Genomic DNA, 56827 nt, shown 5'->3' with positions numbered 1-56827 from the left:
CTTTGTGGCCATTCGGCTCTTAACTGCTGCACCGCCACGCGCGCGCCACTCTCTCTGTTACACGACGGTTTGATAGCCACGTCGACGCTTCGCTGCGATCACACGCTTGATGCAATCGAAGGCGTCGTCGGCGCTTTCGCAAAGCTCCAATCGAATTCGGCCCTGACAGCCGATACGACCCCATCGGCGCACGACCGCCCAGATCCCAAATAGCGAGGGCTCCAGCGAGACTTCATAAAACCGCGCCATGTTCCGCGTCGGGTCGATCCGACGCAGGTGCGCAGCTTCCGAGAATTTGCGCGTAAAGATCTGCAAGTCTGCTGGTGCTGGAGACATGTCGCAGAGTCGCAAAGCACCGACTCCGCGTCCAATTAGAAATTTGAATCAGATCGCGTCCATTGATTCACGTGCTCGATCGGGGCTCGCCAGAGTTCTGCCCCGATTTCTGGAACGCCGTTCAATCAAACAGGCGGTCGGCCGGCAAATGCTGCGCTGCAATACATCCTTTGACAAATTGTGCAGCGCAGCATATCTTAGCTGTGTGAGGCGCGACCCTGCCGGCCTCATCGCCCTCCTTGGGCGTTTCCTCCCTCGACTTTTTGCCGTTGGCGCCACAACCGGCGGTCTTTTTTTGTTGCGCCGCCGCCTTACAGAATCCCCCACGCCCGATAGCGCCGCCGTCCGGTGAGCTCGCGCAGCCCAAGTTCGGCGATGAGATTCTGCCCCGCTCGCGCCGAAACCTTGAGCTCCTGCGCCAGCAGCTCCGCGGTGACGATCGGCCGGGCCAGAGCCAGATCGAGCGCCTGCGGCAGATGCGAATTCCCCCTCCTCCCGCTCAACTTCCCCACGCGCGAAGCCCGCGCCAGCAGCCAGCGGTCGTGATCCCTCAACCCCTGTTCGGCGGCGGCCAAAATCGCAGCCAGCCAGAACAGGATTTTGGCGACCGGATCGGCTTGTTTGAGCCGCAGCCGAGGGACGGCGCGGGCACCGGAATTCACGCACAGCAGATGGCTCTTGGTTTTGCCGCGCTGACGCAAAAGGGCGGCGGCGAGCAGGCGCCCGAGCCACGGGACGTGCTGCAGCGGCTCGATGTCGTCCCACAAAGCCGCGGTCAAAGCCGCCGCCAGCACCGGCGGCAGGCCGGAAGTGAATTCCACCGCATCCCGCCAATGCGCGAGTCGCTCGTCCTCGTCCCAGTCGAGATCGTAGACCAGCGGATCGCGCGATTCTGGATCGACTGCCGGCCGCCGCTCAAGCGCGCGCTCCGTGCGGGCGAGCGCGGCGTCGAGCGCCGCCAATTCAGCGGCGAGCGGATCGTCGGGTGCTGGTTCGCCGTCATCGCCGAAAGCCCCCTCCCCATCCGGCTCGTCGCTTGCCATGGGCTTTTCCGCCTCCCCCTCCCACGGCGCCAGAAAGGCGCCGCCGTGCAGAGCGGCAAGGCCCTCGGCGGAAAACGCCCAGCCCGGCGCGGCGGAGAGCAGCAGGCGGCGGGCGGCGAGAACGCGGGCGGCGCGGATAATTTCCGCCGTCGGCGCGCGCGCGTCCATTCGCGCGTCGTGCAGCACGAGGTCTTCGAGATGCGCCAGAGAGCCCTCGAGCCAGAGCGAAGCGCAGGCGTCTGCAAAATGCGCGCGTTCGATCCAGCCGGCGCGGATCGGACTGGCCCGCAGCCGCTCGTCGAGCCGGGCGAGCGCGTCCTCGGCTTGCGCCAGGGGAGCGTAGATGTTGGATTTAATTTAAAACTTCAACAAGCTGAAACGTCACCATTCTGTCGGGCTCGGTGGTTATTCTCGCCGCGTTTTTGCCTAAAAACTTCAATGCCGGAGCCGTTTCGTGCCACACTTCAACTCGGGTGCCCCTCGGAAAGCGGCGACCGCGCGTCCTGCGGACGATGAGCATTGGCGGGACGCCAAGCGGGTCGCTCGTGAACTGGACAAAGTGCTGGAGGCGCCAGGACCACGCAAGACGGCGATTGCCCGCGCGGCCGGGGAGTTGCGGCTGTCGACCCGGCAAATTTACACGCTGCTCTCGCGGTACCGGGATGAGCGGACGGTTTCGGCGCTGCTCGCCCGCAAAGGCGCCGCCCGCCGCAAGAGGCTCGCCGGCGACGCGGGGGCGATCATCGCGGCGACGTTGCAGGAAAAATGGATGGTTCTCGAGGCGCCGCCGCTGGCGCCGGTTGTCGTCGAGATCAGGGCGCGCTGCGAGGCGGCGGGCGTACGGCCGCCGTCTTACGCCACGGTCCGCAGCCGGGCCGCTTCTTTGTTCACGCCGCAAGAAATCGCCAAACGTCGCTCGGCCAATCCTAACCATTTGCGTCGCCTCAAACCTCGGCCCGGCTACATCAGCGCGCCGCGTCCGCTCGCCGTGACGCAGATCGATCATACGCCGACCGACATCCAGTTCGTGGAAGTGATCAACGGCGCCGCCGCCTTCGTCGGTCGCGCCTATCTGACCATTCTTGTCGACGTTTTCTCCCGCTGCGTTCTGGGTTTCTGTCTGACGCTCGAAGCCCCGAGCACGCTTTCCGTGGCGCTGTGCCTCGCCCACGCCATCTGCCGCAAGGAGGCGTGGCTCGAGTCGCGCGGCATCGCGCACGCCTGGCCGACCTTCGGCCGGCCTAAGCAGATCGTGACGGATTCGGCGAAAGAGTTCCGCGGAGCCGCGTTCCGGCGGGGCTGCGCGGAATACGGCGTTGCGATCCGACGCCGCAATCGAGGTCGTGTGCACGAAGGCGGCGTGGTCGAGCGCCTGCTCGGCAAGCTCAACGCGGTTATTGGCAGGCACGACGGCGCCACGGGCCGCTCGATCAAGGATCGCGATGGCTATCCATCCGAGAAGCGCGCTTGCCTGACTTTCGCCGATCTCGAACGCTGCGTCGCGCTCGCCATCATCGACCACAACGGCCAGATGAACGAGAAGACCCTGAAAGTTCCGCTCACCGAATGGGGCGCGCATGTCGCCGACCTCCCGGAAGGCGCGGACGCTCCCGACGCGGTTCTCTTGAATTTTCTGCCCGAAAAGCGGCGCCGGCTGACCCCGCAGGGAATGGAGCTCTTCGCGCTGCACTGTTACGCGCCATGGCTCGGCGTTCTCGTCCCCGAACGGGACCGATTGGAAAAACTCGAGATCAGATACGATCCGCGGGACATCAACCAAGTCTATGTGCGCGATCCGTCCGACGACAGTTTTCGCGTGGCGACGCGCCGCGACGGCGTGACGGCCTCGCTCACCTTGTGGGAGCATCTGCGCGATCGCCGCGAGAAGCGGTCGGGGCAAGCTCGCACCGCGACCGAGAAAATCGCGATTTCGCGCGAAATCGACGCGATCGTGAATGCGGCGCGAACGACCAAGACGCGGGCGCCGCGTTCCTCGAAGGCCGAATTCCGCGACGTCGTCCGCGCTGCGCAAGCGGCTGAGGCCCCGAAGCCGCACCAGACCATTGAGCCGGCCGACGCGCCGGCCGCGTCTCATCCGGCGCGAGCCAAGCGATTCTTGCCGATCGAGGACTGGTGACGTTTTGCACGAACATCTCTTCAAGCACGTGCGGCCTATTCTGTCGGCGCCGCCGAGTGAGCGCATCGCCTTCGTCCGAGCGCCGCGTTGGATCGGCACGGACGCCGCGCTCGCGGCGCATCGCCGCCTTCAGGCGCTGTTGGAGCGGCCGCCTGCGCTGCGCACCGAAGGGCTAATGCTGGTCGGCCCTTACGCCAATGGCAAGACGATGATCGCCGAGCGGTTCGTGCTGCAGCATCTGGGGGCGGCCGCCCAACGCAAGGCCTGGATCGTGCAGACGCGCGAAGGCGCGGGCCTGGCTCATTTTTACGCGAGCGTCGTCGCCGGCTTCGGAGCGCCGGCGAGCGGGCTCCGTTCGGTCTCGCGGCTGGCCGAACAGGTCGACGCGCTCTTTCGCCAATTACGGCCCCGCATCCTGATTTTCGACGAGTTCCACAACGCGCTGCGCGGCCGTTCCCGTGACGTGGAGGCGATTTTCGCGTTCCTCCGGCGCCTCGGTCGCGAATATGACGTCTCGCCGGTGCTGATCGGAGAGGTCGCGGTTTATGATCACGTCAACGCCACGACCGAAATGGCAAGCCGATTCCAGACCCTGCCCGTGCCGCGTTGGCGCTATGGCGAGGCTTATCTGGCGCTGCTCGACACGCTGGAGGCGGCCCTGCCGCTCGTGCATCCCTCCGAACTGTCGCAGGAAGCCCTCGCCCGCCGCGTCTTCGCATTGTCCGAGGGCCTGATCGGCGAAACGGTCCGCATCGTCACCGAAGCCGCGCTGGCGGCGATAGAGGACGGCGCCGAACGGATCACGCCGCGAACGCTCGACGCGCTCGACTATATTCCCGTGTCGCAACGGCGCCGAACAGCGCTGCGCCAAGACCTGCTGTAGGCCGTCGATGCGCCGCCGTGCCGACCTCGCGATCGAAGTGCAGCCGCGCCTCGCGACCATTCTTCCTGAGCGCTGGCCCGTGGAGGTTCCGCCGGCTCATGACGAGTTGCTGTCGAGTTGGCTGCATCGCCTCGCCCTCGCCCATGGCCTGTCGCCGCGACATTTCGGGGAGCGCCTTGGCGTCGGCTCCAACGCCTCGTCGGCGCGTCTCGATCTCGCCGCGCCAGCGTTCCTACTGAACATATTGCACCATCAAACCGGCGTCGGCCGGGAAAGCATCGCGGCCATGACGATCGGCTCCGAGAAATGGCGACCGCTGCTCTTGCCAATGCGACGGAGCCGAGCCGACCGAACATTCGCGACATGGTTACAATTCTGTCCGACCTGCCTTGCCGAAGACGAGAATCCTTATTTCCGACGGGCGTGGCGACGCGCCAGCGTCATGACCTGCCGGCGCCATCGACGCCCCTTGCTCGATCGCTGCCCATCCTGCGGCCAAAGCCTTGCGCCCTTCAATCAGCGCGCGCTCGTCCCCCAATGCCAATGCGCTGTTTGCGGCTTTGATTTGCGACGCGCCGCGGCGCCCAACCTTACGCCGGCGACGCGCAAGGCGGCGGAGCTGATCGACGATTTCGTTCGACTCGAAGCGGCAAAGGGCTTTTTGCAGAAAAGCGCGCTGATCGCGCGGATTATCGCCCTGCCCTCCCTGCAAGAGCCGCCAAGCGATCGGAGTTTCATTCGACTGTCGACAGCCGAACGAATCCGTTGCGTGGCGAGCCTCGAGCGCGGTTGGGAGCGACCATTGCAAAATCATCTTTGCGCGGAGCCCGACGCTGTGATCGCCGGTTGGCGCAGGATGATCGTCGCGGCGGGCGGAACGACGCCGGCGCTCGAGCCGTTGCTGCGCCGGCTGCCCATTGAAAACGAGGGCCGCCCAAGGACTCGCCGCCGCAAGAGCGGCGCCCCCGCCGCCGATTTGCCTTTGTTGTTGTCGGCCTATGGCGCTGTTCGCGCCCAGCGAGAGTTTCGCAAGCGCGGCGGATGAAACCTAGTAAAAATTCAACGAACGCCGCCCGCTTGGCGATTTCGGGGAACGGGTGAAATCGACCCTTTGAAGACCTCCAGGCTAGAGTCTCGATCGTCTTGTCACTGGTGATGAGCAGTCGCTCGATCGTCATGACACCTTCGCAGCTGTGTCGACACCGACCCTATCGGTATTCCAGCGTGGGCCACAGTAGTCGGTATTACGTCCTCGGCATCGCTAACTGCCATTCCAGATGGGCCCGGATTGTCGGCCATTCGGATTGGATAATGCTGTAGACGCAGGTATCGCGCAAAGTGCCGTTTCGGGCGCGCTGGTGGTTGCGCAAGATCCCGTCAAGCTTGGCCCCGAGGCGCTCGATTGCGGAGCGGCTCTGGAAGTTGAGGGCGTGGGTTCGCAATTCGACCGCGACGCACCCCAGGGTTTCGAACGCATGGGTCAGAAGCACAAGCTTAGCCTCGGTGTTCAGCGCCGTGCGCTGGACGCTGCGGGCGATCCAGGTTGATCCGATCTCGACACGAAAATGTTTTCGGTCGATTGCCATGAAGCTGGTCATGCCGACCGCATGGCCCTGAGCGCCGCCGAAGATCGTAAAAGGCAGCATCGAGCCTTCCGCGAGCAGGCCGAGCCGCCTCTCGATCTCGGCCGTCATGTTCTGCGGTTCGGGCGCGGTGGTGTACCAGTGGCGCCATAATTCGCCGTCCTGGACCGCCGCAATCAGCTCTGTGTGATGCGCCGGCGCAAGCGGCTCCAGCCGCATAGCACGGCCCGCCAGCGTGACCGGCTCGACCGGCATCAAGTTTGTCACGTTTCTCGCCTCGGCCTCATCCATCCCAATCGAGCCCGAATTCGAGGGAAGCGCAAGCGAAAGCGCGCAGGAAGGCGGCGAGAAGCGACCGTCCGACCGCGAAGCGCCAAAGATCGTCGCGCTCCAGCCAAACGGTGATATTCACATGCGCCGCTGTTGTCGTCGCGGCGTCGCCGGGCTTGAAGACTGACGGGTGCAGATCAATCGGGACGAGCTTCGCCAGCGCGTCGCGCATCGCGCCGCTGGCTTCCAGCACGATGAGGCCCCCGCCCTGTTCGAAGACCGACCCTTCCGGCGCGAACGCGCCCTCGAGTTTTTGCGCCAGGCCGCGCGTCTCCGAGAGGACAAGCCAGCGGCCTGGCCCGACGCCGACGAAGTCGAAGCCCTCGGCGGCGCTGCGGCGCGGGATGTCCTGGAGGTCGATGGCGAAGGCGGCGCGCGCTTTGGCGATGACGGCGACCCGATCGCGCCCGGCAACCAGCGTGCAAGCGTCGGTTGACACGAGTCGCAGCCTTGCGGTCGTGCCGTTCTTCGCGCCGTAAAACCCAGGTGGGAGGTCTTTGCCGAGGGGGAGAGAGGCAAGAAAATCAGCCATGGAGACGCTCTCCCTTGGGGTCGAGGAAGCCCGGCGCGCAAATTTCGACCTCGGTGTCGGTTCCGCGCAAGCCGTCCCAGGCGCGCAGGACTTCGCCGATGCGCGCGGCGCCGCCCTTGACGAAGCCGAGCCCGATCGAATGCCCGAGAATCGGAGACGAAGTCGTGCTGGTCAGATAGCCGAGATCGTTTTCGGTCTTCGGCGCGGCGCCTTTCGTCAGCACATGGGCGCCCGCGCGCAGGACGGCCGTCCGGTCCACGGGCCTGAAGCCGACGAAGCCCATCCGGTCGGGCCCGGTGAGCGCCGGGCGGCGCGCCATGACCGCGCCGATATAGTCCTTCTTGGTGGAGGCCATGCGCCCGAAGCCGAGGTCGGCGGCGGTCGTCTGGCCGTTCAGTTCGGGCCCGGAGACATGGCCCTTTTCGATGCGCATCACCGCCAGCGCTTCGAGGCCGTAGAACGTCGCGTCCCATTCGGCGCCAACGTCGAGCAGCGCGCGCGCTAGCGCCTCCCCCTTGTCGGCGGGAACCGCGATCTCGAAACCCAGTTCGCCGGAAAATGACAGGCGGAAGATGCGCGCGCCCACGCCGCCCAGCGCTGTCGTCTCGATCGCGCCCATATAGGGGAGCTTTTCGTTGCTGACGGCGGAGGGATCGTCGACGATTTGGGCGACGAGGCCGCGCGCGCGGGGGCCAGCGACGGCGATTTGCGCCCATTGCTCGGTAACCGACGCCATCCGCACGTCGAGCTCCGGCCACAGCGCCTGGAGGCAGAATTCCAGGTGTTCGTAGACCTTGGCGGCGTTGGCGGTGGTGGTGGTCATGATCCAGCGGTCGTCGGCGAGCCGCGCCGTCGTGCCGTCGTCCATCACAAAGCCGTCTTCGCGCAGCATAACGCCATAGCGCGCCTTGCCGACGGGCAAGGTCGAGAACATGTTGATATAGACGCGGTCGAGCAACTTTCCGACATCTGGTCCCTGCAATTCGATCTTGCCGAAAGTTGAGACGTCGATCAGTCCGACCGACGTGCGCACCGCCCGGACCTCACGTTCGACCGTCTGCTTCCAGTCCGTCTCGCCCTTGCGCGGAAAATAGGCGGCGCGCAGCCAGGGACCGGTTTCGACGAAAACAGCGCCGAGCTCTTCCGCCAGCGAATGAGTTGGCGTAAGCCGCGCTGGGCGAAAATCGCCGCCGCGGTGATGACCGGCGAAGACGCCGAGCGCCACCGGAGACCATGGCGGCCGGAACATCGTCACGCCGGTTTCGGCAATGGATTTGCCGCGCTGTTTCGCCATCAGCGCGAGGCCCGGCAGGTTCGAGAGCTTGCCCTGGTCGGTCGCCATGCCCAAAGTGGTGTAGCGCTTGAGATGCTCGACCGAGATGAAGCCTTCCCTGTGCGCCAGTTCGACATCCTTGGAACAGACATCGTTCTGGAAATCGACGAAGGCGAGCCCCTTCGAGCCTTCGACATGCCAGAACGCCTTCAGGCTGCAGGGCGCGTCGGCGGCCTTCGGCACGGGCGGTGGGGCAGCGGAGAAACCGATTTCCGCCGCCGCCTGCGCGCCCTTCAGCGCGCCCTGCGCCAGACAGTCCGACAAGGCGTAGGCGCCCGCCGCCGCCCCGGCCACGAGGAGTCCCGGCGGGCCCTTCGCGCCGGGAACGAAAGCCGCGATGCTTTCGTTCCATTCCGGCTTGCCCCCGTGATGGCATGTAAGATGGACATTGGGCGAAAAGCCGCTCGACATGGCGAGCCCGTCGACCGCAAGGCGCTCCGTCCTGCCGTTGGCGAAAATATCGATTGCCTTGAGCGTCTTACCGTGGGTAGCGATCACTTGGCCGCCGAGAACGACGCGAAGTCCTCGTTTGCGCGCGGCGTCCGTCATGGCCGGCGTGACGGACTCGCGGGTTTCGATCAGAGCGGCGACCTCGGCGTCTGCGTCATGCGCGTCGAAGGCCGCCGTCCAGGCCGCATCGTTATTGGTGAAAAAAGCCATGCGTTTCGCCGGCGCGACAGCAAAGCGATTGACGTAGCCCTGCACGGGCCCCGCCAGCATCACGCCCGGCCGGTCGTTGCCGCCTAACACGATCGGCCGATCGAGCGCGCCGGCGGCAAGAATCGCGCGTTTGGTCGAAATCCGCCAAAGGACCTGTCGCGGCTGGAAAGGCGCCGGCGTGGATAGATGGTCGGCGACGCGCTCGACCGCGGCGTAACAATCGTCGTAGATCCCAAAGACGGCGGTGCGGATCATCAGTCGCACATTGGGCAGGCTCCGCAATTCGGCGAGGCTTTTCTCAACGAAATCGACCGGCGCGCCCTCCTCGATTGCGGTCTTCTCGCTCAGCAGCCGTCCGCCGAAGCGAAAATCCTCTTCGGCGAGAATGACGCGCGCGCCCGAGCGCCCCGCCGCCAGGGCCGCCATCAGGCCTGCCGGGCCCGAGCCAATCACAAGCACGTCGCAGAAAGCGCTGGCTTTTTCATAAAAATCCGGGTCCGGCGCCTCGGCCGCGCGGCCGAGGCCGGCGGCGCGACGGATCGCCGGCTCATAGAGTTTTTCCCAGGCGGCCTTCGGCCACATGAAGGTCTTGTAGTAGAAGGCGGCCCCGAAAAAGGGCGACAGCAGGCCGTTGAGCGACAGCACATCGAAATCGAGCGAAGGCCAACGGTTCTGGCTCGCGGCGTCGAGGCCGTCGTATAGTTCGATGGTCGTCGCGCGCGTATTGGGCTCGCGCCGGGCGCCGCTCCGCAACTCAACCAGCGCGTTGGGCTCTTCGGTCCCGCCGCCGACGATGCCGCGCGGGCGGTGATATTTGAACGAGCGGCCGACGAGCTTGACATCATTGGCAAGCAACGCCGAGGCGAGGGTGTCGCCGGAAAAGCCTTCGAGCGCCCTTCCGTCGAAGGAAAAGCGCAGCTTCTGCGCACGATCGATCAGGCCGCCTTTCGCCAACCGGCTCATGCGCGCCTCCGCTCGTCGGCGAAGCGCGTGGAGCGAATCGCGTGCGTCACCGTGTCGCGTTCGACTTCGATCCAGCGGCGGCAGCCCGCCGCGTGGTACCAGAACTCGGAATGCGCCCCCGCGGGATTGTCGCGCAGATAGACATAGTCGTGGAACCGCTCCGCCGCGTCGGACGCCGCAGGATCGGGGCGGACGGGGCTGGCGTCGCCGCGATAGGCGAATTCATGGGCATCGCGCGCGCCGCAATAAGGACAGGCGATCAGCATCAGTGCAAATTCGGCTGGGCGCCGACTCCCTTTTCGTCGATGACATGGCCGGTGCGGAAGCGGTCGAGCCGCATCGCCGCAGTCAGCGGATGCGGCGCGTCGCACGCGATGGTATGGGCGAAGCACCAGCCCGAAGCGGGCGTGGCCTTGAAGCCGCCGTAGCTCCAGCCGGCGTTGAGATAGAGGCCGGGCAGCGGCCCGATGTCGATGATCGGCGAGCCGTCCATCGACATGTCGCACAGGCCCGCCCACTGGCGCAGCAGGCGCAGCCGGCCGATCAACGGCATGACCGCCATGCCGCCTTCAAGAACGTCCTCGATCACCGGGAGATTGCCGCGCTGGGCGTAGGAATTGTAGCCGTCGAGATCGCCGCCGAAGACCAGCCCGCCCTTGTCCGATTGCGAAATGTAGAAATGCCCGGCGCCGAAGGTGACGACCCCCGGAACCAGCGGCTTGATGCCCTCGGAGACGAAGGCCTGTAGCACCAGACTCTCGATCGGCAGGCGCAGGCCGAGCCTTTGCGCCAGCCGCGACGAGGAACCGGCGACCGCCAATGCGACTTTCTTCGCCTTGATCGTTCCACGCGCCGTTTCAATTCCCTTCACCGCGCCGTCAGCGCCCCGCAGGAAACCCATGACCTCGCAGTTTTGCAGAATATCGACGCCAAAGAGGTCGGCGCCGCGCGCATAGCCCCAGACCACCGCGTCGTGGCGCGCGGTCCCGGCGCGAGCTTGCAGAAGCCCGCCCTTGATGGGGAAGCGCGCGTTGTCGAAGTCGAGAAAAGGCGCCAGCGCCCGCACCTGCGCGACGTCGAGCAGTTCGGAATCGGCGCCGGCGAGGCGCATGGCGTTGCCGCGCCGCGCATAGGCGTCGCGCTGCGCATCGGAATGGATCAGGTTCACGATGCCGCGCTGGCTCGCCATGACGTTGTAGTTCAGTTCCTGCTCCAGACCTTCCCATAATTTGACCGACCATTCGTAAAACGGCTCGTTGCCTGGCAGCAGGTAATTGGAGCGGAAAATGGTGGTGTTGCGTCCGGCGTTGCCAGAGCCGATCCAGCCCTTTTCGACCACGGCGACATTGTGAAGCCCGTGGTTCTTCGCGAGGTAGTAAGCGGTGGCGAGTCCATGGCCGCCGCCGCCGACTACGACCACGTCATATTCGGGCTTCGGTTCGGGATCGCGCCACGCCCGCTCGGCGTAACGGTTTTTTGTCAGTCCGTTGACGATGACGTTGAAGAGCGAATAGCGCATGGGTTTCCGGGCCTGTCGCGGCGCGCACGCCACTTGATGACATTGTGGCGCCTGCCGCTTTGCTTTCATGCCTCTTTACGACTATTTTTGTTTTGAAAACGACATGGAGCGCCCATGAAAGAGCCCGCGCGCCGCATCGGCTTTCTGCTGCTGCCGGATTTTCCGCTAATGTCCTACGCCTCGGCGATCGAGCCGTTGCGCGCCGCCAATGTGCTGGCGGGCGGCGCGCTTTTTCGCTGGTCGAATCTCAGCATCGACGGCCAGCCAGCGCGGGCCTCGGTGGGCCTGGAAATCGCCCCCGATCTGGGATTGAACGATGCGCAGGCGCTTGACGCGCTGTTTGTCTGCGCCGGCGGCAATCCGGCCGCCTTCAGGCACAAGCCGACCTTCGCGCGGCTGCGGGCGCTGGCGGCGGCGGGCGTCGAGATCGGCGGCATGTCGGGCGGCGCCTATATCCTGGCGCGCGCCGGCCTGCTCGAGCGGCGGCGGTGCACGATTCACTGGGAGCATATCCCGGCGCTGCTGGAGGAATTCCCCGATCTGTTGCTGGAACGCACGCTTTATGTGTTCGACGGCGATCGCGCCACCTGCGCCGGCGGTCTCGCCGCCTTCGACATGATGGTGGATCTGGTCGAGCGGCGACACGGCGCCGCGCTCGCGGTCGCGGTCGGCGAGTGGTATCTGCGCACGCAGTCGCGCTCCGGCGAGGAGGCGCAGCGCCCGTCGCTGCGCGAGCGCACTCGCGTCGCCAACGCGAAAGTGCTCAAGGCGTTGGCGCTGATGGAGGAGCGCATCGAGCATCCGCTGTCGCGCGCGGAGCTGGCGGAATCTGCCGGAGTCACTTTGCGCCAGCTGGAGCGGCTGTTCGCCGCACACCTTGGCCGGCCGCTCGCCAGCCATTATCTCGGCTTGCGCCTCGACCGGGCGCGAAAACTGCTTCGGCAGACCAGCCTGCCGATTGTTGAGGTCGCGCTGGCCAGCGGCTTCGCCGCGAGCAGCCATTTTTCGCGGGTCTACCGGACGCGCTTCGGCCTTGCTCCCAGCGCCGAGCGGCGTCATCGCTGATTGCTTCCACGCCCGTGTTTCCTATAATGAAACATTATCTAACCGGACGCGCGCAATGAAAGATCAGGATCCTCATTCCACCCGGGGCGTGAGGGAAAACCAGCTGGAAGTCGCCATCGGACGCCAGGTACGGGAATATCGGGTCAAGCTGGCGATGACGGTCGCCGATCTGGCGCGGCAGGCGGGCCTCTCGGCAGGCATGCTGTCGAAGATCGAGAACGGCGCCACCTCGCCCTCCCTCGACACCTTGCAGGCCCTCTCGAAGGCGTTGAACGTGCCGGTCACCGCCTTTTTCCGCAAGTTCGAGGAGCAGCGCGACGCCACCTACGTCAAGTCGGGCCAGGGCCTGCTGATCGAGCGGCGCGGCACCCGCGCCGGGCACCAGTATCACCTGCTTGGGCATTCCATCGGCAAATCGCTGGTCGTCGAGCCCTATCTGGTGACGCTGACCGAAACCTCCGACGTTTTTCCGATCTTCCAGCACGCCGGTCAGGAATTCATCTATATCGTCGAAGGCGAAGTGGTCTATCGCCATGGCGACAAGCTCTATCCGATGAGCGCCGGCGACAGCTTGTTCTTTGACGCCGACGCCCCCCATGGCCCGGAAGAGCTGAAGAAACTGCCGATCCGTCTGCTGTCGGTGATCGTCTATTCGCGCAGCGGCGAGAACTAGCCGCCGACCGGCGCCGCGGCCGCCGCGTCGCTCCGAAAATCGGGCGCGGGCTCCAGCACATCGAGCACGACAAGCGTCACATTGTCGGCAGCGCCGGCAGCGAGCGCGCCATCGCGCAAGGTCCGCGCCGCCTGCAGCGGCGAAGGCGCGGCGGCGAGCAGCGCGGCGATCCGGCGGGCGGACAGCGCGCCATGCAGGCCGTCCGTGCACAGCAGCAGGCGGTCGCGCGGGGCGAGGTCGAGCGCGACATGGTCGAGATGAACGCGGACGTCGAAACCGATCGCGCGGCGCAGACGCAAGGTTGGTTCGCCAAGATCGACGACATGGTCGGAGGTGATCTGGTCTAGGCGGCCGCCGGACAGCCGATAGGCGCGGCTGTCGCCGACATGGAGCACGTGGCCGCGGCCGTCGGCGACCAGCACGGCGGTGAACGTCGTCGCCATCCGGGCGAGCCGCGGGTCTCGCCGGCCGATCGCCGCGATCCAGCCATTGACGGCGTCAAGCGCGCGGCTCGCCGCAGCCAGCGGCGACAAATGCGGCGCCGCGCCGAAATAGCCGTCGAGGAAAGCCCGCACCGCCGTTTCCGCCGCCTCGCGGCCGCCCCGGTGGCCGCCGAGCCCATCGGCGACGGCGGCGGCGAAGCCACGCCTCCCGCCCAGCGGATCGCGGCAGCAGGCGGCAAAATCCTGATTGCTCGGCCGTCGCCCGCGCGCGCTCACCAAACCATAGGCGAGACGCGGCGCCGGGACGCGGGCGACGGGCGCCGTCATTCTCAGCGTCTCCACAACAGCAAAGCGAGGCAGAGCAGGGCCAATCCCGCGGCTAGCGCCCGCCAGGGCATTCGGGCGCCGGGCGGCCGCGGCGGGCGGCCGCGCCAGTCCTGATGGAACAGGCCATGTTCGAGCGCCGCGCGCAGGGCCGTGGCGTCGGCGAAACGCCGCTCCGGCTCCACCTCGATCGCCTGGCCGATGATCTTCCCCAGCCAATCCGGCAGATCGGGCCGCGCGCGCGCCAGCGGGAACGCTTCCCGTGCGCCAAAGGGAAAGGCGCCGCCGCTGAACATGCGATAGAGGGTCACGCCAAGGGAAAAGACTTCGCTGCGCAGTCCGGGCGACGCGCCCCTGAACAATTCTGGCGCCATATAGCGGGTCGTCCCGCCGAGATCCTCGCGGCCACTCTCATCGAGGCCCGGCAGCGCCGCCAGCCCGAGATCGAGCAATTTGACCTCGCCCGAACGCAGCAGGAAGATATTTTCCGGCTTGAGGTCGCGGTGGACGACGTGCCGACGCGCCAGATCCTCGACCGCCTCGCACAGGCTAATCGCTATGCCAGCCCCCTCCGCCAGCGACACTGGCGGGGCGGTTCGCAGCCGGGCGTCGAGCGTCTCGCCATGATAATAGGGCATGACCAGATAGAGACAGCTGCGCCGCTCGGCCGGCAGATCGAGATAATCGACCGTCCAGCGGCTGCGCAGCCGCGCGCCGATCCAGGCCTCGCGCAAGAAGCCGGCCTGGAACACGGGGTCCTGCGCCATGCCGAGCAGCGGGAACTTGAGGACGACGTCACGATCGCCGATCGTGTCGCGGGCGCGCTTCAGCAGGGTATATTGACCGCGATAGATGGTGCGGCCGACGACGAACCCATCCAGCGTCTCGCCGTCGTGCGGCGGCGGTCTGATCGGCAGGGCCGCGTATTCGGCGGCGAAGTCGTCACGTTGCGGCGAGGAGACCTCGATGACGTCAATGATCGCCGCCGCGCCGCGCGGCGCGGCCGCGACGAGCTTTTGCGCCGTCTCGCCGGCGCCCCCCAACTCGCGCAGCAAATCCCCGAGCCTTTCCGGCGAAACGCCGCGCGACAGGCCCGCGCCGAGCAGGATCACGCGGTCCCCCGGCAGCGCGTCGATTTCGACGACATCGGCCTGGACCTCGCGGTCGAAGCCGAGCGCCCGGGTCGGCGCATCGGGGCCCGAGGCGCGCGGCCGGAGATGATCGCGGGTGAGCGGCTGGAGGCGGCCGGAGCGCAGCAGGTAAACGCGGTTCTCGCCAAGATGCACGATCGCCAGCTTCCTTGACGCCGGCGCGGCCAGGGCGCAGAGCGACGCCGCCATGCCGCGCCGTTGCGGATCGTTGCGAGACTGGCGAAACATCCAGTCGTTGGCGGCCGACAGGGCCCGCGCGGCGGCGGCTTTCGGCGAGAGCGTGGCAAGGGCGCCGAAATAGCCTTCGGCGACGAGACGGGCGGCGACCTCGGCCGCCTCGGCCGGGACGCGGCCCTCGCCGTCGCCGCGCGCAAGAACGGCGAGCAGGCCGCGGCGCGGGGCGCCGAAATCCTCGCCGCGATAAATGGCGCGGAATTCATCCGCGGAGGCGGCCCCCGCCGCCTCGCCCAGCGCGAGGGTCCATCCGGCGACAATGACGGGGGCGCTGTCGGTCATGGGCTTTCCGGCGAGAGCTTTCATTCGGCGCCGTCGAACAGGTTCGGCGGCGCCGCGCGATGAAAGAGGCGAAGGGCTGTCCTCCGCCTCCCGATCGAACCGGCGCGTCAGGCTTCGCCGGCGACCTCCATGTCATGCTCGATGCCGAGCAGGGTCTGCGGCGCGCGGGCCTTGAGGACCAGGAACCAGACGACGCCGACGAACAGATAGGCGAGAAAGATATAGGGCAGAAGGTTCAGCGGATAAGCGGGCATGGGATAGAGGCTGCCCACGACTGCGCCGACCATCAGCACGACGCCAAGAGCGCCGAGCGCGTAATCCTTGCCCGAGACTTCGCCGATCTTCTGGAGATAGAGCGGGGCGCAGACCGAACACATGAGATAGACGAGAATGAAGCCGAAGGAGGCCAACGTGCCATACCAGCCGAAGGTGTCGGTTTCCGCGCCGGCTTTGATAAAGGCGACGCAGAGGACGAAATTGACCGCGGCGCCAAGGGCGAGGGCGATGTGCGGGGTCTTGTGTTCGGCATGGATCATGCCCATCGACTGATGCACGAACTGATAGCGGCCGAGCGAGAACAGCAACCGGCCGAAGGCGTTGAGCGAGGCCAGGGCACAGGCGAAGGAACTGATCGCAGCGCCGAAATAGACGACGGCGATCAGCAGCGGGCTCTCGCTTTTCAGCAGATCGGCGAGCGGCGACGAACTGGCGGCGAGTTTCGCGGACTGATCGCCGAAGCCGATCATGATGACATAGGTGGTGAAGACGAAGAACAGGCCGGCCGAAACCGCCGTCCAGTTGATCGCGCGCGGGATCGTCGTTTCCGGATCGCGCGTTTCCTTGGCCAGGGTTGCGGCGCTCTCGAAGCCGACGAAGCTGAAAATGCCGAAGACGATCGCCTGCGGCACCGCGCTCGGCGCCAGCCCCGCCAGGGTGATCTGCTTCATGTCGGCCTTGAAGCCCGACTTGAACAGCACCATCAGGCAGACGAGGGTGATGATCGTGACCGACACCGCCTCGAGGCTGAGGCCGACGCGCGAGGAAATGCGGATGTCGCGCGACGACAGGAACCAGGCGAGCAGCGACACCACGCCATAGAGCAGCACGGTCGGCGGCGTCCAGGTCACGCCGAGGCCGGTCAGCATGGTCTTGAAGAAGATCGAGGTCGCGACGGTGAGCGCCATGGCGGTCATCAGATAGGCGGCCAGCATGGACCAGCCGGACAACATGCCCCAGGACGGGCCCAAAGTGCGCGACACGTAAAGGAAGAACGAGCCGGCGGCCGGTATCCTCCGTGACAATTTGCCGACATTGACGCCCACCACCAGCATGGCGATCGTCGCCAGAACATAGACCAGCCAAGAACCGGCGCCGGCGGTTCCGGCGATGACCGCGATGGACAGGGCCGGCGTCAGGGTCGGCGAGACATTGGCGACCGATTGCCCCAGCGTCTCGATGAAAGAGAGACTATCTTTTCGTAATTCGGACATTCTGGTTCTCCGAGCCGTGGACCGGCCGCTCTGGGCGCCGGACTAAGTTGTGCGAGTTTCACAAGAGGCACTTTTTATTACTGGCAATTATTGTGCCACCAGCCGATCCACGTCCGTTCCTTGATTTTTAATGATTGCTTTCGCATATTTCGTTCTAGACTCTCTGATTAAGGTCAGCAAAGCGGCAATCAGGCCCGATATTGCTCGACCAGGAGGCTTTATGGGAATTTTTTGAGCGTTATAAATGTTTCATGAAATGAAAAATCCGCGGCGCTTCCGCCGCGGACGAAATCCGGGGATCGGGGCTGGGTCGGGGTCGTTCAGGCGATCTTCTTGCGTCCCGCCATGGCGATGCCGACAGCCTGCTGCGCGCGCAGCGAGGTCGTGCGCAGATCTTCCGGCTCCAGATTATGGACATTGGTCTTGCCACAGCAGCGCGCCATCATCGAACATTCCGACGCCGCCGCCTTGAGATAGCTGGCCAGACCCGCGCCCGCCCGCTCCATCGCCTCGGCCGGGAAGTCCAGTCCTGACGGCGCGATCGCGCCGCCGGCGGCGAGGCCCGCCGCGACATCGACGATCCCGGCGCCGGCGCCGAGCGCCAGCATTTTGGCGAGATCCGTGCCCGAACGCAGCCCGCCGAACCAGATCAGGGGAAAGGCCTCCTCAGCGCCGGCTTCGCGCATCAACCCGACCGCGCGCGGCAGCAGGGACAGATCGGGCGCGCCGGCGAGATCGGCCCAGGCGCCGCCGAAATGGCCTGAACCGTCGAGGACGACGAGATCGACCCGTTGCGCCAGCGCGAAGGCGACGACCCTTTCGACGCTCGCCCAGGTCGCGATCAGGCCGCGCAACTGGCCCGGTCTGTTCGCTGGCAGGGCTGGCGCCTCAGTCTCGCTGACCCGCAACAGAACCGCGGCGGCGACGGGATCGGCGCTTTCGGGCCGATCCACGATTTGCAGCCAAGGAGCGGCGCCCGGGAGCGCCGCGCGTCCGACATAGGCGCTCCCCGCCTCGTCGATCGCCTTGGCGACCGCCTTTCTGACGCCGTCCGGCGCGTCCTCAAAACCGGCGATCAGCATCGGCTGCGCAAGCCTCAACCCCGCGCCGAGAGCGGTCGCCGTCTTGCAGGCTTCGCGATAGGGATCGATCACCAGGCGCGTCAGATTGGCTGGAAGAAAGACCATTTCGTCCAAGGTCGCCGGACCGGGAACAAGAGGATCGGGCCGCCTGGCGAGGCGCGCGCGGGTCGCGGCGACGAAATCGGCCGGCCGGGCGTCAACCCGCGCCAGAGCGAAAATGGCCTCGCGGGTCTTGACCGAATAATCCGCTGACCCGGTTTCAGTATCGCAACGGTAACAGCGCGCCGCCTGATCGCGCGCCGTGCGAGCGTCATAGCCGGCCTCGGCGTCGCTGAATGGATCCGGCTTGCCGACGCCGAGGAAGGGCGGCTCCTGATGCGGCAGCTTTTCCCACATCTGGTCCTGCGCCACCGGAACGTTCCGGGTGCGGTAAGGCGTGCGATAAGGCGCCGGATGGGCGACGCCTTCGAGCGCCGCCAGAACGTAATAGGCGGCCTTGTGGCCCTGAAACATCGCTTGAACCAGTGTCGAGGAGCCGAAGGCGGCGTCGCCGGCGGCGAAGACCCTTTCGAGCTTCGTACCCATGTCGGAGGCGCGGGTCAGGATCCTGTCGCCATCCATCAGGCCGTGGCGCGCCAGTTCGAGGCTTGCCGCCTTCTGGCCGACGGCGGCGATGACAAGGCCGCAGGCGAGATCGAAATCGGAGCCCTCAACTAGCGAAAAAACGCGGCGGCCATCGACGCCGGGCGCGCCCAAAGCCGTTTTTTTGCAGCGCAGAACAGCTTGATCGTCGCCGTCCAAAACAGCGACCGGGGCGACATTGTATAGAAATTCCACGCCCTCAGCCCTGGCGGCTTCGAGTTCATAGCGCCGGGCGGGAATTTCCGCCGGGCCGCGGCGATAGGCGACGATCACTTTCTCTACGCCCCCCAGACGCAGGGCCGAGCGGCAGGCGTCCATGGCGACGTCGCCGCCGCCGATCACCACGATCGTCTTCGGCAAAACCGGCCTGTCGCCGCCATTGACGCGGTTGAGGAAGGTCACGCCGTCGATGACGTGCGCGCCGTCGTCGCCGGGAATTCCGAGCTTCTTGCCAGCCGACGCGCCGATCGCAAGCAAAACCGCATCATGGCTTCGGCGCAGGTCTTCGAGCTTCACCTTCTCGCCGAGCGGGCTGTCGAGATGCAGGCTGATGCCGGGACAGCGTTGCAGGATGCGGTCGATGTCATCCTGCACGACGCTTTGCGGCAGCCGGAAGTCGGGAATGCCCCACAGGGCCATGCCACCCGGCTTCGACTGCGCCTCATAGAGATCGACAGGATAGCCGGCAAACGCAATGTCCTGCGCGGCGGTCAGGCCGGCCGGACCGGCGCCAATGATGGCGACCCTCTTCGCCTTGTCGGGCGCAACCGCCGGCAGGCGATAGGTCGGGCCGAGCGCGTCGAGCACGTAGCGCTTGAGGGCGCGGATCGCCACCGGCCCGTCGGCGCCGGCGCGGCGGCAGGCCGGTTCGCAGGGCGCGTCGCAGACGCGTCCGCAGACCCCCGACAGGGGATTAGTCGCGGCGATCGCCTCCAGCGCCTCCGCGGTCTTGCCCTCCCAGATCATGCCGACATAGGAGGCGACATCGGTGCCGATCGGACAGGCCACCTGGCAGGGCGGGGGCTCGTAATGCGGCAGTCCGCTCTGGTCCTGGGTAAGATCGACGGAAAAAGGCTTGCAGTTGGCCATGTCAGGCGACCTCAGTCAAAAGTTCTTGCGCGTCGGGACGAAAGCCGGGCTCGTAAGGCAGCCCGGTGATGGCCGCGGCCTCGGGCGTCAGGGCGACGAGATCGGCGCGCGAAAGCTGGCGGAAATCGCTGTGGCCCAGCGCCTTGGTCAGGGTCGCGATCTGCCAGCGCACCGCTTCGAGATAGCGCGCGATCGCCTTGGCCTGGACGTCGATCTTGTATCGCATCTCATGGTCGGGATCCTGGGTGGCGATGCCGACCACGCAATTGCCGACATGGCACTGCATGCAGGAAATGCAGCCGCCGGCGATCAGCGCCGCCGTGCCCATGGCGACCGCGCTCGCGCCGAGCGCCAGAGCCTTGACCGCGTCGACGCCATCCTTGATCCCACCCATCAGAACGATCGGCATGTCGTCGCCGGCGTCGATCTCGCGCAGGCCGTCGAGCGCTTCCTGAATGGCGGCGAGCGTCGGAATGCCGACGTTTTCGAGCACCTCGGTCGAGGCCGCGCCGGTCGAGCCCTGCATGCCGTCGAGCTGGACGAAATCGAAGCCGTCCTTGTATGCGATCTTGATGTCGTCGCGGACGCGGCCGGCGCCCATCTTGATCGAGATCGGCTTGGCGTACCCGGTCGCCTCGCGGAACTCCTCGACCTTGATGACGAGATCGTCGGCGCCCATGATGTCGGGATGACGCGAGGGCGAACGCAAGTCGATCCCTTCGGGAATGCCGCGCACGGCGGCCAGCTCCCTGGTGACTTTCTTCGCCATCAGCTGGCCGCCGAGGCCGGGCTTGGCGCCCTGGGAAATATAGATTTCCAACGCATCGGCCTTGAGCATGTCGTGGATGTTCCAGCCAAGGCGCCCCGAGAGGCACTGATAGATCAACTGGCCGGCCTCGGCGCGCTGTTCCGGCAGCATGCCGCCTTCGCCGGTGTTCTCGACGATCCCGGCCAATCTCGACGCGCGCGCGAGAGCGATCTTGGTCGATTTCGACAGGGCGCCATAGCTCATCGGCGCGATCAGCACCGGCATCGACAATTCCAGCGGTCTGGCGCCATGTCGACTGCCGATCGTGGTCTTGAGATTGACCTTGGCCAAGGCGTCGGAGGCGGCGCGGATGCGCTCGGGGTCGACTTTCAAAGCGATGTCGTTGAAATGCGGTACGCTCTTCGAGGCGCCATAGCCGCGAATGCGGTAGCGGCCGATCAGCGCCTTGGCGTGGATATCCTCGGCGACCCGCGCGTTCCAGTAGGTTCCGCCTTCGGCGACCGTATACGGCAAGGGTCGTGAGATCGGCTCGTTCACGCCATAGCGCAACTTGGTCCCGGCGTTGACGATCTTTTGGAACGTCCCATCGAAGGCGACGCCGTATTTTTTCAGGAAGTCTCGAATATCGGCGTCTTCCTGCGGCGTCATTTCGGCGAGCCGCGCGTCGGCGCCGAGGCTCTGAACCTTGCCGCCGACATAAATGGCGCCGCCGCTCATGTCTTCGCCGACGCGCTCGCCGGAATCGCCAAGAATGATGATTCGTCCGCCATACATCATGTAGCCGGCGAGGAACGACGCGTTGCCGCAGCACAGAAGCGTGCCCGCCTTCATTACCTGACCGGCGCGCGAGCCGATGTTGCCTTTCACAACGATCTCGCCGCCGCGCAAGGCGACTCCGGCGATGGCGCTGGCGTTGCCGCCGACCACGACCGAGCCGTCATAAAGGCTGTCGCCGACGCCCCAGCCGACGTTCGATTCGATTTCGAAACGCGCGCCATGCGACAGGCCGGCGCAGAAATAGCCCGCCGAGCCGCGGATCGTCACCTTGACCGGCGCGACCAGGCCGACGCCGAGATGATGGCGCGCGTCGGAATTGACGAGTTCGATATCCTCGCCGCGCGCGCCGGCGGCGCGCATCGCCTCATTGGCGTCGCGCACCGAGAGCAAGCTGAGATCTAGCGTGACCATGTGCGGAACGTCCCCGGCGCAGGCTCGGTGGTGGAGAGGGGGCGGCCCGGAAAGAGCCGGTTGAGCGAGACTTCCTCGGAGGCGATGGCGACGAGCTCCTCGTTCTCGAACATCACCATCGGCTTGGCGGCGAGGCGGTCCTTGGCAAAGCCGATGCCGTCCCTGGTCGAGACCAGAAAAGAAAAAACGCCATCGAGGTCGTCGACCGATTGCTCGAGCGCCTGTTCGAGCGTTTCGCCGAGCGCGAGCTTGTCGGCGAGATAGACCGCGATCAGTTCGCTGTCGTTGTCGGTGCGAAACTCAAAGCCGCGCGCTTCGAGCCGGCGGCGCATCTTCCAGTAATTAGTGATCTGGCCGTTGTGGACGATGGCGACGTCGGAAAAGCCGGTCGCCCAGAACGGATGGGCGGCCTCCGGCTTGACCTCCGATTCGGTGGCGAGGCGGACATGGCCGACGCCATGCGATCCGGCGATCGAGCGGATGCCATAGATTTGGTCGAGATCATGGGCGGTTCCGACATCCTTGATGATGTCGAGCGACGAGCCGATCGACACCAGCTTGGCTGCATGTTCCATGGCGTAGGCGAAAGGGCGGATCTCGCCGTCGTAATCGACTTCGACGACAAAGCTCGCGCCTTCCCGCTTCTCGCTCAGGAGCTTCGCACCCTGCCGGGCCAGCGCCGATATTACGCGCCCAATGGTCGCGTCGCCGTCCTCGTCCATGATGAAGCGCAGCCGCAATCCCTTGAAATCGTTTTCATACAGCGCGAAGCCGGTGGAATCGAAGCCGCGGTGCTGGCAGCCGTCGAGCATGTCGACGAGCACGCGGCCGAGAGTCTCGTTGGTCTCGGTCTTCTTGAAGAAAATGCCGGCAATGCCGCACATGGCCGCCTCCTTGCAGGTTTGGCCAAAGCTAATCGTCCAGAGGCGGGAATGTCAACACGAAGGGAAACAAATTTTCCTGAAAGGAATTTTTTATGAGACTGATGCGCCCGCTCCATTGCGAAAGCACAGCTCACATGCACAAGGCTTTATCACGTTTGATCAGAATTGACGACAAAACGCGCGCTGCTGCGCGAATTTTGCGCATATATAATCATATGCAACTTTGTTTCTTGACAGTGTTCGTCGTCCGCGCTTTCCCTATCTGCGCCAAGTTCGTTCGCGACTTGCGCCATCGCCATGAGGAATCAGATGACCACCGATCTCTCCAAAATCGCCGCGGAGCGCGGCATCCAATATTTCCTGATTTCCTATGCCGACCTTTTCGGCGTGCTGCGCGCCAAGCTGGTTCCAGCCGCCGCCATCGGCGGCATGCAAAAGAACGGCGCCGGCTTCGCCGGTTTCGCCTCGCATCTCGACATGACGCCCGCGCATGCGGACACGCTGGCGATCCCCGATCCGGCAAGCCTGATCCAGCTGCCGTGGAAGCCGGAAGTCGGCTGGCTTGCCGCAGATCTTTACTGCGATGGCGAGCCTGTGCTGGATGCGCCCCGCAATGTGCTGCGCCAGCAGATCGCCCGCGCAAAAGCGCTCGGCTATCAGCTCAATACCGGCGTCGAATGTGAATTCTTCCTTCTGACCAGGGACGGAAAGGCGATCGCGGACGCGGCGGACGAATATCCCAAGCCGTGCTATGACCAGCAGGCGCTGATGCGGCAATACGAGTTGATCAAATCGATCTGCGACTCGATGCTGCAACTCGGCTGGAACCCTTACCAGAACGATCATGAGGACGCGAACGGCCAGTTCGAGATGAATTGGGAATACGACGACGCACTGGTCACCGCCGACCGCCACGTCTTCTTCAAATACATGGTCAAGACGCTCGCCGAACAGGCCGGCTATCGCGCCACCTTCATGCCGAAGCCGTTCAATCACCTCACGGGGAACGGCTGCCACGTCCACGCCTCGCTGTGGCGGGACGGGAAGAACCTGTTCGAGGACGAGACCGGCGAACTCGGCCTGAGCGCCTTGGCTTATCATTTCCTCGGCGGCGTGATGAATTCGGCCGCCGATCTCTGCGCCATCTTCAATCCCAGCGTGAACAGCTTCAAGCGCATCAACGCCGCGCGCACCGCGTCAGGCGCAACCTGGTCGCCAAATTCCATCACTTACACCGGCAACAACCGCACCCACATGGTGCGCATCCCCGAGCCGAACCGCTTCGAATTCCGGCTGCTCGACGGTTCGACCAATCCCTATCTCGCGCCCGCCGCCTTGCTGATGGCAGGCCTCGACGGCATTGAGAACAAGCGAGATCCTGGCAAGCGCCTCGATATCGACATGTACGCTCACGGGCATCTGGTTGAGAACGTCGCGAAACTGCCATTGAACCTACTCGACGCCTTGAGGCTGTTCGACAAGTCGGCCGTCGCGCGCAAGGGTTTCGGCGATTCCTTCGTCGATTCCTATGTGAAGCTGAAGATCGAATCGTGGAACGATTTCATGCGCCACGCCTCCGAGTGGGAACGCATCCACACACTCGATTGCTGACGCCATCCCGCGACCTTTAGAAATGCTGCATTGGAGTTCCGCATGGACCCCCAGGTGAAGTCCTATGTCCTGACGATCTCCTGTCAGGACGCCGTCGGCATCGTCGCCGCGGTGGCCGGCTTCCTGTCCGGCCGCAACCTGTTCATCACCGAATCGGCGCATTACGGCGATCCCGAGACCAACCGCTTTTTCATGCGCACCGTCTTTCGCGGTCCCGCCGACGTCGCCGCGCTCGCAGAGCTGAAAAACGCCTTCGCGGCCATCGGCGAGGATTTTGGCATGACCTGGCGAATGGACGACGCGCTGAAAAAGTCGCGCGTACTGATTCTGGTGTCGAAGTTCGACCACTGCCTCAACGACTTGCTTTATCGCTATCGCATTGGCGCCTTGCCGATCGAAATCCCGGCGGTCGTCTCGAATCATCCCGACCTGCAACGGGTCGTGGAATGGCATGGCATCCCCTATTATCACCTACCGGTGACCAAGGAGACCAAAGCCGCGCAGGAAGCGAAGATCCTCGAAATGATCGACCGGCTGAACATCGACCTTGTCGTGCTCGCCCGATACATGCAGGTGCTATCGCCGGAAATGTGCAAGGCGCTGGCGTGGCGGACCATCAACATTCACCATTCCTTCCTGCCAAGCTTCAAAGGCGCCAAACCTTATCACCAGGCCCACGCGCGCGGCGTGAAGATTATCGGCGCCACGGCGCATTACGTCACCAGCGATCTCGACGAAGGCCCAATCATCGAACAGGCGGTCGAACGGGTCGACCACACCCAGACGGCCGAGGACTTCGTCGCCATCGGCCGCGACATCGAGAATGTCGTGCTGTCGCGCGCGGTGAAATTCCACGTCGAGCGGCGCATCATCGCCAATGGTTCGAAGACCGTGGTGTTTCGGCAATGAGCGCGCGCATCATCGATGGCAAGGCTTTTGCCGAAAGTCTGCGGGCCAAGATATCTTCGCGGGTGGCGAGTCTCGTCGCGCGCACGGGCCGAGCGCCGGGCCTTGCCGTGGTGCTCGTTGGCGACGACCCGGCGAGCCAGATTTATGTCCGCTCGAAAGCGAAGCAGACCGTCGAGGTCGGGATGCGCTCGACCGAAGTGCGCCTGCCCGCCGAGACCAACCAGCAGGATCTGCTTGCTGTAATCGAAGTCATGAATGCCGATGACGGCATCGACGGAATATTGGTGCAACTGCCTCTGCCGGAACATATCGACGAGGCGGCCGCGCTGGCGGCGATCAGTCCGGAAAAGGACGTCGACGGCTTTCATGTCGTCAACGCCGGATTGCTGGCGACCGGCGGCAAGGGCGTCGTCCCCTGCACGCCATCCGGCGCGATGATGCTGATCGAGGATGAGCAGCGCGACTTGTCCGGGTTGGAGGCGGTCGTCGTCGGGCGATCCAACCTCGTCGGCAAGCCGATGGCGCAGCTTCTGCTCAAGGCCAATTGCACGGTGACGGTCGCCCATTCGCGCAGCCGCGAACTTCCCGGCCTCTGCCGCCGCGCCGACATCCTCGTCACAGCGGTCGGCTGCCCGGAGATGATTCGAGGCGACTGGATCAAGCCCGGCGCCATTGCTATCGACGTCGGCATCAACCGTGTCCCGGCCCCGGAACGCGGCGAAGGAAAAACGCGTCTCGTCGGCGACATCGCCTTCTCTGAAGCGGTCCAAGTCGCGGGCTCAATAACGCCGGTTCCCGGCGGCGTCGGCCCGATGACCATCGCTTGCCTGCTCCACAATGTCCTGAGGATTGCCGAAAGCAAAGCCTGAAGTCCCTTTTCGGTCGATATTGTCGATGAAGGTCTCCGCCGGGGCGTTCTCGGCGAAGATCAGCGAGTGGTCGTCGATTTCGGTGTGGTAGTGGACGAACGCCCTCGGCAGGTTCACGTCGCGGCCGATCGACGTCCCGTTTCCCAGCGCGCCGGCGTTGTTCAGTACACCATCGATGAGCAGGGCGCGCTCGTGCGAGAGCAGCAGATCACGCGAGGGCGTGGTCTCCCCGAGCGCGCCAGCCTTGACGCGGATCGAGAGGCCGCGGATCGGGTCGGCGAAGGCGGGCGAAACCGTCTGCTTGCCGAGCCAGTTCACCTTCCTGGCGGCGCCTTCGGTCGTCAGCACCAGAAAACCTTTGCCGCCTTCCCCGGCTCGCGCCGCCTCCACGCTGGCGTTAAGCGCCAGCAGATTGGTTTGAAACACGATTTCGTCGATCATGTCGACCACGGCGCCGCGCTTGCAAGGAGGTGCCCGATTCAGGATCGCTCGCTTCGCGGCTGCGGCTTTGCGCCAGCAGCGCGAGTTCGTCGTCCTCCAGGCCTGCAAGCCGCGAGAGCGCATGACCCTGTTCGGAGAGCTGCTTGAGTAGGATCAAACGCCGCCGCGGCGCAAGGACATCGAATTTTGTACATTGGATCGGATCTGCCGGCCAAAGACCTCGCCGCTGTTCTGCTGAAGAACGAGGCCGATCTTGCTGTCATCAGCTATGTGCTGCCCACGCCCGCATCGGCGCAAATGCAGCGCGATCTCGCGCGGGCGCTCTCAGGGCGCGTCGAGATATGGCTCGGCGGGCCGGCGGGCCGAATCCAGGATTTGGGAACGCTTCCAGCGGGCGTTGCGGCGCTGCACAGTTTTGCGCCTTTCGCGGAGCGGCTGTCGCTCCGTTCAAGGTAATCGGGCAACCCAACTGTTATGATACAAATTGCCGATCAATGGCGGCTTACTCAGAGACGTTGGCTTCCCACGGGGGTCCGCCGTTGCCCTTCAACCTGCCATACAACGTAGGGCAGCTTCCCGGCCGTTTGAGCCGTTCATCATTGGGAACGAGCGTAAGATTTCCACCCCTAGGCTTCATCCACTGCGCCTTCAGACTCCGCTTCGTCGACCTCAGAGTCGTCGGCATCGAGAAACACGCCTTCGTCGTCGGCAAGGCCCAAGGCGCCATCGAGTTCGATGTCGGCCTGAGGGCGTTGCAGCAGACCTTCCTCCTCCATGCGTTCGATGTCGGGGAGGTCGCGCAGCGTTCCAAGCCCAAACACCTCCAGGAATTTTTTAGTCGTCACATAGGGGTCACGACAAGATCAGAGCAATATAGCACGCTAACTTGGACAAAGCCGGAACGCTGACTATTCGGCTGGCGATTTCGAAGCTGGCGCCGACCACCCGGCGCGGTGAAGCGTATCGATCAGCGTCGAGCGCGGGATTTTGAACGTCCTGCACACCGAAGCCTTGCTGGCGCCGCCTTCCAAGGCGGTCGCGATCTGTTCGAGCTTTTCCGGATCGATTGTCACCGGGCGTCCGCCGCGCCGCCCTCGCCGCTTTGCGGCTTCAACGCCCGCCAGAACGCGCTCTTTGATCAGCGCCCGCTCGTATTGCGCCAAGGCTCCAAAGACCGAGAAGAGGAGTTCGCCCTGCGGCGTGGCGGTGTCCATCTGCTCGGTAAGGGAGCGGAACGCGACGCCGTTTTTCTTGAGATCCTCGATGATCGACAAAAGGTGAGGCAGCGACCGCCCCAGACGGTCCAATTTCCAGACGATCAGGCAATCGCCGCGCCGCAGGTCCGCCAGGCACGCCTTGAGGCCGGGCCGGTTATCTCGCGCACCGCTGGCCTTGTCGACATCGAGATGCCGCTCGTCGACGCCCGCCGCGATCAGAGCGTCGCGCTGAAGATCGACGGACTGACGTTCGTCGGTGGAGGACACCCGCATATAGCCGACCATCATGTACGGAAAACCCTTCGTTTGGAGTTTCCGCACAGATTACCATGCCGACATGGGTTTCCGTATAAAATTGTGGATCATTTGAGCGCGATCTTGGCCGCTGCTCCCGGCTGCACGACAATCAGGTGTTTTCCGTCATGCGCAATTTGTCCCTGGAGGCGTCGGATGAGCGAATAGAACCGGATCAAGGAGGCCCTCGTCGCCGGGCGCCTCGAAAAGCCGTGTGCGCTCCGCGTCGTTCAGCAGGCCCCGTCGCGCCATTGCGCTCTCCGATGCTGTCCGGCAATCGATCATTTGATGGCGTGCTTTCCGCTATGTCGCCCTGAACCCTGTGCGGGCGCGAGACTGGCCGCACTCGAGCGTGCGCGCTTGCCTCGCGCGCCACGACGACGGGCTTGTGCGCGTGCGGCCAACCCTTGACCGCGTCGAGCGCTTCGCCGACCTGTTGGAAACCGACCCTGACGATCCGGCCTTTGCCGCGCTGAGACGTTCGGAATTGATCGGCCGTCCCCTCGGGTCGGAAACCTTCGTCCGCGACGCGGAAACCCTGCTTGGCCGCCCGCTTGCCCCGGCCAAGCGCGGGCCCAAGCCGAGGAAGGCGCACGAGGAGAAGTAAAGAGAATTACGGGCGTGTCACCGTAATGCAATTGCGCGGTTCGAACGCGGCACATCATTCCTTCAAAATTGTCGAACCTCATCATCTGTTACCTGCATGATCGTCAGCTCGAAAACAAATGCCTGAGCGTCAGGCGGCGCATCATCCGGAATGCTGTTGAATATTGATCGTAAGTCCTCGCTGAGAGAAACACTGACATTCTGTCCTTCATCCCCACCAAATTGGAGGCGAATGTGAGTTTCATAATGTTCACTCGCGTCTGCTTTGTGTATCCACGCTAAATCATCACTCAAAGCCTTTATCGCGTCGGGGTTGCAATAAAGCGTAACTCCGCGATTATCTGCCTGGATGGCAATTCGCACGGACTTTTTTACTATTGGTCGTACAGGATGCTTGTCCCGATTCATTTTACGTCTCTCTTCAATCAGTTCGTAGCTGCCGCCGCTTCGCCTCCGACCACTAGCGCGGGAGCGCAAATTTGCGGAAAAGCAAGACAAACACCGACTGCCGTTGCGCCAAGACAAGCGCCGCCAATCAATTTATAATTGGGAGAATAGAATTACGGTGACACGCCCTCTTTTACCGAAATTTGGAGTTTTGGTGACACACGATTACGTCATCGTAATTTCGCTTACCCCGGCCAAGCGCGGGCCCAAGCCGAGGAAGGCGCATGAGGAGAGGTAAAGGGAAATACGGGCGTGTCACCGTAATCGGGTGGTATCGGTCCACATGATTTTCCCTCGATGCGTCGCGACACCGTGGGAATCACAAGCGGCTGATATCACTCAACCTATTTTTCGGTCAGGCTCTTAGCAAGTCAATTCACCTTCAATCATAGAGCCTATCGGCAAGCGCCTTTTCCGCGTTCAGCTTTGCCGCGGTGCCGTCCTGCTCAGCATCGACCGCATAGGCGAGAAAAAGTCTTATCGCCGAGCGTTGATTAAGGTTCAAAGCCCCGATGAACTGCCGCCACCAAATTCCTCGTGGCTCACGACGTTGGTTCGGAGGGATCAACCCTTCGACAGCGTCATCAAAATTATTGCTTCTTAGCGCAGAGATAAGCAATGATGGCAGGTAATAAATATATGCAGATGGTGTCATGCACGTCATGACAGTACCAACGCGGATCCCGGTCATTCTCCAGTGATGCTCGCTTATTTCGGTCCATTTGCGCGTTTGGAACTGCTCTGCAATGTCATCTTCGATATCGTCATTGCGGCGCAGTGCTCCAAAGAAATCCGATGGTATCGGTGCGTCAGGAAACGAGCGATTTATTGCTGCCTCAACAGCACTTTTTTCTATGGGGTTGTGCATGTCGCCAACATCCCTTCGCAAATCGCAGCTTCCTGTCTGGCGGTTGTGTATGCTTGCTGATGGCCATTGTCTCCGCCCTTGTAACAAGCATCGTTAATTTTCTTTCTCGCGTCACCACATGCGGTGAAGGCTGCGATGCGCTGTTTCATGGATGCGCAAGAATCGCTCGATCGGCAACGCGGTGGAAGTGGTTTGCACAACGCGTTCACTTGATTTTGGAGACTTTGCCGATAATCGTCGTTGCAATCTGAATTATTTGAGTGGGTCCAATCCAATAATTTGGCGCAGATTTTCGCACCTCCTTTCGCGGCTGCCGCAGCCGCGACGGCAAATGCAGCCGCGCAGGTAGGGTTCTCCGCGCACGCAAGCGAAATTACGGCCGCCTGCTGACCATCCTCGTCCACGCGGGCCAGCGGGTTTCCGCCGACATAATTATTCACGCTGGGCCCGTCGGAGAGGAGCGCCGTCAACCCCAGCGGGTCGGGCTCGACATAGCGCCCGATCGTGGCGTCGTAATGCCGATGCCAATTGTAGGCGAGCCCGCTTTCGAGCTGGAACCATTGGCCGGGGAAGCGCAGGTCCATGGTGGCGGGATTGGTCCAGATATAGCTCGTGGCGCCGAAGGGCGAATAGATGACGTCCCACACCCAAGCCCAATTCTGCGCGGTCATCCGCGCGGGGCGGCCGAGATGGTCGGTGTGGACATAGTAAATCGTCGGCGTCGAGGTGTTGATCCCGGCGACGACGGCCACCGGTAGATCGCCCATCCAGATATATTCGCGCAGCGTATTGCCGGACGTGTCGGTCTCGGCGATGACGTGGCCGGAGAGATCATAAACATAGAGCGTAGTGGTCGTCGTCGTGCCCTGGGTGACGGTGCGCGACGCCAGCCGCCCGTCGGCGTCATAGGCGTAAGCTCCGGCATTGGCCGGCGCGCTGGTCTGAAACGCCTTGGCCAGCCGCCCCCGCACATCATACTGAAAAGTCATGCCGAGCGCGCCGGCGCGGCTGTCGGTGAGCATGTTGCCGGCGGCGTCATAGGTGAAGGATCGCGTCGAAGAGGAACTCGCCACCGAGCCGAGTTGGTTCGAGCCGAGGTTGTAAAGATAGGAGGAGAGGACGCTGTTGGCGGTTTCCGACAGGCGGTCGCCATTGGCGTCATAGGTCCAGGAGAGCGCCCCGTAATAGCCGTTGGCGGAGGCCAGCCGGCGCGCCGGCGTATAGGTGAAGGTTTGGGTCTGAGAATTATAGTTGCCCGGCGTCGTGCCGGGGAACTGGTTGTCGATGATCGAATTGATGATGTCGTCGCCGGTCCAGGACAGCGAGCGGTCGAGCGTTGCGCCCAGATTGGAGGGAGGGCCGACCTGAACGCGGGTCACGCGATAATCGGTGTCGTAGGTAAAGACCGTCTGCAGTCCATTGCCATGATAAAATCCGGCCAACGGGCCGAAGGGTTCGTAAGTGGCGTTGCCGATGACGGCCTGGGCCGCCGCGGCGCTGTTCTGCTGGGTGGAGATCGCCGAAATGCGCCCGAGCGTATCGCGGACGTAAGCGACGATGCGCCCCGAGGGATAGGTCATCGAGGTGATATTGCCGGCGAGGTCGTACGTATAGCCGACCGCCAGCGCCGGCGCCGGATTGTTGGTGCGCCAATCGACGACGATCCGACCCTTGCCGTCGAAGACCCGCCAATTCAGCGCCGCCTCGTCATTGACGCCGACGAGATTGCCCAGACCGACATTGGCGCCGTTGTTCTGGACGTCCCATGTGAAGCCCCGCCACCAACTGGGGTTCGAGGGGTAGGACTCATAGGTCAGACGTCCCTGAGCGTCATATTGCATGTTCGACACGATGCCGCGCGGATCGATCTTCTGCGTCACTCGCCCGCGCGAGTCGCGATAATAGATTGTCGTGCCGCGGTCGGGCGATTGCTCCCCGATGATCTCGCCAAAACCGTTGCGCGCAAAGACGGTGGTCAGCGCCCGCGCGTCCTGGTAGCCGGTGATGGCGTCCAAGCCGTTGCGGGTCAGGTTGACGGTGGCGTTTTCCTCGTTCGTCTGGCTGATCAGGCGGTTGAGCGCGTCATAGCCGTTGGAGAACACGTTCGAGCGCGGATCGGTGATCGACAACAGATTATTGGTGCGATCATAGCCGTAGGAATAGGTGGAATTGGATGGCGTCGCCCCGAGCCATTTGATGATGCGGCCGAGTTCATCGAACACGGCGGTTTTGGAATAAGTGGTCACGCTGCTGGCGTCGGCGTAGGTCACTGAAGTGGCGTCGCCCATGGCGTCGCGCGCGTAGGTGATTGTCTCGCCAGCCGCATTGGCGACCTTGGTCAGGCGGCGATCGGAATCGTAGGTATAGGTGGTAGTCGCGCCGTTGGGATCGGTGGTCGAAGCAACGTCGCCGACCGCGTCATAAGCGATGGTCGTCGTTGCAGGACTGTTCGCCGTGTCGACCGAGACGTTCGTCAAGCGGCCTCTGTAGTCGTAAGCCAATGTGGTGACGATGCCGTTCGGATCGGTGATCTGGGTCGGCTGGCCGAGGCTGTTGACCGAATTGATGGTCGTCACAAGGCCCATCTCATTGGTGACGGAGTGGAGATAGCCATTTGAATCATAGGCATAGTGCACGACGGCGCCCGTCGGGTCCGTGACGCTCGTCAATAGGGAGCCCGCAAAATTATAGGCCCAGGTGCGGGTCTGGCCGTTGGTCGAATAAGGAACGGACTGTGTCGTGGTGTCGGTCTGGGTGATGGAGGTCACCAGGCCGTTGACGACGGTTTGCGTGGTTGTACGTCCCGGCGCGACAATGCTGGTCGGGATGTTGAAGACCGGATCCCAGGTGTAAGACGTCGTCACCGCCTGCGCCGAGCCAGCGCCGCGAGTCACCGAGGTCGGGCGCCCTTGCGCGTCATTGACATAGGTGGTGACGCGGCCTTCCTCGTCGGTCACCGAAGCGACGAAGCCGTTGGCATCGTAAGTGTAGGAGCTGTTGGAGGCGACGCAATTGGCGCTGGCCTGGCCGTTCACGCTTTGCAGCGTGGTGTTGTAACCGTTGAGCGGGTGACTGAAATTATAAACCGTCTGCTTGCCGAGAGGATTAGTGACGGTGCGGGTCAGGACATTGGGATTGCTCGACCCCGCCGGCGTATAAGCGACGGAATAATTGTTCTGCCCGTCGGCGCCGCTGGCGGATATGGCGCGGCCGACGTCGTCATAGGTTACGGTCAGCGTGCGCACGCCCCGCGCATCGACGATGCCGGTGAGAAAATCGGGGAAGCCGGTATTCTCGTAAAGATAACTCGTGTTCTCGAGCGTGACGCCGCTGGCGTTCGTGCGCGTCACCGACTGGATCGTGCGCACATAAGGTGTCGTAAACGTTCCGTTGGAGTTGAGCGACGTCCCGTAAGCATAATTGAGCGTGGTTCCATCGGGCAGACCGATGGACTTTATGGCCACAGGGACGTTGGTGTAGATGATAGGCTCACCATAAGCGCCGCCGCCCGACAGAAATGCAAAATAGGTCCAGGTGAAGCTGAAGCTGCGATTGCGCGAATCGGCGATCGACTGCAATGTGCCCGAGCTGTCATAGGTATAGGTCTGCGTATAGCCGTCCGGCAGGGTCTTGCTGATCGGGCGGCCGATGGCGGAGTAGGACGTTCCGGTCGCTTGCGACTGGAAGGTCTGGAAGACCCAGGTCTCCTTGGTTTTGGCGTCAACGACCGTCCATTGCGTCGGGGTCGTCGATTGCGTCGACCAGCTCGACGAAGTCGAGCCGTTGTAGGCGACCGAATAACGAGTCTGCGGCGCGACATTCTGTTGCGGAACCAGAACGTTTCCGGACGCGGGCTGGCTGAAATTATAGGCTGTGCCGTCGGGCATGCGCAGGGACAGCGTTCCGGCGCTGTTTCCGGTCCCAAGATGGAGTTCGGGCAGGAAATCGAAAGCCCAGCCGCCGACCCAACCGGCAGGGACGTCGTAATTGATAATCGCTGACAGCGTCCGCGCGCTGCGATAGGTGCGCCGGATCGCAAACAGCCCGTCGGCGGTGGCGTAATCCTCCGCGCTCTCCATCTGTGCGCCGTCCATCACGGAGATCGGATCTCCGACGATCGGAGCGGGCGCTCCATTGTTCACTTTGCACGAGGGAGAGGGCGGAACCACCTCGTTGCTGAGCACGCATTGATTATTGATCCGCGTGTAGCCGTTCTGACAGACCAGCTGGACCGTCGTCGGCAATATCGTTCCGCAAGAATTGATGCCACCGGAGCATCCATTCCCGGCGCTTGTCCAATGACACGCATAGATGTACGGCTGGTTCGGGGCCTCAGTTGCGCCAGTGTATTGATTATTTGGCGCTTTGCCGTAAGACAAATATTGCGCGTAGCACGCTTGGTCCGGCGTCGGGAAATAAAGGCTGGGGGCGTTGAGTTGCACCGTGAACCAACCGAGGGTGCTGGCGTTTTGCGCCCGCGTCGGCGTCGCGATGGCTAAAACCGCAAGAATGCCGAAAACGACACAGGCCTTGCGCGCGATCTTAAATAAACCTGTCATAATTGTAAGCCTCATTGAAATATATGGTGCCAAACTGTCGACATGAGGTCGTTTTATGGCAGATTAATTGCGTAATGAAATCACTGTCAAGCTGATATTTGACTACAATTATATCAATAGCTCCTGAATGCGCTCCACACTCAAGGCACGCTTATCTTTTACTATTTATGACAGCTTTGCGTCTTCGTGATGAAAATTAAGCTAAGAGTCGTTCCGACGATTTCATGATTTTTTCGAGAGCCTTGCGATTCTGCGGGCCATGAGCCGGATCATGGCCAGTTGCACGAAAGCGAGTTGGGTGCGGCTCAGGTTTTCGAAGTCCTTGGCCAGGCGTCGGCATCGTCCGAGCCATCCGAACGTGCGCTCGACGATCCAGTGTTTGGGCAAGACGGTGAAACCCTTCGCGGCGTCCGACCGCTTGACGATTTCAAGCTCCACATTGCCGGCGCGCTTCAGTTTCGCCCGCATTTTCTGCGTCAGATCGCCGCCGATCTTGCGCTTGGCCTCCATTGGACGCTTGGCCCGCCCGGTCGCCACATAGGCCTGAATCTTCCGCGAAGCGAGCGCAAAAAGGTTGCCCTCACTGCAATACCCGGCGTCCGCCGACACCTCCTTGGACTTGCGCCCGAGATTGGCGCAGACGCGGTCGACCATGGGAACAAGTTGCGGCCAGTCGCTCATACTTTGCGTCAGCCCGTGCGCGACGATGATTTGCGCTGTTCCATCGACCGTTGCCTGCGCGTTGTAGCCCTGGACGAAGCCGTCCTTGGTCAGCAGGACTCGGCTGTTGGGATCTGTGAAATTGCGCTGCGCCTTGGGAGCGGGTTCGTTCGACGGAGGGCGCGGACGCGGCCCCGAACGTTTGCGGTTGTCGGCCTTTCGCTTCTCCTCCGCCGCACGCTCGGCCTCGGCTTTCGCCTTCGCTTCGGCCGCAGCCTCTTCCTCAAGCGCTTGTCTGGCCTCACGGATTTTGGCGAGGCGCTTTTGTTTGTCGGCAACCCAATCGGGCATCTCGTCGCCGCGACGGCTCGCGCCGTGCAGCGCGTCCTCCTGGGCGTCGGCTGCTTCCGCAGCGGCGAGCCAGCGATCGACCTCGGCGCCCAGCTCCGCCTCGCGCGTCTTCATGCGCTCGTAGCTCATCGCCTTGTGCTTCGAGGCGTTGGCCTTGATTTTCGTGCCGTCGAGCGCGACGTGCCCGAGCTTGGCCAGCCCGGCCTTCTCCGCGAGCTTCAGCACCTGCAAGAACAGGTTCGCCAACGCCGCCAGATGCCGCTTGCGGAAGTCGGCGATCGTGCGGAAATCGGGAGCGTCGTGCGCGCGGATCATCATAAAATCGACCCGCTCGCCGCAGGCCCTGGCGATCCGGCGCGACGAATAAAGCCCGGAACAATAAGCGTAGAGCAATAGCGCTGTCACCATGCGCGGGTCGAACGGCGGCTGACCGAGCGCACTCTTGTAGACGCTGTTGATCTCCGACAAATCGAGGCTCTCGCGCGCCAAGGCGACCACGAACCGCGACAGGTGGCCCGCCGGCACATAATCGGCGACCCCCGCCGGCAGCAATTGCGTCTGATCGATCTTCGACGGCCGAAATGTTCTGCTCATGCGGAGAACGGAATCATATTCGCCTGAAAAATGCTACGACTACTCGGACAGGCTCCTAGGCTTCATCCGCCGTCTCTTCGGACTCGGCTTCGTCGAACTCAGGGTCGTCGGCTTCAAGACCTTCGCCTGCGTCGTCGGCGAGCCCCAAGACGCCGTCGAGTTCGTTGTCGGCCTGAGGGCGCTGCAGCAGGCCTTCCGCCTCCATGCGTTCGATGTCGGGCAGGTCGCGCAGCGTTCCGAGTCCAAATACCTCCAGGAATTTTTTCGTTGTCACGTAAGCGAAGGGCGCGCCAGGCGCGGGCGCGCGCAAGGCGCCGTCGATGAGACCGAGGCGCTTCAGGCGGGCGATGACGTCGCGGCTGATCTCCTTGCCGGCGAGGCGCGAGAGGTCGGCGCGGGTGGCCGGCTGCAGATAGGCGATGGCCGTCACCGCGAGCTGTTCGCTCGGCGTCAGTTCGGGCAGACCGGCGTCACGCAGTTCACCCGAGCGCGCCGCCCGGATCGCCTCGGCGAAACGTGGTTTGGTGCGGAATTGATAGCCGCCGGCGACGAACGCGAGTTCATAGGGCCTAGCGCGCAATTCGTCGGCGATATCGCCGATCAGCTCGTCGAGCTTGCAGCTCTTCCCCACCAGCAGCGCCAGCTTTTCGCGCGCCACCGGAGCGGAAGACGCAAAAATCGCCGCCTCGACGCGGCCCATCCACTCGCGCCAGCGCGCGCCTTCCGGCAGATCGTCGAGCTCCGGATCGAACCGCGCTTCCCATTGGCGCTTTTGGGGCCGGGCCATGCGCGCCCTCACAAACCGTAAAGGCGAAAACTGGGCCGGCCCGAGAGCTCGCGGACCGCGCCCAATTCGAGCAGCCGATCGAACAGGCGGCGCGCCGCGCGGTCGGAAAGCGCGGTTGTTTTCGCGGCGCGCGCCGGGCTCACGGCGTCGTCGGCGAGCAAAAGCTCGATCACCCGCGCGGCGCCTTTGGCGCGCAATTTTGGCGCCGCCGCCAGCAATCGCTCCGAGCGCCGCGCCAGCTCAATGGCCAGCGCGTGCGCGTCGCAGGCGGCCAGCGCAGCGGCCGCCGCCAGGATTTCCGGCCATTGCCGATCGCCCGGCCGCGGCCGCTTGCCGCTCGCGCCGCGCCGCAGCGAAGGGGCCAAAATCCGCGTCGCCAGCAGCGCAACCGGCCGCTCCCAGCCAAGGCTTTTCGCCAGCGCGCAATCGGCGGCCCACAGCGCCAAAACCTCCGCCTCCGCGCGCATTTCGGGCGGCAGCGCCTCGGCGACCCGCGCGGCGGCGAGCGCCGCCGCTAAGAGCGGAGGACGATCTTTCGCTATCGCCTCTCCAACGGAAGCGCCGAGACTTTTCGCATCGAGCGTCGGCGGCGCGTCGAGCAAAAGCAGGACGCGCGCAAAAACCTCGCCGTCGAGCCGCGCCGGCCGGAGGCTGAGCGCGCGCCACAGACGATGCAGCCGCCCGGCCCGACCGGGATCGGCGCCGGCCAGGCCAAGATGCTCGGTGTCGCGCAAGTCGCCCTCGTCTTCGCGCAGCCGCAGAATCTTGGCTGAAGCGCCCGCCGCGCGCAGCGCCAGGCGCTGGCGCAAGGCCCCGGCGAAGGGCGGGTTTTCGCGAAAAACCCGGTCGAGCAACGCCAGGCCGGCGCCCGCCGCAAAGAATGCCTCGGCCGCGAATTTTTGTGGGTCGGCGGCGCCTGGGGATTTCTCGTCTGCTCTCGCCCAGGACGGAAAAACAAGTTGAGTCAGTGGGTTCGCAAGGACCTCTGGCGTCGCCTCGCGCCGGGAATGGCGGCGGCGCGGGCTTGCGTCAGCCGAAGCGTCGACCAGTTGCGGATCGGAGAGCGGACGCGAAGGCGCGAATCGAGGCATGTCGGAGCTTAGCAGATGACGGCGCTTTGTCAGCTAAAATGGCGCGAAATCCGCCGCGCTTGTCGTGTGCTAAATATGTCCGATAATGTTGCCTTATCGGACATAAAATGATTTGCTCCTGGACATGGTCGATGAACACGCCAAAACCGAAGAAAACGCCGGCTCCGACGCGCGCGAGCCGTCGCCGGGCCGGGAGCTGGCGACGGCGGCGCCGACGTCTGACTCCCTACCGACGCATCTGGCGGGTCTGGCCGACAAGGCGCGCGACTACATCAAGGCCGCTAGCTCCGCCAACACCAACCGCGCCTATGAAGCCGACTGGCGCCATTTCAACGCCTGGCGCCGCCGCCAGGGCCTGAGCAACTTCCCCGCCAACGAGCCGCGGATCGTCGGCCTCTACATCACCGCCTGCGCCTCGGGCGCGGCGAGCGCCGACCGCAAGCCGAACTCGGTTGCGACCATCGAGCGGCGGCTGTCGGCGCTGAGCTGGGGTTTCCGCCAACTCGGCGAAAGTTTTGACCGCAAGGACCAGCACGTCATCACCGTCCTCGCCGGGATCAAGCGCACCCACGCGCGGCCGCCGGTCCAAAAGGAGGCGGTGCTGCCCGAGGACCTGCTGGCGATGCTCGCGACCCTCGAGCTCGGCGATCTGCGCGGTCTGCGCGACCGCGCCATGCTCCTCATCGGCTTCGCCGGCGGCTTGCGCCGCTCGGAAATCGTTGGGCTCGATTGCGGCCCCAAGCAGACCGAAGACGGCTCCGGCTGGATCGAAATCATCGACAAGGGCCTGGTCGTGACCTTGCGCGGCAAGACCGGCTGGCGCGAAGTCGAGATCGGGCGCGGCTCGAGCGAGGCCACCTGCCCGCTCAAAGCGCTGCAGAGCTGGCTCAGGTTCGCGCGCATCGAGCATGGGCCGCTGTTTCGCCGCGTGGCCGGCGCCAACAAAGGCGTCGGGGCTGACCGCCTGACCGACAAGCATGTCGCCCGGCTGGTCAAGTCGACGGCCTTGGCGGCGGGCGTGCGCGGCGATTTGAGCGAAGGCGAGCGCCGGCAAAAATTCTCAGGACATTCGCTGCGCGCCGGCCTCGCCTCCTCGGCCGAGGTCGACGAGCGCTATGTGCAGAAACAGCTTGGCCACGCCAGCGCCGAAATGACACGGCGCTACCAGCGCCGGCGCGACCGCTTCCGCGTCAATCTAACCAAGGCGGCCGGATTGTGAACGATTGCCAAAGCCGGCGGCTGCGCAGCCACTTTCGACGCTATTGGCGTTTTGGCGCAGTCACACCATTTGTATCATGGTGTGATACTTTGTGCTTGTGCCGACGTATCATGTTGTGATACTCAAAATATGAGACGCGCATAGGCTGGCGACGGCGATCAAAAGTCTTAAAGATGAACGGCTGACGAACATCCTCGCTCGTCAATGCCCGAAGGGGTTTCCAGCTGATCTTGCGGCCGTCACGCGCCGCAAGTTGATCATGCTCGACAATGCCGCCCGTCTCGAAGATCTGCGGGCGCCTCTGGCAAACCGTCTCGAAGCGCTTAAGGCGGATCGTATCGGGTAGCATTCGATCCGCGTCAACGATCAATTCCGCCTGTGTTTTCGTTGGACCGAAAACGGGCCCGCCGATGTTGAATTTGTGGACGATCACTAATGAGAGGCCGCTATGATAAAGTTGCCGCCCGTCCATCCTGGCGAAGTTCTTAGGGAGGAATTCCTTCGCCCGCTCGATCTGTCCGCTGGCGCCGTCGCGCGCGCCATTGGCGTTCCCCGGACCCGCATTGAGCGGCTGGCGAGCGAACAGGTTGATCTGACGCCAGACACCGCCCTCCGGCTGGCTCGCTTTTTCGAGACCAGCCCTGAATTCTGGATGGGCATCCAGAGTCGCTATGCGCTGGAAAGTGCTTCCGACGCCATCAGTGACGATCTCGACAAAATTGAACCCGTGAAGAAGGCCGGATAACGGCAGTGCAGTGCAGCCGTCCTTTAACGGCATGCCATTGTCGCGCTTTCTCACGCGCACGCGTTGCGCGGCCTCCCCTCCTCCGCTGAAGTCGACGAGCGCCGTGTGCAGAAACAACTCGGCCACGCTAGCGCCGAAATGACCGGGCGCTACCAACGTCGGCGCGACCGCTTCCGCGTCAATCTGACCAAAGCGGCCGGCCTATGATGCCGTCGGGTCGGATGGATCGGCGCCGAGGGTCGCGACATCGGTCAGCGCAAAGCCGGCGTCCTTGGTCAGGATCGGCGCGCGGCAGGCCTTCGCCGTTGCATAATGGAAGCAATCGGCGAGATTGAGGGCGCTGTTTCGCTCGCTGTCGGGATAGCGGTGCCGCCCGTAACGTTCGAACGCCTGGAGCGCGACAGGCAATTCGCGCGGCCCGATCGACAACAGCTGAATGCCGGCCGCCTCGATAAACTCCTGCACCCGGGCTTCCGCCTCGACCATGGGAATGCGCTTCTTGCGGTACAGCCCAACCGTCGCCTCCCATGCCGCCAGGACAGACGTAATCGGCCGTTTCGTCCGCGCCGCATCGATATGAGCCGCCAGAGCCTCGGCGCCCGGCTCGCCCGTCATGATGGCGATGATGACAGAGGCGTCGACGAACATCAGTAGTCGCCGCTCAAGTCGTCGAAAAACGCCTTGTCGGCTTCAAACCCGCTATCGGGATAGGCGGCGATGCGTTCGCGCAAAGGCTTCAGGCGCTCCCACAATGGAAGCGCCTCGGAAGCCCGGCGCAATTCGTTCTCCAGCGCGATTCTCACCGCTTCGGTCTTGTTGACGCGTTTTTGGGCGGCGAGTCTTTCGGCGAGCTGATTGACCAGTTCGTTGCGAATATTGAGCGGCATCCTCGATCTCTCGTGTTGACGTGAATATGGCATTATCTACACGCGAATACAAGGTCCAGGGAGGCGTGGCGGCAGGAGGCGAACGCGGCAAAAGCGCGAGATTCGGGCGAAAGACAGAAAGGCGACGCTGTCGCGTCGATTCGACAAAGGCCGCGGCGCTATAACTTATTGTTATAACCTATAAATAAGCAGGCCAGAAATCTCCGCAAATTGAAAATTTTAATGTAATTCTGCAGCCGTCGTCTTAATTAAGCGCCTCAAATTGAAATCGGCAACTAAACGCGACACCAGGGGAGCGTAGATTCGCCCCCAATCGAGCATTTCGACGATTCTCTGGTCGGCGTTCAAGAACCTGCGATTCCTTGGTATATTTCCTTATAGCGAAGCTAACATGCTCTTTGCTTCCGTCACAGGTGCAACTTTTTGGCGCGCCTTCTCACTATCGATAAGGATAGCTTACCGCTGCTCTGGGCGGCCGTCGGAACATTGATCATCGTCGCTCCGGTGAGATCGCTGGAATGGCGCGAAAAACGCCGGTTTTCCGCGGAATATTCGCCTTGATCGACCGAATTCTTCCTTTGGATTCAGCGGACAGATCATCCTCAATCGACCTATATGAGGCCAGGGCGCGATGCTCCGCTGCAGGCGGCAGCGCAAGCCACGCGCGCCGCCTTTTTTCGTCGCTAACCCCTTAGAATCCTGACTTTTCGCTTCTAAAGCCTCTAGGCGGCCACGGCATGCCGAGGCTATCTTTGCCTATCCGAAGCGCTGAATCGGCCTCTATGATCCTCTGCGGCTGTCGATCAACGACGCCTACAAACGGCCGTTTGCTAGCAACTTCCGATTTTGTACAAACGCCTCAAATCTCGCCTTCAATCGCCGCGGGAAGTGTCGGCGAGCCGGAATTCATGAGATTCAATGCCGCGGGCGGCGTTTCGCCCGCTATTATGAGACTCCCGGAGCGCGATTTTGAGACTGGATCGAGCATAATTTGTGAGACTTCGCCGTTGACGACCTGCGGCGTAACGGTCCGGCTCCGGCCGGCAGCACCGATCGTGTCGCGCGAAGGCGTTGAAGGTGGCCGAAATTTGGCGGCGCAGCGCGGACGGCCACGGCCGCAAGGCTTCGTGCACGCGTTGGCGTTGGAAGCTGATGATTGAGTTCAATTCAGGTCAATGATCGCTTCGACAACGTGATTGAGAGACGGCGCGTTCTCTGCCGTCAGCGTCATGCGCAACTTCAGTTTTCCGCCCTGGACGTTCCCTTCGCGCACTGCGCGCTCGATCTCGCGTTGCGAGGTGACGCCGACTTCTTTAAGGAATTTGCGCACGGCCATGTTGAAGTTATCCTCGTCCATCTCAATTCTCTCACTGCTCGTTTGACGCCGGCGAATCGTGGTCGCAGCATTCTTCGCCGGTCCAGGCCTCACGCCCTTCTTTGACAACGAACCAGACAATCGCCCTCGAGCTCACCGCGTCGCGAGGCATTGTCACTCGATATGGCGGGCTAGGCGGGCTCAGCCGCCATGCCCTTCGCCGCCAGTTCCTTTTTCGCGCTGTCGTTCTTGACGAGATGGGTCAACCCCATGCCGCGCAGGACATTGGGGGCCTTGGTGAACTGGATGTTGTCATAGCCGACGATTTCGATGCGGTTGCCCCAAGGGTCGCGGAAGTCGAGAAACGGGCCGTCGATCAGGGCGACGCCCGCAGCCTCGATCGCCCGCCGCGCAGCCTCCTTGTCATCGACGACGAGGCCGAAATGGCGGCCCTCATCGGACGGCTGCCTGCGGCCTTTTTGCAAGGCGATGAACTGGTCGCCGAGATCGATGAACGCCATGGCGTCGCTCTTGCCGCGGAGGTCGAACGTGAACAGGCGGCCATAGAACGCCAAGGCCTCCTCGATATCGCCGACCTCGAGTGCGACGTGATTAAAGCCGACAAGGCGCGGTTTAGCGCTTTCGCCCATCGGACCCTCCATTCGTGTGCGCCTATGAGATGGGCAGGGGGAGGGTGCTGCGCAATCGGCGCCGCCAGGAGCTAAAGCGCTTCGATTGGCTTTCGACGATTTCAGCGCGCAAACAGAGCCGCCGCGGCCCGCACCGCCCTGTGCGCCGCGGCGCGAATGCGTAAAAGAACTCTCGGCCGAACTCCGCCACCGCCAGGAGCAGGAACTCGGCCGCGAGCGAGTTCCCTAATTGCGCTGCCGGCGCTTTCCATCTAAATTAGTCCCCTATTAGGGATATGTTTTAGGACATCATGATGACCGCGATCAATCTTACCCCCCGAGAAGTGGCGGAACTCGCCAACGCTCCGAAGCGCGCGGTCGAAAAAGCCATCGAAGAGAAGGTTTTAGTTGTGCACAAGGCTACCCATGCCATTCCCTTCGGCAAAGCCGAGCGGCGTTTTCTCGGTATGGAAAGCATCGCATACATTCGATTGATGCGTCGGCTCTCGCCCGAGGTTTCGCTGACGATCCCCGCCAAGAGGAAACTTGCCAGATCGTTGAGAACCTATGATTTCGACCGGCTAAAAGCCGCCCGAGTGCAACTGGCGCCGGCTCTGATCGCCGACATAGGCGAAGCCGCCGGCGACGCTTTGGAGCGCGCCGCGCGCTACGTCAGAGCGCGCGAAGATTGGATTGACAGCGTGCACGGGATCAAGGGCGGTCTTCCTGTGATCCGCGGCACGCGGCTGACCGCGCATTCGCTCGCGGCTCGCCTCGATCACGGCGACAGCTTAGAGGACCTCGTTGCAGAGAACCCGGATCTGCCGCGGGGGGCGATCGAAGCAGCCGTGGTTTTCGCCAAGACCCATCCCTTGCCGGGCCGGCCCGCCCGTCTTGAGCACTCGGCGGCATAACCGCTCGTGCGCCTGTTCATTGACGAATGTCTGTCACCCGAAATCGCACTCGATCTGGCGCAGGCCGGTCATGATGCTGTCCACCCGCTCCACATTGGCCGGCGCGGCGAACAGGATCATACGGTCAAAGATCGCTGCATTGCCGAGGACCGCGTCATCGTCACCGAGAATGTCGGTGATTTCAAAGCGCTGCTCGGACGGGAAGCCATTCATCCCGGACTTATCGCCTTGCCTCAGACAAGCCGCGCAAAGGGTCTTAAATTGATTAATGCTGCGATTGCGCTGCTTGAGGGTCTGGGCGGCGATCCAATGGACGCGATCGTGAATCGCTACATCGATTTCGACGACAGCGGCGAGCCTAAGCTCCACCCGTTGCCGTAAGCCTCGAATCGCGGTTTCAACGTGAGCCGATCGCTGCGCTTGGTATTCAAATTCGGCCGGCAGCGCTGCCGCGCTGAGCCGCCTGTCGCGATCATCCTCGCAAATCAGGATTTATATTCCATAATTGCAAGGCTGATTCGGAGGCTCAATGCGAAGCGGCTTGAGGAGGTCTTGACTGGATCGGCTCGGCAGCGACCATCTGGAGCAGAGCCGATGACTCCTCCCTTGCGGATATGTCGATGTTTTGCGAATTGATCGACACGTTCTCTAAATATGTCGATTGCGCGTACACGTGGCTCGCCCGGACGTGCGGAATCCGTTCGCGCCTTTTCCGCGCACTGGAGCGCCGCTAATGAAAGTGGGTTCCCGCCACGGCCGCCTGCTGGGCTATGCGCGCGTCTCGACCGAAGACCAGGCCACCGACGCCCAGACCGACGAATTGCGCGCCGCCGGCTGCGCGGCGATTTACCAGGAGCACGGCTCCGGCGCGTCGCGCGCGCGTCCCGAACTCGCCCGACTGATGCGCGAAATCCGCGCCGGCGACGTCCTCGTCGTCGTGCGTCTCGACCGTTTGGCGCGCTCCGTCAGCCATCTCCTCGAGGTGATCGAGCGCCTGGAGGCGAACGGCGCGCATTTCCGCTCATTGCGCGATCCGATCGATACGTCGACGCCGCAGGGCATGTTCACGCTTCAAGTTCTCGGCGCGGTCGCCCAGCTCGAGCGCGCCCTGATCTCTGAACGAACGAAAGCTGGAATTAAAGCCGCACGCGCCCGCGGCAAGCTGCCGGGCAATCCCGGGTTGCGTTCCAAAGATCCGGCCGCGATCCGCAAGGCCGCCGAGGCGCGCGATCGCGTCTTCACCGGCGACGTCGTCGCCACGATGGACCGCTGGCTCCCGACTGTCCGCCGGATGCGGCCGTCGAGCCCGTGGGAAGACGTCGTTCGCGTGCTGAACATGGAAAGCGGCGTCCGCTGGACGGTCGAGCGTCTTCGACGCGCGGTGCGCCGAACGGTTCGCGAGCGCCTGGCCGACCCGAAACTGTTGGAGCGGAGCCCTCGCCGGCCTCCGCAAGACCGGCTGATGATGCTGGTCGCTGGGATCGCCATGGCCAATCCCGACATGCCGTTGCGCGCGATCGGCGCCCAGCTCGAGGCCATGCGCGAGCGCACGCCGCGCGGCGGCCGGCAATGGGCCGCCTCTTCGGTCAAGAACCTGCTCGATCAGGCGGCCAAGCTGGGCTTGGCTCCGGCCGCCACGAATCCCGTCGAATGAAAACTCCGATCGCCTTACATCTGCTGCTCTGCCCGACGCATTCCGAAGCGGCGAACGCCAAAATCGTCAGCGCGAACCCCTTCGCCTTCGATCCGCAGCTCTCAGCGCCATTGTAAATCCGGCGCATCAGAACAGCAGGAAATCGATCGCGTCAGCTAGGTTTTGGGCGACGAAGGTCGGCGGCGGATCGAGCTCTTTCTCCTGGCCCGTTCGATATTTGCCGGTCTGCACCAGAATGCCCATCAACCCCGCCGCCATCGCGCCGCCGACGTCGGCTTCCGCGTCGTCGCCAATCATCGCAACGTCCTCCGCCGCGCAGCCGAGACTGTCGACGGCCAGAGCGAAAAACAACGGCGACGGCTTGCCCAGCACCACGGCTTTGCGGTTGGAGGCGTATTCCAGACCGGAGACAAAGGCGCCGAGATCGAGGCTCAATTCGCCGTCACGATCCAGAAAATTACGATTATTCGCCAGCGCCAGAAATTCAGCGCCGCGCAGGATTTTGCGAAAGGCGTCGTTCAGTTTGTCATAGGTGAAGTAGGCGCCGGCGTCGCCCACGACGACCGCTTCCCTCCCCTGCTCGGGGAATCCGACGAAATCTTCTAACAGGCCCGGATGCACAACGAGAAACGGCGCGAGCTTTTCCCGCAACAAAAATGCGCGCGCCAAAATCGCCGGGGTGAACACGTCGCCCATGGCGACCTGCAAGCCCAATTGCGCCAATTCCTCGACGATGCGGCGGCGCGGAAGGCGCGTCGTGTTGGTGACGAATTTCAGCGGAATGTTTTCGGCCCTAACCCGCGCGATGGCCTCCAGCGACCCAGGCAAGGCTTTCCCCCGGACGTGAACCACGCCATCGAGATCGAGCAGAAGCCCGTGGATCGGGCGCCGGCCCGAAACGGATGACCGAAGCTTCGCCATCAAATTCCTCCCTGGGTCGCGTACCGCCCGAAGACCGAGATGTCGCCGAAAGACGCCCATCCGGACAAGTGGGTTAGGCGATAAGCGCTCGTCGCGTCCATCGGCTAGGCTCGCTTCTTGTCGCGTTTCCGGGCGCCGATCAGCGCCATCAGCATCGGCCCGATCGAAAACTCCGCGGCCTCCGCCTTGCGCGTCAATTCGCGCAGATAGCCGCCGGCGCTGTTGATCGCCGCGCCCTTCTGCAGGATCGCCGCCACAACGACGGCGGCCTGGACCTCGCCCATCGCGGCTTGCGCCTCCTCCCAGGCGCTCGGACTGACCCCTAGCATCGGCCGAACCACGGCGGCGGTCGCCAGGAAGTCGCGCCAGTTCGCAATGCCGCCCTTGGCGTAATCGACGATGTCGGGACAAGCGTCCAAAATCATTCCCAACGGATAGGATCCCTCCGGCATCCTCCGTGGTTCCGATGTTGGCTCGGACCTCGCCCCCTGCTTTTTTGGAAAGCCAGGTTCAAGTTCAATAGGAGAGTCTGGATTTGAATTCTGTATGTGGCGCTCAGTTTGAGACTCATTGCCGTTTGGAATCTGTGTTTTCACATGAGTTTCCAACAACATGAGCACTTCGTCGGCCAGCAACGACAGCTCCTCGGCGATCGGCTCGAGCTCAGATCGCGTCGCCGAACGGGGAATACGGGCCATAATCGCGCGATAGAGTGTGTGGATCTCCGTCCAGTCCGCCGGCCCCTGCCCTGCCCGGCGCGTCGGCACCCCTTCCTCGACGCCCGTGGTGATCATTTTGGCGATGTCACGTCGACAGAGCGTGATGCGCTCGCGAACAAGTTTGAGCGCGCGTTCCTCGGCGTGGACTTCCTCCGCCCAGGCCTCGAACTCCTCGGCGCGCACAACCAATGGCGACAGGTCAAACCCGAAGGCGAGTTCGACCTCCCCTCCCCTGTCCTTGCGCGCATAGCGCTTGCCGTTGGGGCTGTCGCGCCGGACGATGAGGCCGGCGTCGACCAGCGCCGCGAGATGACGCCGCAGCGTCGCCGGCGCCATCCCGTGCGCGCGCAGCGAGAGCTGCTGGTTGGACGGGAAGACGATGAGGCCGTCGCCGGTCAGCACGGTTTCCGGATGGAACGACAGCAGCGCGTCGAGCACCGCCAGCGCCCGCTCGGAAACGCCGATGCGAGATTTGCCGGTGCAGATCGCCCGGAAGACGTTCCACTTGTGCACCGCCTTTTCGGGCGGCCGCGTCTTTGCGATCGCCTGGCTCGCCACATGCGCGAGCGTCAGCGATCGCCGCCCAAAGGGCGTCGTTGCATAATGAGTTCCCACTTTCCTTCGCCCTCTCTTAGGCAAAAGAAATCCGCTCGCCGAAAACGACGCCTAAAACACTTGACAGTGATTCGCGAAGATGGGATTCTCGGAGTGCTTAAATCAGAGAAAGGCTTCCGCGCGGCAACGTTCGGGGGCTTTTTTCTTTTGCGGTTCAGTCTCCTGTTTCGCTACGGACCTTCGCCTCCTTGAACGCTCGATAGAGCGATTCAAGATTGGACGAAATAAATTGGCCAAACTCTCCCGCATTCTTCGATTTGAGCGAGAGGTTGAATGTTTTTCCGGTGTTGCGGAAAGACGCCGCGAGCATGTTGTCCTCGGGTGTCCAAGACGCTGATTCCGTTTTTCGCTGAGCTGACTTTCGAGGCGCTTTACGCGCGGCTTTCAATTGAGCCAAGAGGTGGTTGAATCGATCCGTTGGTTCTACCGACTGGAACTCTTCGGACCGCACAACTTGTTTGGCAAAGTCAGCGCTCGCCGGATGCGCGACTTGCTTTTTGAGTTCCTCCCACCTGTCACGCCCGACCGTCTTTGCTGCGCCAATCGCTTCGATTACGGTGACAGGAACGGTCTCTGCCACGGAAAGCATTCGGGAGAGCAAGGTATCGTCGACAGTTAGCGCGGACTTGATGGTGTCCTTACTCTGCCCCATATCGAGCAGCTTTTTCGCGAACAGAGCTTTTTCAATGAAGGATAAGTTAGCCCGCGCCGTATTTTCCTGCCCTTGCGCAATAAGGTGAGCGATGTCTTCAAGATTCTTGACGACAGCCAGAACAGGAATGCCTAGCTCCCTGGCAACTCGCGCCCGCCGATGGCCATACACAATCATGTAGCGCCCCGCGCGCTGCGGGTGAGGGCGCACGAGGATCGGCGTCGACTGCCCCCGCTCTTTGATCGCGTCACGAAGAAGAACATAGTCTTCGTCGTCATCTTCAATTCGATCGGACACGAACGACCCATCGATCACGCTCGCGTCGAGACTGACGATTGCTTCACCAGCAGTCATCTTCTTGGCGTTCTCTGCCATTTCGTCAATCGAGATCAGCATTGAGCGAGACGCACCGCGGCGGGTGTAGTCTGACCGTGCTTCGCTGTCGGCCTTGGACGTCTCCGGGCCCGTGACGCTTGTGAGGAGATTTTTGCGTGCCATCTTATCCTCCGGTCACCTGCGCCAATCGATTGGAATTACGAGCGGTTTTCGAATCCTGCACGGCTGTCAAAAGCGAAATCATTTGCGCCCCCACGCCATATGGACGAGGCTAGTGATTTCCTCATTGACCGCGTTAAGCGCCTCAAGCGCGCGATCATAGGTCGCCCGAGTAAATTGAGACCTTTCGACCTCGTATAGGGTTTGGTTAGTGATGCCGGCATCCGAGATCGCCGTCGATTTCACCATGGGGCTCTTCAGCATCTGCTTCGGAAAGAGAGCCTGCATAAATCCGACCATTTGGGCCTGCGGCCCGTCGGTTGGCTCATACCGCGTAACGAGATATCGGAACCATTTGAGCCTCACCTCAGCTCCAGCTTTGCTGATTGATTGCAAAATACCGCCGAGCATGAGCAGAAACTGGCTCATGGACATTACGTCGAGCATTTGCGGATGGATGGTTATAAGGACGGACGTGGAGGCGGTTAGCGCCGTCAGGGTGAGATAACCAAGCTGCGGCGGACAATCGATCACTACAACATCGTAGCGGTGGTCGACCTCCTTCAGCGCATCGGTAATGCGGGTGAAGAACATTCGACCGTCCGCAGACGACTTATTGGACGCCGCGAGCGGCGTGTCATACTCATATTCTTGGAGTTCCAGGTTCGCGGGCACAATGTCGAGACCCGGGAAGTTCGTCGGTCTAATAACATCGGAGATCGGTTTTTTGGCTTCGTCGTAACGAAGAGCTTCATACAGTGAAGGATTCTTATCGAGCTCAGGCTGAATGCCGTGAAGAGCCGAAAGCGAGGCCTGCGGATCAAGGTCGATCGCCAGAACACGGTGGCCAGTTAGGGCGAGATGCTGCGCGAGATGTGCTGCCGTGGTCGTCTTTCCGCTGCCCCCTTTGAAATTGACAACAGCTATCACCTGCATTCGCTCTCCCGCCCTCCGGTGCGGAACATATTTTTTGAAGTCAGCGCGCCCGTGTCGATCGAGATACTGACGCAGTTCCAGCATTTGCTCAGCGGTGTAGGTCCGGCGCCCTGAAACCGACGTCGTCGGAACAGGCCCCTTGCCATCAAGATGAAGTTTCTTGATGTTCGACTGAGTTACACCGAGGAAATAGGCCACCTCCGCCAGCGAGAACGGGCGCAGGCCCTTCGTGGCGTCAGGTGGATAGTGCTCAATCCGAAGCATATTCAGCTTGTCGGAGATCAGTTCTCCTTGCTGGAGAATGGCCTCGTGAAAACTGAAACCGTCCATCTCGTCAACGTGTGCCGCCATATTCATCTGCGCCGCTTTCAGGGAATAACGCTTTTCCGCGCGAGATCACGTTTCAAGCGGGAATTATGCCCGATTCGTTTATTACGGCAACGTTTTTTAAGTTAATGAAAGGTTAACAAGGATTACGCAAGCGGCCGCTTAAGCGCAATCAGTGTCGTACACACATTATACTACTGTTTTCTATGGTGTTTTTGTCGCGATGCACGGCTGTCAAAAACGCCGCGCGTTGGAGCTGCACAAGCTTCCCACGATCGCATCGGAAGTTGCATCTGCATCGAACGTCCGGCCCCGCGCGGTATCGCGAGGCCGGCCGGAGAGCGAGCGTCAGCTCGCGGGGTTCCAGATGATGACCTTCTTGGTCAAGTCGTCGCCGGGCGCCGGCGCCACATTGCCGTAGATCGTACCGAACTCGGGGGCCGAGAGCGACACCGAGATGTATTGCTCGCCGGTGTTCTTGGAGATCCGGTTCCAGCCGGCGCCGAGCTCAAAGCCGTTCTTGCGCGAAACGATGCGGTAGTCGGGCTCGTTGTCTTTCGCCTTGCGGCCGTTCGGAATGAGCGCGATCGGCGCGGTGACGTTGAGCGTGGTGAGCGTGCCTTCGAGATTGCCGTCGGCCTTCAGGGTGAGGGTGGCGATCGTGGCCATGGTGTCTTCTCCTTTTGAGGTTGCTCGGGGCCATCCCCGATGACGCCAAAAGGAAGGGGCCGGCCGCCGCCGTCACCGGAGCGCCAGCGCAGGGGAACCCCCGCAGCGGGGTTGACGGCACAAGGCGGGCGAGACCCGCACAAAGGCGTCGATGAAAAGAGGATGGGCTTCGAAGCGGCCGCCCCAAGGAGAGAGACCGAGCGGCCACGCGCCGCCTTAGCACGAAAGATCGAGTCGGCAAGCTCAGCACAATCCTGATGTCTCGGCCCCGCCTGGCGTCCATGTCTCGAACCGGAATCGTTCGGCGACGACCGCGCATTACGCACGCTCACAGCTCCATGAGAACGACTTCGATGCGAGGCCCGCCGAGACCGTGCGAGAATTCCGCGGGACCGATCCTCCGGAATCCGTGCCGCCGATAGAAGCCTTCGGCGTTGAGCGTCGCCTCGACCCGGAGCGGACCGCAATGGCCGACGCGCGCCGTCTCAATCCCGACACGCAGCAGGCGTCCGCCCAGCCCGGAGCCGGCCTCCTGCGGCAGAACGAAGAGCCGCGTCAATTCGCCCGGCTCGGCGTCGACGAAGCCGACGACCGCGCCGTCTCGTTCGGCGATGGTCGTACGCCCGTTCGCGATCAGCGCCTCATAAAAGTCCGCCGTGCGCCCTCCCATCCAGCCGTCGATCTGCTCGGGCGAGTAATGGTCGTTCCCGAACGCGCGGATCGCCCAGACTGTGACTTCGAACGCCGCCTTTCCGTCGCCGGCCCGGGCGGGCCTAAATGTCCAGCGGCCGCTCACGTCGCGGGCTCGGCGTCGAACGCAGAAAGCTGGCGGCGATCGAACCCGCCGACGAGGAAACCGACTTCGACGACGCAGGCGTGCCGGTCGGCCAGCGCGGCGAGCTCGACACGCTGGATGTCGCTGGCCATGACGACGCCGAGCGGCGAGGGCAGGGCGCGGGTCGCGCAGGCGTCGCTGGCCGTGAAGGTGTACCAAAGCTCGCGCGATGCCCCCGCAACTGCTTGCCACTGGCAATGGTGACGCGCCCGGCATCATCAACTTTACAACAGACAACAGCGTGTCCGTTGAGGAACCGTCACGTTACGTCGGCACGCGTTTCGACGAACATCTGACTGCTTCGTCAAGCGCCGCATCAAGCGGAGGATCGATCCCAGCTGCATAAGCAATATCGTGTGGAACAGGAAAGTCCGGCTCCACGCCGGTGCCTTCGAGCGTGACCCCATCCACTGTGACGGACGCAACAGCGACGATCATGAGCGAGCCGTCGCTCAATAGGAACGGCCTGCCCATTGTCACCTCGCCAGCCGTTCGCGCCCCCACGGTTGCGACGCCCGCGCGCTGGAGGGCAAACGCGAGGACTTCGTTGCCGCTGCGCGTAGTCTCGTCAGTGATGAGGACGACAGGCTTTCGCCAATGCCGGTTGATCGTCTCGCGGCGCTCATGCGAGCCCAAAATGGTCAATTCTGGGGAACGGCCAACGAAGAACTCCGCGTATTCGGGCGAGGCCCCGCCAATGCCGCCTCGAAGGTCTAGCACAAGGGCATCGCAACCCTCGAAATTTCTTGTGAGGATTTTTACCAGTAGCCGCCAATATCGATCTCCGGCCAGGCTCCAGGGCCTAAAGTAGCCGATGGATTGCGCTCGCCAGGAGATTACGCTTGCGCTGCGACGTGATGCCCCGATGAGTAGCTCCCTCACCAGGGATATAGTTGGCGTTATCGACGCGCTCACCACCGGACCGCCTGCCTCCCGCCGATAGCCAACCGAGACCGGCTTGCCGACATGAGGGCGAAAGGACTCCACCGGCTGGTAGGGCAGACCATTGACCGATATCAGCTCATCGCCTGGCAGAAGTCCGGCGCGCTGCGCAAGCCCGCCCTGGGCCAGCGACAGAACGAATGTCTGACTTCCTTTCTTCAGCGTCGTGAGTTCGATCCCGGGGTAGCGCACGACGCCGTTCGGGAAGAGCGATCTAAGCTTCGCAGAGAGAGCAGCGGACGCGTAAGTGTGGAGAAGGTGATAATAATCGATCTCATGCGGCGTCAAACGGCGCGTATGGGAAAGGCCGATCTGCTTGAGAAGCTCATCAGCGTTCGTGTCACGGCGCGACTTGCAAGCCAGTAATAAATCCTTCGCCCGCCCTTTTGTTTTCCAGCTCTCCAGCAGGTCGCGATCGACAAAATGTCGGTCGAGCACGTCGAGGACTTCTTGACCGAGTCCGTCGTTGTCGTCCTGACTTCCCACACCGGATCCTCAGCGAAATTGGAGAGCGTCGGCCACAACCGTTTCGCGAGGAGCCTCGATGCCCGCCGTATGCGCGATCAGGCGCAGCAGGTTGTTGCGCCAATACCGCCCTTGCTCTTGGATCGCATGTACATCGCCTTCCAGATGCTTTTTGGGGCAACCGCCCCAGCAGATCGGCAGGAATGAGCATTTGGAACATGAGGGCGCACTTGTCGGATCAAATGCCTCCCACCAGCTCTGGTCGTTCCACGCCGCCGTCACGTGGCTGCGATCCTCGAGGGTTCCGACGGCGCGCTTGGTCTCGCCGGCTTGCAGTCCGCACCGATAGGTCAGTCCGTCGGCACCGACGACGAGAGAATTTGCAGCTAACGCGGCGCAAACCGACGTTTTCGGACGAGGAAAGCCGTCGGGTATTTCTGATTCCTCGATTCTGGCACCTGTACCGATCTCATTGCGAACTATCGCTCGCAAGGCGTCGAATTCGTCCAGAGAGAGTTCGTACTTACGCATGAAGTCCGAGGCTTCCGAATAGGACGCCAGCCGCGCCGGCTGGAAAACTGCAGGGAAAACTGCGTTGAACCAGCCGCGATCCTTGGCGAAACGAATAAAGGGAACGAGATCGCCCGAATTCGCCCGGTCAATATTGAACCTTAAGTCTACCCGGACGCAACGAACAAGCCTGTCAACGAGATTCACCGCTTCGGCAAAGGATGAATCGCACGCATTATCATGGTCTCGTCGGTACCGGCGGCGCTTGTCGTGATTGGTCTGCAGCCCGTCGAACGAGATCTGGACCTGGCGTATTCGATTGCGGGCTACGAACGCTTCGACGTCGCCTGGCCATAGAGTGCCATTGCTAATGATCGAAGCCACGTAGCTTACGCCCTCTCGTTCGCAGTACTCTTGAAGCTCGAGAGATGCGGCCTCGAGGAACTCCAAGTTCAGAAGCGGCTCGCCACCATACCAATCCACGTGCAGGGAGTGACGTCCGCTCCCGGTCACAAATCTTTTCGCTAAATCGACGATCGCCGCCACGTCGGTCGATTTCAGTGCGTGTCCTGAACGCTCCTCGTAACAATAATAGCACCCGAGATTGCAATCCATCGTCGTCGTTATGGTCAGGACAATTGGCGTCTCGCCGCGAGCGCGCCAATATCGTTCGCGAATGGCTTGCAGTTCGTTGAAGTAGTTTTGAATAAGGAAGCCGCCATTGCGAAGACGTTCTCCCAGTTCAGCAGAAAATTCCGTCCCGGAGAAGATTAAGCCCGGATTGACAAGCGCCTCCGCGAGCGCCTCGGCGTGTGGCCCATCGAGCCTGACAACAGAGCCGGTGGCGGCGTTGAAAAGTGCAACGCCGCCACGTTCACCTCGGACAGTAAAATTGTAGCGAGATGGTCTGTATGGCGACACGCTTCGCCCCTTTTTTCGATGTCAGATCTCGACGAGAGCCAGACAAGTGGTGGTGCCCCCGCAAAGGCGCGCCGCGATCTTGCCGGCTTCCTTGAGCTCGACGTCGACTATGGTCGTGGCGACGACTTCGAACCGCATTCCCGGTTTCAGCTTCACCGCGGGCTCCGCATCATCCGAGACAATGAGATGGGCCTTAGGCGTGGGCTTGTCAGGCTTTGAGTTTGGCATGCGACCTCCTCTTGTAGACACGTAAAGCGGTTTCAACGTTACTCACTCTTCGTGAGCTCGCCAGCGATTTTTCCCACGGGACAATCGCCGATTCGCTCACGATCTCTGGTTGCTTGCGTGTGAAACGGCACCGTGAGACCACCCCGGCTGGGCGCCATGCAAGCTTTTTGATACCGTTTCGCGGAGCCATGGGACGGTTTTGTGGTCGACCGGACGTCGATTCGGTAAATGGCGAAACCTACGCAGCTCGGCAATTTTCCGCCAAAGGTCCAGGCGACTACCGGAATATCATTGTTGGCGAAAGCTACTGCTTGCATGAGAGTATCTCCCTAAACCATTTATTTCGCGGGGCTTTCTCCACGGGAAGGAGTTGCCGCAATAATTGGTGATACAATAAAATTCTGTCTTTGATCGAAGTTTAGCAGGGTATCGTCGGCGCGGCATCTGCCGAAATCGTAAATTTCGATCAAATTAGCGTAACCTTGGGATTCAACGTCCAAGGGAGCCAGCGCCATGACGCGGAGCTTGCGGCGAAAGGCGTCTTGTTCGACTGGAGTCGAGCGCCAGCCCAAAGTGCCTCCCTTTGACGCCGTCATGGTCCGCCCGCGAATCACGACTGCACAGACGGGCGCCATGGTCGCGTGCTCAGTGGCGCTCTGCTGCTTCTGCAATTGTCTCCAATGGGTCAAACCCGGTCTGTTCGTGCATCCTCCGCGTTCCGCCGAAGGCTGCCGGCAGGGCGCCTATCGCGCCTGACGGGGACATGCCGAACGACGCATCACGCGCCGCCTTTCTCAAAGCGATAGACCGGAATGCCCAACTTTCGCGCCTTGTCGGCAAGATTGTCCTGAATCCCCGTGCCGGGGACGATGATGACGCCGATCGGCATCACATTCAGCATCTGATCGTTGCGCTTGAAGGGCGCCGCCTTGGCGTGTTTGGCCCAGTCGGGCTTGAAGGCGATCTGTTGCACTTTGCGATGGTCCGCCCAACGTGCGGCGATTTTCTCGGCGCCTTTCGTCGAGCCGCCATGCAGCAGCACCATGTCGGGATGTTTGGCGTGGACCTGATCCAGTTTCGCCCAGATCAGATTGTGATCGCCAGCCTCGCCGCCGGAGAAGGCGATTTTCGGACCGGCTGGGATGAGCACTTGCGTCTCGGCGCGTTTTTTCGCCGCGAGAAATTCGCGGCTGTCGATCATGGCAGAGGTGAGATTGCGATGATTGACCATGGAGCCGGCGCGAGGCCGCCAGCTTGAGCCCGTCTGCCGCTCGAAATGCTCCGCGGCCTGGTCGCGCATCAGTTCGAATGCGTCGCGGCGTTCGATCAAGGTCTGTCCTTCCGCCGTCAGGCGCTCCAGTTCGACCGATTTGACCTCGCTGCCATCCTGTTCCTTTTGTAACCGGCGTTGCGCCTGCTCGTTATCGTCGAGTTCGCGTTCGATCCGGCTGGAGGCGCGGTGGAACAGGTTGACTGTTGACCAGAGCAAATCGTCGAGATCCGGTTCGAGGCGCGTGTCGGAGAGCGTCGCGATCAGGGCGTCGAAAATGTCAGCTATGGCGCCGGCGACACGATTGCCCTCGGGGAGGGGCCGCGGATCAGGCTCGTCGGAAAAGGGGCGAAAGCCATAGAGCTGAAGCTCTTGCAGGACATGCTCCGTTGGAGAGGAATGATGCCGGGGTTCGAAAGCGTTGCGCTCGTTCATGGGATGCTCCGTCGGATTGGACCGCGCCCGTCGCGGCCTTCCTGGGCGCCGGAGCCGGCGGGCGGGCCGGACCTGCACCCGGAGCGACGCGCAGGGCCGCAGCGTCAGCGGAGGATGGCTAAGGCCGGCGATTTTGCTTCGCGATGCAAAGGCGCGCAGCGCCGGCAGAAAATCGTCGGTCGCAGCCATTGCCGGTCCGGACCGTTTGCCGGCCGATCGCCCCTCTGGAAGGCCCCGGGCGCGGCTCTTTCCGACGGCTGCGCCACAACCGAAGCGCCGACGCTCCGAGGTCTCGTGTTCCTCCCATTTCCGGCTATGCCGCAAGGCTCATGAAGCGCGCGACGTCCTCCGGCATGAGCTGCACCCGCACATGCGCCCGAAGCGCGACAATGCCAAAGGCGACCAGATCGTCATTGAAGTCGCCGAGCGTCGGCGTCAACGCGACCGCCTCGATTCCGGCCTGGTTCGCGCGTCGCATCAACTGCTCGCGCGCCCCGTCGCCAGCTGGATCCTTATCGCAGGCGATATAGAGACGGCGTACGGAAGGTGGGAACAGGATGGCGGCGAGATGGGCAGCGGAGAGCG

54 protein-coding genes and 3 pseudogenes (2 of these 57 cut by a window edge) are annotated in these 56827 nt (G+C 62.8%); 17 read left to right on the top strand and 40 right to left on the bottom strand.

The features are described 5' to 3' along the window. Positions 1-23 carry the final stretch of a tetratricopeptide repeat protein gene (locus K2U94_RS03000; protein WP_243065789.1) on the top strand. The gene continues 3961 nt to the left of window position 1, outside the view, so only the last 23 of its 3984 coding nucleotides appear in the window; its start codon lies off the left edge, out of view; it ends in the stop codon at positions 21-23. Positions 24-57: 34 nt separating this feature from the next. Here K2U94_RS03000 and K2U94_RS02995 read toward each other — a convergent pair whose 3' ends face one another. Both K2U94_RS02995 and K2U94_RS02990 read right to left on the bottom strand, forming a co-directional pair. Next, positions 58-336, bottom strand: coding sequence for a WGR domain-containing protein (locus K2U94_RS02995; protein ID WP_272884894.1), 279 nt, complete (start codon positions 334-336; stop codon positions 58-60). Between the two features lie 311 nt (positions 337-647). Continuing rightward, positions 648-1724 carry an RHE_PE00001 family protein gene (locus tag K2U94_RS02990; protein ID WP_336606178.1) on the bottom strand — a complete coding sequence of 359 codons (1077 nt, stop codon included), beginning with the start codon at positions 1722-1724 and terminating at the stop codon, positions 648-650. A 214-nt stretch (positions 1725-1938) separates the two neighbouring features. Between K2U94_RS02990 and K2U94_RS02985 the strand changes: the two genes are divergently transcribed. The 3 genes from K2U94_RS02985 to K2U94_RS02975 are packed head-to-tail and all read left to right on the top strand — an operon-like array spanning position 1939 to position 5444. After that, positions 1939-3516, top strand: a complete 1578-nt coding sequence (locus K2U94_RS02985; RefSeq protein ID WP_243065787.1) for a Mu transposase C-terminal domain-containing protein — start codon at positions 1939-1941, stop codon at positions 3514-3516. A 4-nt stretch (positions 3517-3520) separates the two neighbouring features. Then, positions 3521-4399 carry a TniB family NTP-binding protein gene (locus tag K2U94_RS02980; RefSeq protein ID WP_243065786.1) on the top strand — a complete coding sequence of 293 codons (879 nt, stop codon included), beginning with the start codon at positions 3521-3523 and terminating at the stop codon, positions 4397-4399. A 7-nt stretch (positions 4400-4406) separates the two neighbouring features. Further along, the gene (locus tag K2U94_RS02975) at positions 4407-5444 is read left to right on the top strand and encodes a TniQ family protein (RefSeq protein ID WP_243065785.1); all 1038 of its coding nucleotides are present in this window, start codon (positions 4407-4409) and stop codon (positions 5442-5444) included. Positions 5445-5643: 199 nt separating this feature from the next. Here K2U94_RS02975 and K2U94_RS02970 read toward each other — a convergent pair whose 3' ends face one another. The 5 genes from K2U94_RS02970 to K2U94_RS02950 are packed head-to-tail and all read right to left on the bottom strand — an operon-like array spanning position 5644 to position 11319. Then, entirely contained in the window at positions 5644-6273 is a 630-nt protein-coding gene (locus tag K2U94_RS02970; RefSeq protein ID WP_425332500.1) for a GNAT family N-acetyltransferase, read from the bottom strand. Beyond that, a complete protein-coding gene (locus K2U94_RS02965; RefSeq protein WP_243065784.1) occupies positions 6266-6844 on the bottom strand; it encodes a sarcosine oxidase subunit gamma in 579 nt (192 codons plus the stop codon). Before K2U94_RS02965 ends, K2U94_RS02970 begins: the two co-directional genes overlap by 8 nt. After that, complete coding sequence (locus tag K2U94_RS02960) at positions 6837-9800, bottom strand: sarcosine oxidase subunit alpha family protein (protein WP_243065783.1); 2964 nt, start codon at positions 9798-9800, stop codon at positions 6837-6839. Before K2U94_RS02960 ends, K2U94_RS02965 begins: the two co-directional genes overlap by 8 nt. Continuing rightward, a complete protein-coding gene (locus tag K2U94_RS02955) occupies positions 9797-10066 on the bottom strand; it encodes a sarcosine oxidase subunit delta (protein WP_243065782.1) in 270 nt (89 codons plus the stop codon). The genes K2U94_RS02960 and K2U94_RS02955 overlap by 4 nt, the downstream gene beginning before the upstream one ends. Next, positions 10066-11319, bottom strand: coding sequence for a sarcosine oxidase subunit beta family protein (locus tag K2U94_RS02950; RefSeq protein WP_243065781.1), 1254 nt, complete (start codon positions 11317-11319; stop codon positions 10066-10068). The genes K2U94_RS02955 and K2U94_RS02950 overlap by 1 nt, the downstream gene beginning before the upstream one ends. Positions 11320-11433: 114 nt before the next feature. On the opposite strand from K2U94_RS02950, the gene K2U94_RS02945 reads away from it, so the two are divergent. Both K2U94_RS02945 and K2U94_RS02940 read left to right on the top strand, forming a co-directional pair. Then, positions 11434-12384, top strand: coding sequence for a GlxA family transcriptional regulator (locus K2U94_RS02945; protein WP_243065780.1), 951 nt, complete (start codon positions 11434-11436; stop codon positions 12382-12384). A gap of 55 nt (positions 12385-12439) precedes the next feature. Then, positions 12440-13057: a helix-turn-helix domain-containing protein gene (locus K2U94_RS02940; protein ID WP_243065779.1), complete on the top strand. Its 618-nt coding sequence runs from the start codon at positions 12440-12442 to the stop codon at positions 13055-13057. Here the strand turns inward: K2U94_RS02940 and K2U94_RS02935 are convergent. From K2U94_RS02935 to K2U94_RS02910, 6 genes are all read right to left on the bottom strand, one after another. Continuing rightward, complete coding sequence (locus tag K2U94_RS02935) at positions 13054-13827, bottom strand: PP2C family protein-serine/threonine phosphatase (protein ID WP_243065778.1); 774 nt, start codon at positions 13825-13827, stop codon at positions 13054-13056. The genes K2U94_RS02940 and K2U94_RS02935 overlap by 4 nt on opposite strands. 2 nt (positions 13828-13829) lie before the next feature. Beyond that, positions 13830-15491, bottom strand: coding sequence for a bifunctional protein-serine/threonine kinase/phosphatase (locus K2U94_RS02930; protein ID WP_243065777.1), 1662 nt, complete (start codon positions 15489-15491; stop codon positions 13830-13832). Positions 15492-15598: 107 nt separating this feature from the next. Then, entirely contained in the window at positions 15599-16981 is a 1383-nt protein-coding gene (locus tag K2U94_RS02925) for an APC family permease (protein WP_243065776.1), read from the bottom strand. A 320-nt stretch (positions 16982-17301) separates the two neighbouring features. Further along, on the bottom strand, positions 17302-19794 hold the full coding sequence (locus K2U94_RS02920) for an FAD-dependent oxidoreductase (RefSeq protein ID WP_243065775.1): 2493 nt from the start codon (positions 19792-19794) through the stop codon (positions 17302-17304). Between the two features lies 1 nt (position 19795). Further along, positions 19796-21751, bottom strand: coding sequence for a glutamate synthase-related protein (locus K2U94_RS02915; protein WP_243065774.1), 1956 nt, complete (start codon positions 21749-21751; stop codon positions 19796-19798). Continuing rightward, entirely contained in the window at positions 21739-22635 is an 897-nt protein-coding gene (locus tag K2U94_RS02910; RefSeq protein ID WP_243065773.1) for a class II glutamine amidotransferase, read from the bottom strand. Before K2U94_RS02910 ends, K2U94_RS02915 begins: the two co-directional genes overlap by 13 nt. Positions 22636-22944: 309 nt before the next feature. On the opposite strand from K2U94_RS02910, the gene glnT reads away from it, so the two are divergent. From glnT to folD, 3 genes are read left to right on the top strand one after another with little or no spacing between them, the layout of a single operon-like run. Further along, positions 22945-24246, top strand: coding sequence for a type III glutamate--ammonia ligase (glnT, locus tag K2U94_RS02905; RefSeq protein ID WP_243065772.1), 1302 nt, complete (start codon positions 22945-22947; stop codon positions 24244-24246). Positions 24247-24288: 42 nt separating this feature from the next. Then, positions 24289-25155 (top strand): formyltetrahydrofolate deformylase, encoded by an 867-nt coding sequence (gene purU, locus K2U94_RS02900; protein ID WP_243065771.1) that lies wholly within the window; start codon positions 24289-24291, stop codon positions 25153-25155. Beyond that, positions 25152-26024, top strand: a complete 873-nt coding sequence (gene folD, locus K2U94_RS02895) for a bifunctional methylenetetrahydrofolate dehydrogenase/methenyltetrahydrofolate cyclohydrolase FolD (RefSeq protein ID WP_243065770.1) — start codon at positions 25152-25154, stop codon at positions 26022-26024. The genes purU and folD overlap by 4 nt, the downstream gene beginning before the upstream one ends. On the opposite strand, the gene K2U94_RS02890 is transcribed toward folD, so the two are convergent. Together K2U94_RS02890 and K2U94_RS20720 are read right to left on the bottom strand one after the other, a co-directional pair. After that, a complete protein-coding gene (locus K2U94_RS02890) occupies positions 25935-26342 on the bottom strand; it encodes a Hint domain-containing protein (protein ID WP_425332542.1) in 408 nt (135 codons plus the stop codon). The genes folD and K2U94_RS02890 overlap by 90 nt on opposite strands. Positions 26343-26357: 15 nt before the next feature. Further along, positions 26358-26462, bottom strand: a pseudogene (locus tag K2U94_RS20720) (methyl-accepting chemotaxis protein); the annotation flags it as partial. A 189-nt stretch (positions 26463-26651) separates the two neighbouring features. Between K2U94_RS20720 and K2U94_RS02885 the strand changes: the two are divergent. After that, positions 26652-26921 carry a hypothetical protein gene (locus K2U94_RS02885; protein ID WP_243065769.1) on the top strand — a complete coding sequence of 90 codons (270 nt, stop codon included), beginning with the start codon at positions 26652-26654 and terminating at the stop codon, positions 26919-26921. Between the two features lie 170 nt (positions 26922-27091). Here K2U94_RS02885 and K2U94_RS20715 read toward each other — a convergent pair whose 3' ends face one another. Both K2U94_RS20715 and K2U94_RS02875 read right to left on the bottom strand, forming a co-directional pair. Next, positions 27092-27310, bottom strand: a complete 219-nt coding sequence (locus K2U94_RS20715) for a hypothetical protein (RefSeq protein ID WP_425332499.1) — start codon at positions 27308-27310, stop codon at positions 27092-27094. Between the two features lie 63 nt (positions 27311-27373). Next, positions 27374-27970 carry a recombinase family protein gene (locus tag K2U94_RS02875; protein ID WP_243065768.1) on the bottom strand — a complete coding sequence of 199 codons (597 nt, stop codon included), beginning with the start codon at positions 27968-27970 and terminating at the stop codon, positions 27374-27376. Positions 27971-28370: 400 nt separating this feature from the next. Here K2U94_RS02875 and K2U94_RS02870 point away from each other — a divergent pair, with 400 nt between their 5' ends. After that, complete coding sequence (locus tag K2U94_RS02870; RefSeq protein ID WP_243065767.1) at positions 28371-28583, top strand: hypothetical protein; 213 nt, start codon at positions 28371-28373, stop codon at positions 28581-28583. Between the two features lie 62 nt (positions 28584-28645). On the opposite strand, the gene K2U94_RS02865 is transcribed toward K2U94_RS02870, so the two are convergent. From K2U94_RS02865 to K2U94_RS02840, 6 genes are all read right to left on the bottom strand, one after another. After that, positions 28646-28990, bottom strand: coding sequence for a hypothetical protein (locus tag K2U94_RS02865; protein ID WP_243065766.1), 345 nt, complete (start codon positions 28988-28990; stop codon positions 28646-28648). A gap of 421 nt (positions 28991-29411) precedes the next feature. After that, positions 29412-29897 (bottom strand): DUF6714 family protein, encoded by a 486-nt coding sequence (locus K2U94_RS02860; RefSeq protein WP_243065765.1) that lies wholly within the window; start codon positions 29895-29897, stop codon positions 29412-29414. Continuing rightward, complete coding sequence (locus K2U94_RS02855) at positions 29882-34141, bottom strand: RHS repeat-associated core domain-containing protein (RefSeq protein WP_243065764.1); 4260 nt, start codon at positions 34139-34141, stop codon at positions 29882-29884. Before K2U94_RS02855 ends, K2U94_RS02860 begins: the two co-directional genes overlap by 16 nt. 537 nt (positions 34142-34678) lie before the next feature. Continuing rightward, positions 34679-36061: an IS1182 family transposase gene (locus K2U94_RS02850; RefSeq protein WP_243065763.1), complete on the bottom strand. Its 1383-nt coding sequence runs from the start codon at positions 36059-36061 to the stop codon at positions 34679-34681. Between the two features lie 55 nt (positions 36062-36116). Next, on the bottom strand, positions 36117-36848 hold the full coding sequence (gene scpB / locus K2U94_RS02845; protein WP_243065762.1) for an SMC-Scp complex subunit ScpB: 732 nt from the start codon (positions 36846-36848) through the stop codon (positions 36117-36119). A gap of 8 nt (positions 36849-36856) precedes the next feature. Beyond that, complete coding sequence (locus K2U94_RS02840; protein ID WP_243065761.1) at positions 36857-37939, bottom strand: DUF1403 family protein; 1083 nt, start codon at positions 37937-37939, stop codon at positions 36857-36859. Between the two features lie 124 nt (positions 37940-38063). Here K2U94_RS02840 and K2U94_RS02835 point away from each other — a divergent pair, with 124 nt between their 5' ends. From K2U94_RS02835 to K2U94_RS02820, 3 genes and pseudogenes are all read left to right on the top strand, one after another. Further along, the gene (locus K2U94_RS02835; protein ID WP_243065760.1) at positions 38064-39158 is read left to right on the top strand and encodes a tyrosine-type recombinase/integrase; all 1095 of its coding nucleotides are present in this window, start codon (positions 38064-38066) and stop codon (positions 39156-39158) included. A 181-nt stretch (positions 39159-39339) separates the two neighbouring features. Next, positions 39340-39594: pseudogene (locus tag K2U94_RS02830) on the top strand (type II toxin-antitoxin system RelE/ParE family toxin). 366 nt (positions 39595-39960) lie between these two features. Beyond that, positions 39961-40110: pseudogene (locus tag K2U94_RS02820) on the top strand (integrase); the annotation flags it as partial. Here the strand turns inward: K2U94_RS02820 and K2U94_RS02815 are convergent. The 4 genes from K2U94_RS02815 to K2U94_RS02800 all read right to left on the bottom strand — a co-directional run bounded on the left by K2U94_RS02815 (position 40105) and on the right by K2U94_RS02800 (position 42755). Beyond that, entirely contained in the window at positions 40105-40551 is a 447-nt protein-coding gene (locus K2U94_RS02815; protein ID WP_243065758.1) for a type II toxin-antitoxin system VapC family toxin, read from the bottom strand. The pseudogene K2U94_RS02820 and the gene K2U94_RS02815 overlap by 6 nt on opposite strands. Further along, positions 40551-40790, bottom strand: a complete 240-nt coding sequence (locus K2U94_RS02810) for a type II toxin-antitoxin system VapB family antitoxin (protein ID WP_243065757.1) — start codon at positions 40788-40790, stop codon at positions 40551-40553. Before K2U94_RS02810 ends, K2U94_RS02815 begins: the two co-directional genes overlap by 1 nt. Before the next feature lie 1162 nt (positions 40791-41952). Further along, positions 41953-42147, bottom strand: a complete 195-nt coding sequence (locus K2U94_RS02805; RefSeq protein ID WP_243065756.1) for a DUF6494 family protein — start codon at positions 42145-42147, stop codon at positions 41953-41955. A 149-nt stretch (positions 42148-42296) separates the two neighbouring features. Next, positions 42297-42755 carry a VOC family protein gene (locus K2U94_RS02800; RefSeq protein WP_243065755.1) on the bottom strand — a complete coding sequence of 153 codons (459 nt, stop codon included), beginning with the start codon at positions 42753-42755 and terminating at the stop codon, positions 42297-42299. A 293-nt stretch (positions 42756-43048) separates the two neighbouring features. Here K2U94_RS02800 and K2U94_RS02795 point away from each other — a divergent pair, with 293 nt between their 5' ends. The 3 genes from K2U94_RS02795 to K2U94_RS02785 all read left to right on the top strand — a co-directional run bounded on the left by K2U94_RS02795 (position 43049) and on the right by K2U94_RS02785 (position 45302). Then, on the top strand, positions 43049-43648 hold the full coding sequence (locus tag K2U94_RS02795; protein ID WP_243065754.1) for a DUF433 domain-containing protein: 600 nt from the start codon (positions 43049-43051) through the stop codon (positions 43646-43648). 6 nt (positions 43649-43654) lie between these two features. Next, the gene (locus K2U94_RS02790; RefSeq protein ID WP_243065753.1) at positions 43655-44029 is read left to right on the top strand and encodes a DUF5615 family PIN-like protein; all 375 of its coding nucleotides are present in this window, start codon (positions 43655-43657) and stop codon (positions 44027-44029) included. Between the two features lie 352 nt (positions 44030-44381). Continuing rightward, positions 44382-45302 (top strand): recombinase family protein, encoded by a 921-nt coding sequence (locus K2U94_RS02785; RefSeq protein ID WP_243065752.1) that lies wholly within the window; start codon positions 44382-44384, stop codon positions 45300-45302. A 126-nt stretch (positions 45303-45428) separates the two neighbouring features. On the opposite strand, the gene K2U94_RS02780 is transcribed toward K2U94_RS02785, so the two are convergent. The 13 genes from K2U94_RS02780 to K2U94_RS02725 form a co-directional block, all read right to left on the bottom strand. Continuing rightward, complete coding sequence (locus tag K2U94_RS02780; protein ID WP_243065751.1) at positions 45429-46223, bottom strand: TIGR01458 family HAD-type hydrolase; 795 nt, start codon at positions 46221-46223, stop codon at positions 45429-45431. A gap of 104 nt (positions 46224-46327) precedes the next feature. Further along, positions 46328-47557 carry a plasmid replication protein RepC gene (gene repC / locus K2U94_RS02775; protein ID WP_243065750.1) on the bottom strand — a complete coding sequence of 410 codons (1230 nt, stop codon included), beginning with the start codon at positions 47555-47557 and terminating at the stop codon, positions 46328-46330. Between the two features lie 154 nt (positions 47558-47711). Then, complete coding sequence (gene repB, locus K2U94_RS02770; protein WP_243065749.1) at positions 47712-48707, bottom strand: plasmid partitioning protein RepB; 996 nt, start codon at positions 48705-48707, stop codon at positions 47712-47714. A gap of 78 nt (positions 48708-48785) precedes the next feature. Further along, on the bottom strand, positions 48786-49991 hold the full coding sequence (repA, locus tag K2U94_RS02765; RefSeq protein WP_425332541.1) for a plasmid partitioning protein RepA: 1206 nt from the start codon (positions 49989-49991) through the stop codon (positions 48786-48788). Positions 49992-50315: 324 nt separating this feature from the next. Continuing rightward, complete coding sequence (locus tag K2U94_RS02760) at positions 50316-50636, bottom strand: DUF736 domain-containing protein (protein WP_243065747.1); 321 nt, start codon at positions 50634-50636, stop codon at positions 50316-50318. A gap of 328 nt (positions 50637-50964) precedes the next feature. Then, positions 50965-51432, bottom strand: a complete 468-nt coding sequence (locus K2U94_RS02755; protein WP_243065746.1) for a GNAT family N-acetyltransferase — start codon at positions 51430-51432, stop codon at positions 50965-50967. Beyond that, positions 51429-51563, bottom strand: a complete 135-nt coding sequence (locus K2U94_RS20480; RefSeq protein WP_272884835.1) for a hypothetical protein — start codon at positions 51561-51563, stop codon at positions 51429-51431. The genes K2U94_RS02755 and K2U94_RS20480 overlap by 4 nt, the downstream gene beginning before the upstream one ends. Positions 51564-51735: 172 nt before the next feature. Then, positions 51736-52899 carry a S41 family peptidase gene (locus tag K2U94_RS02750; RefSeq protein WP_243065745.1) on the bottom strand — a complete coding sequence of 388 codons (1164 nt, stop codon included), beginning with the start codon at positions 52897-52899 and terminating at the stop codon, positions 51736-51738. Positions 52900-52908: 9 nt separating this feature from the next. After that, on the bottom strand, positions 52909-54309 hold the full coding sequence (locus K2U94_RS02745; protein WP_243065744.1) for a radical SAM/SPASM domain-containing protein: 1401 nt from the start codon (positions 54307-54309) through the stop codon (positions 52909-52911). A 21-nt stretch (positions 54310-54330) separates the two neighbouring features. Then, complete coding sequence (locus K2U94_RS02740) at positions 54331-54537, bottom strand: hypothetical protein (protein ID WP_243065743.1); 207 nt, start codon at positions 54535-54537, stop codon at positions 54331-54333. 338 nt (positions 54538-54875) lie between these two features. Next, the gene (locus K2U94_RS02735) at positions 54876-55208 is read right to left on the bottom strand and encodes a hypothetical protein (RefSeq protein ID WP_243065742.1); all 333 of its coding nucleotides are present in this window, start codon (positions 55206-55208) and stop codon (positions 54876-54878) included. A 107-nt stretch (positions 55209-55315) separates the two neighbouring features. After that, positions 55316-56242 carry a DUF2493 domain-containing protein gene (locus K2U94_RS02730; protein WP_243065741.1) on the bottom strand — a complete coding sequence of 309 codons (927 nt, stop codon included), beginning with the start codon at positions 56240-56242 and terminating at the stop codon, positions 55316-55318. Between the two features lie 313 nt (positions 56243-56555). Then, positions 56556-56827 carry the 3' end of a DUF7146 domain-containing protein gene (locus K2U94_RS02725; protein ID WP_243065740.1) on the bottom strand. Its footprint extends 763 nt past the window's final position, so the window shows 272 of its 1035 coding nt (coding positions 764-1035); its start codon lies off the right edge, out of view; it ends in the stop codon at positions 56556-56558.

The organism is Candidatus Rhodoblastus alkanivorans (genome assembly GCF_022760755.1).
Taxonomy (GTDB): Bacteria; Pseudomonadota; Alphaproteobacteria; order Rhizobiales; family Beijerinckiaceae; genus Rhodoblastus; species Rhodoblastus alkanivorans.
This window is presented reverse-complemented; position numbering and strand designations above follow the sequence as displayed.

What these genes read in the sequence shown, in the direction of transcription:
- K2U94_RS02995 (WP_272884894.1), bottom strand. Translation starts at nt 336, where the DNA reads ATGTCTCCAGCACCAGCAGACTTGCAGATCTTTACGCGCAAATTCTCG.
- K2U94_RS02975 (WP_243065785.1), top strand. Translation starts at nt 4,407, where the DNA reads ATGCGCCGCCGTGCCGACCTCGCGATCGAAGTGCAGCCGCGCCTCGCG.
- K2U94_RS02970 (WP_425332500.1), bottom strand. Translation starts at nt 6,273, where the DNA reads ATGGATGAGGCCGAGGCGAGAAACGTGACAAACTTGATGCCGGTCGAG.
- K2U94_RS02965 (WP_243065784.1), bottom strand. Translation starts at nt 6,844, where the DNA reads ATGGCTGATTTTCTTGCCTCTCTCCCCCTCGGCAAAGACCTCCCACCT.
- K2U94_RS02960 (WP_243065783.1), bottom strand. Translation starts at nt 9,800, where the DNA reads ATGAGCCGGTTGGCGAAAGGCGGCCTGATCGATCGTGCGCAGAAGCTG.
- K2U94_RS02955 (WP_243065782.1), bottom strand. Translation starts at nt 10,066, where the DNA reads ATGCTGATCGCCTGTCCTTATTGCGGCGCGCGCGATGCCCATGAATTC.
- K2U94_RS02950 (WP_243065781.1), bottom strand. Translation starts at nt 11,319, where the DNA reads ATGCGCTATTCGCTCTTCAACGTCATCGTCAACGGACTGACAAAAAAC.
- K2U94_RS02945 (WP_243065780.1), top strand. Translation starts at nt 11,434, where the DNA reads ATGAAAGAGCCCGCGCGCCGCATCGGCTTTCTGCTGCTGCCGGATTTT.
- K2U94_RS02940 (WP_243065779.1), top strand. Translation starts at nt 12,440, where the DNA reads ATGAAAGATCAGGATCCTCATTCCACCCGGGGCGTGAGGGAAAACCAG.
- K2U94_RS02935 (WP_243065778.1), bottom strand. Translation starts at nt 13,827, where the DNA reads ATGACGGCGCCCGTCGCCCGCGTCCCGGCGCCGCGTCTCGCCTATGGT.
- K2U94_RS02930 (WP_243065777.1), bottom strand. Translation starts at nt 15,491, where the DNA reads ATGACCGACAGCGCCCCCGTCATTGTCGCCGGATGGACCCTCGCGCTG.
- K2U94_RS02925 (WP_243065776.1), bottom strand. Translation starts at nt 16,981, where the DNA reads ATGTCCGAATTACGAAAAGATAGTCTCTCTTTCATCGAGACGCTGGGG.
- K2U94_RS02920 (WP_243065775.1), bottom strand. Translation starts at nt 19,794, where the DNA reads ATGGCCAACTGCAAGCCTTTTTCCGTCGATCTTACCCAGGACCAGAGC.
- K2U94_RS02915 (WP_243065774.1), bottom strand. Translation starts at nt 21,751, where the DNA reads ATGGTCACGCTAGATCTCAGCTTGCTCTCGGTGCGCGACGCCAATGAG.
- K2U94_RS02910 (WP_243065773.1), bottom strand. Translation starts at nt 22,635, where the DNA reads ATGTGCGGCATTGCCGGCATTTTCTTCAAGAAGACCGAGACCAACGAG.
- glnT (WP_243065772.1), top strand. Translation starts at nt 22,945, where the DNA reads ATGACCACCGATCTCTCCAAAATCGCCGCGGAGCGCGGCATCCAATAT.
- purU (WP_243065771.1), top strand. Translation starts at nt 24,289, where the DNA reads ATGGACCCCCAGGTGAAGTCCTATGTCCTGACGATCTCCTGTCAGGAC.
- folD (WP_243065770.1), top strand. Translation starts at nt 25,152, where the DNA reads ATGAGCGCGCGCATCATCGATGGCAAGGCTTTTGCCGAAAGTCTGCGG.
- K2U94_RS02875 (WP_243065768.1), bottom strand. Translation starts at nt 27,970, where the DNA reads ATGATGGTCGGCTATATGCGGGTGTCCTCCACCGACGAACGTCAGTCC.
- K2U94_RS02865 (WP_243065766.1), bottom strand. Translation starts at nt 28,990, where the DNA reads ATGAATCGGGACAAGCATCCTGTACGACCAATAGTAAAAAAGTCCGTG.
- K2U94_RS02860 (WP_243065765.1), bottom strand. Translation starts at nt 29,897, where the DNA reads ATGCACAACCCCATAGAAAAAAGTGCTGTTGAGGCAGCAATAAATCGC.
- K2U94_RS02850 (WP_243065763.1), bottom strand. Translation starts at nt 36,061, where the DNA reads ATGAGCAGAACATTTCGGCCGTCGAAGATCGATCAGACGCAATTGCTG.
- scpB (WP_243065762.1), bottom strand. Translation starts at nt 36,848, where the DNA reads ATGGCCCGGCCCCAAAAGCGCCAATGGGAAGCGCGGTTCGATCCGGAG.
- K2U94_RS02840 (WP_243065761.1), bottom strand. Translation starts at nt 37,939, where the DNA reads ATGCCTCGATTCGCGCCTTCGCGTCCGCTCTCCGATCCGCAACTGGTC.
- K2U94_RS02835 (WP_243065760.1), top strand. Translation starts at nt 38,064, where the DNA reads ATGGTCGATGAACACGCCAAAACCGAAGAAAACGCCGGCTCCGACGCG.
- K2U94_RS02815 (WP_243065758.1), bottom strand. Translation starts at nt 40,551, where the DNA reads ATGTTCGTCGACGCCTCTGTCATCATCGCCATCATGACGGGCGAGCCG.
- K2U94_RS02810 (WP_243065757.1), bottom strand. Translation starts at nt 40,790, where the DNA reads ATGCCGCTCAATATTCGCAACGAACTGGTCAATCAGCTCGCCGAAAGA.
- K2U94_RS02805 (WP_243065756.1), bottom strand. Translation starts at nt 42,147, where the DNA reads ATGGACGAGGATAACTTCAACATGGCCGTGCGCAAATTCCTTAAAGAA.
- K2U94_RS02800 (WP_243065755.1), bottom strand. Translation starts at nt 42,755, where the DNA reads ATGGGCGAAAGCGCTAAACCGCGCCTTGTCGGCTTTAATCACGTCGCA.
- K2U94_RS02795 (WP_243065754.1), top strand. Translation starts at nt 43,049, where the DNA reads ATGACCGCGATCAATCTTACCCCCCGAGAAGTGGCGGAACTCGCCAAC.
- K2U94_RS02785 (WP_243065752.1), top strand. Translation starts at nt 44,382, where the DNA reads ATGAAAGTGGGTTCCCGCCACGGCCGCCTGCTGGGCTATGCGCGCGTC.
- K2U94_RS02780 (WP_243065751.1), bottom strand. Translation starts at nt 46,223, where the DNA reads ATGGCGAAGCTTCGGTCATCCGTTTCGGGCCGGCGCCCGATCCACGGG.
- repB (WP_243065749.1), bottom strand. Translation starts at nt 48,707, where the DNA reads ATGGCACGCAAAAATCTCCTCACAAGCGTCACGGGCCCGGAGACGTCC.
- repA (WP_425332541.1), bottom strand. Translation starts at nt 49,991, where the DNA reads ATGGCGGCACACGTTGACGAGATGGACGGTTTCAGTTTTCACGAGGCC.
- K2U94_RS02760 (WP_243065747.1), bottom strand. Translation starts at nt 50,636, where the DNA reads ATGGCCACGATCGCCACCCTCACCCTGAAGGCCGACGGCAATCTCGAA.
- K2U94_RS20480 (WP_272884835.1), bottom strand. Translation starts at nt 51,563, where the DNA reads ATGGCCAGCGACATCCAGCGTGTCGAGCTCGCCGCGCTGGCCGACCGG.
- K2U94_RS02740 (WP_243065743.1), bottom strand. Translation starts at nt 54,537, where the DNA reads ATGCCAAACTCAAAGCCTGACAAGCCCACGCCTAAGGCCCATCTCATT.
- K2U94_RS02730 (WP_243065741.1), bottom strand. Translation starts at nt 56,242, where the DNA reads ATGAACGAGCGCAACGCTTTCGAACCCCGGCATCATTCCTCTCCAACG.